A 57,199-nucleotide genomic window follows, 5' to 3' on the forward strand; every position below is an offset into this window, starting at 1 on the left:
AGCGCGGGCAGGAGCCGCCGCAGGCGCACCGGCCGGTCATGGGTGTCAGGGACGATTGGTTCGTCGATCGGGCCGGCTGCCTCATAAGCATCGGCGCAAGGTGCGAAGTGCGCCCAGACGATGGGGAGTGCGATCTTTCCGGGGGCTGGAATGCCTGACCCATTGCATTGTCTCCTGGCCTGTTGTTCCGCTACCCCGTCAGAGAGCCGAGCGTGGAGCGAAGGACCGCCCGGCCGATCAGAAGCAGGTTCGGCCGGTGTCGGAATCGCGCCAGATGTGTGCACCAAAAAACGCATACGCATCGGGGTTGTCCATCCGGCCCGCGGTCGTTTCACCCACCGGCGGTGCCACATTGCCGGCCGGATATTGGGCATCACCCCGGTTTGGTGGGTGTGTCCCCGCCACGCCGATACCGACGTCGTGCGCCCCTTCGTGGATCAGAATGATGGCCCGGCAGGTCGGCGACAGCTCCCAGAACGGTCGGCAAACGTGCACCAGATCGTCGCTCTCGATCCAGAAGGCCTGCTCGGTCCCGCAGATGTTCTGGCTGTTGCAGATGTAGTTTCGCGGCACCAGCGTGCCGAGGATCTGCCGATAGGTGTCCTCGATGGTTGCGCGGTTGGCATCGGTAGGGGCAATGAAATGGCGGCCGAGCGCGGTGGCGTAGGTGGTGCCCGCAGCCGGCGCCGCGCCGAGGGCGCGCCGAGCCGCACCGACGAATTCGCGGGCGCGTTGGCGGGCGGTTTCCAGCCGTTCGTTCGCATCGGTGATACCGGTGATGCCTTCCGTGCAGTCTCGAAACACAGGCGCCGCTGCGGGTTCTGCAGCGGGTGCCGCCTCATCGGCTGCAGGTGCGACATCGCCATCGCGCGCGGCGCGTGCGCCCAGTGGGTTTTGTTCAGCGCTGCAGGTTGGGCAACTGCCGCCGCAGGCGCAGGGTGAGCGCGAGAATCGTCTTTGGACAACGGCTGATTGCGGCGGCCCCGAGGCCGTCGGAGTCGGTATTGCCCCGTCTTTTCGACGCGCCCGTTGGGGAAGCGCTTCCTGCAGTGTTGTGATCATGGCGTGTCCTGTCCTCCTGGTTATGACCCGCCAGCCGATGATGTGTGCGGCAGGCAGTCAGGCGACCCTGGATTCATTTTTTCTTCGGCGTGGCCTTCTTCGCAGTCAAGCGGGTGGCGCGGGTTGGTTTTGGCGGTGGCGTTTGACCGAGCACCAGTTTCGCCATTTCGGTGAGTTTCTCCGCCTGCTCTGCGCTACCGACGATTCTGATCAGCGTCTTCGGATTGGTTTCAACGATCCCCTCGACATCCTGGATGCCGCCCGCAGCGAGCTGTTTGCGTGTGACGTCGTCGAGATCGAGTTTATCGAGCGGCGTGCGCACAGCAGGCTGCGGCGCCGGTTCGGGCGCCGGTTGTGGCGCTGGCGCCGCCGGCGTGGCCTCGGTGGTGGCCGTGCCGTAGATCACCGTGCCATTGACGGCCACTGATTTCGGTACCACGCGCACCGGCACCACCAACGTGGTTTGCAGCGTGGCTCCCGCGCTGAAGTGCAGAGCGGTCTTGTCGCGCAGCACTTCCTTGCCGGCGAGGTCGGTGACGCGGGCGAACAGTTCGCCTTCCTTGCCTAGCCGGGCGGTTTGGGCGCTGTCATAGGACGCGCTGAAGGCGCCTGTGGCATCGGTACGGCCGACGGTTTCCACCTGGCTGCCGTTGCTGCGCAGCAGCACGACTGAATAATCGGCCAGTCCCTGACCCCGGTCATTCATGAAACGGCCACTGAACGTCGAACCCCTTTCCGGCACCTCCGGTACGCGGACCGCCAGGGTTTCAGCGCTGGTGGCCAGCAGGCGACTGGTTTCGACGCCGGCCTGGCCCTGGGTGGAGAGGGCGGCGCTGGCCGCGAACTCGGCACCATGCTTGGTCGTCATGCGCATGGCCTCGGCCTGGTAGACCTTGGTGATTGCCACCTGGGTCGCGTTGATATGGGTGATTGCGCGTGCGGTGGTCTGCTGCGGCAGGGTAGCCAGTTCGGCCGAGGTGAAGGCGTTGTTCGAGAGCGTTCCACCGAGCTGGGCGGCATTGGCCGCCAACACGCTGGCGAGGAACTGCCCGACAGCGGACGGACTGGCGAACAGCCGGCTGCACAGCGCCGCGTCCAGCACCTGGTTGGGCTGGTCTACCGTTGGCAAGGGGCTCGCCCCTGCGCTTGGCCGGGCGATGATGCAGTGGTCGGCCTGGTTCAGCGCCGTCATGTTCATGCGCATGCCCGTGGTCAGCAGTGAGATCGTCCGCGATACGTCCTCGCGCAGCCGTGAGGTCGTGGCGCGCACGGTGTCGGCCATCAGCACCGCATTGGCGAAGAACGGATCGGCGCGATACACCGCCGAAGTGTTCGAGGCATAGCCCAGATCGTCCACGGCCAGCAGCAACTGCGAGGTGATCGAGCGGTTCCCCAGGCCCAGGCGCACATAGTTGTCGTCGAACAGCGTTTCACCGCCGGGTAGCGCTCGTTCGGCCACGGCGCTGAAGCGACCGGTGCTGAGCGCCTTTGGCTCGAACGCCAAATAAGCGCCGTAGACCCGTGCCAGCAAGCGATGTATGCCGCCAAGATTGAGGATCAGCACCCCGCCCACGGCGGTGTCTAGAAAGCCGAACAGGCCGCTGAACTCGCTGTTGAAGTGGTTGTTGGCCACCGACACCGGGCCGAAGGCGAAGGTGGTCAGGGCCCGGCCGGCGGGTTGATCAATGCGGTTGTCATGCACGCGCAGCGCGGCATTGCGGCCACTGGAAGCCGACAGGTGCGCGGTGAGCGCCCCGGCGAAGCGGACATACACGCCGCCACGGATACCGGCGTTGCGGTTGTCCTCGAAACCGCTGGTGGTCGCGCCGTTGGCGGCGAGCACGTTGTCGGTGATTTCCAGGTTGTCGCCATAGCCGACGAACACACCGCACACTGGGTCGACGGCGCGGAGGCCGTTTTCATGGATGTGGTTGCCACTGATCCGTGCCGCTTGGACGATGGCGAGCGAGACGCCGCCACGGCCGATGAACTGCGCGTCAGCCAGCAGGGCGTCGGTGAAGGGGTTGCGCAGGTTGTGGTGCAGGCGGTTATTGAGGATCACCAGGTCGCGTACCGGATCGGTCGCGCGCAGCAGTGGCGTCAGCGCGAGATTGAGCAGCGCGGCATCGAGGTAGGCCAGCAACGCCGCCTTCGGATCGTTGCCTGGAATCGCCAGGGCTTGACCCTTCAGGTCGCTGCCGTTGCGCGGCGCGAAGCCGATGCCGGACAAGCCCATCATCGAGATGTCATTGGCCTCGATGCTGATCTGGTGCAGGAAGCCCCGTACCTGTGAGGCAGCGCGGGCCGCGAGCGTCACGGCGTTGACCAGCACACCTTCGTCCCGTGCCTCGGTGATGCGCAGCACCCGGTATTGCGGCGACACGTCCAGCTTGTAGGCGCCCGGGGCAGTCTTGATGCTGGCCATGCCTTGTGCATCGCTGCGGTCGGTGGCGACTGTGGCGTCTTCCAGGTATACATCGACGCCGGACAAAGGTTTGCCCTGTTCGTCCTGCACCAGGGCGAGGAACAGGCCATTGGAGGTGACGTTGACGTTGACGTTGGCCTGCGGCTGGGCACTCAGGTTCGCCACCGCGAGGATCGCCGGTGTATCGGGCGGTGGCGGAGGCTCGACCGGATCGAGGTCGCCGCCCAGCGTGATGCCATTGCCAGCACCGCCGACCACGCTGTTCTCCAGGATGCGCACACGTTCGGATCCGGCGCGTACGTGGATCCCGCCGATGGCGCGGTAGGGTTGCTGCGGCAACAACTGCGCGATCAGCACCGCCCACACCGTGAACGCGTAGTTCAGCACCAGCAGCGGGTGCAGGTAGAGGATCTCAGGCCTGGCGCAGGGGTCGGCAGGATCGCGTGTCGGGTCATCGTCGGGGACATCCGGCTCGTCGGGGGTCTGGTCGATGAAGGGCAGCAGCACCAGGGTGTTGCGTTCGACCAACACGTCGTCGGCGGAAATCGACAGCGTGGCGCGGCCGTCGAGCGTGTCCAGCAGGTGCAAGCGATTCTCCGAGATCTTGAGCCCGGCAGCGTGGGTGGCTCGGATCGTATTGGTCCGCGCGATCATGCGGTTGTCGTGCAGGCTCAGGTCGCGGCAGCCATCTTCGCTGCTGCCATCGATGCGCACGGCGATGGCGTCGTAGCTCACCAGATCGAGATCACAGACTTCGATCCCCGCACAATCGACGAAGTGCAGGATCGGCTGGCCGCGCGTTTCCGTGCGGGGCAGCACCAGCGAACGCCAGCGGCAGCCGTGGATCTTCACATTGCGGCGGCCCTCCAGGCGCAGGTTGGCGCGGTGCAGCCCGGGCAGCAGGCACAACTCGCCTCCGGCCGCCGGCAGGTGCGCGGCGGCTTCTTCGAGGGAGTTGAAGTCACCGAAGCTCGACACGCCATCACCGATCAGGAAGGTGCAGCAGAGCTTCTGGTTCGTCAGCGGACGGAAGCGCTTGCGGCAGTCTTCGAGGGTGCCGTCGATTTCGGTATTGCGTCGGCCGGTCCAGTTGATCTCCGCCAGCGGCACACGGTGATAGACGATGCCAATGGGCGGTGCGTTGTCGATCAGCACCTCGGGGTTGGTGATCTCGCCGGCACGTACGGTGAAAGTCCAGTAGTCGCCCGGTCGGTAGTTACCGGCACCCGCGGCGTCGAACGCGAGCTGGATGCCGTCACGCAGGTGAGCGGGCGCGCCCACATCGGGGAAGTCCGCGACATCGGCGATGCCGTTCCACAGTCGGAAGAACACCGAATCGGTGGTGGAGGGCAGTGTGCCGAAGCTGGCGGGCGAGGCGAGTTCCAGGTCGTGGTCGGTATTGAGGGTGGCCACGCTGCCGTACACCACAGTCCAAGCGCCGATCAGGTCATCGTATTGCAGGGCCTCCAGGTAGAACTCGGTCAGGCCGGAATTGACGATGGCGACGCGCCCCGCATCGATGAGCACACGGTCGGGGTCGGTGGTCGAGTCGAAACGCCCGCGGCCGACCAGGCCGCCATTGAACTGGCTCCACTTGAAGCGCACCGGCGCACCGGCCGGCGCGTCGGCGATCTCGATTCGGTACAGGCAATGCTCGAAGCCGGTGTAGCCGCCGCCACCGACCACCGGGCAGTCGCCGACCAGTTCCACCACGGGCACCAGCGACACGCTGAGCCGGCCCTTGGTGGATGGGTCGTCGCGCAGTTTTCCAAGGATCGTGGCGCAGTCTTCCCCCTCCGCCAGGCGCAGCAGCCGGATGCGGAAGTTGACGAAGGCGCGTTCGGCGGTGTCTGGCCCGCCCAGCGCCGGCTCGATCAGCCGGTGCGGATACTGGAAGCCGTGCAGCGCCTCTTCCGAGACTTCCAGAATCACCGCATCGCGCGTGCCATCGGCAATCTGGTCCGGGGCCGGCGTGGGACTGGCCAGTGGCGGTCCGAAATAGGTTGCCAGGCGCGCGACTGGCGCCAATGGGTCCGGTGTCTCGCCCGGCAGACGGGTGAGGATGCCATCGGCCCAGGCGCGTCCAGGGCGCAGCATCACCTGCACCTGGCCATCATTGACCTGCGCCGACTCGACCTTGAAGCCTTGCGGCTCCGAGGCGGGCACTGCGCATACGCCGGCGCCGATGATGTCGCGGCCGGCCTGGCCGTTCCAGCCGAGTTCGAGCAGTTCGCCCTCGGTCAGATCGGAATCTGTGGTCACGCGGCCCTGCTGGTGCAGCACACCGCTCAGGTTGCGCAACGGGCCCAGAGACGGCGGGTTGACCCCGCGCTCGTGCTGATGGGGGTCGAAGTTCAGTACGGAGAAATCGCCTTGCATGGCTCCCCCTTCGTCAGGTGACGGGTACTACCAGCGGCCTCACGCCAACCGGCATGAATTCCCGTAGCCGCACGTGCAGATTGGTCCACTTGTGTGCCTCCAGCAGAAAACCGAAGGCGCCAATTGCGTCGTCGTCCGGTCCAAGCTCGCGCACTCGGCGGTCACTTTCGCGCTGGAGTTGCGCATAGCCCGGGTCGTTGAAGCGTTCCGAGGTGAAGACGATGCGTGCATCCGGCGCATGCACGCAGAAATGGTTCGGCGGCAGGCGGTCGGCATCGCTGCTGAACGCGCTCCACTTGATGCAGCCGCGCTGGTTGTCCAGCACCTCGAAGCGTTGCGTGAAAATGCCGCCCAGACCGCCGACAGCCGCCACGCGCACCGGGCCGAAACAGGTCAGGCCGGCGAAGTCCAGTGCGGCTGCCCAGTTGTTCGACGGATCAGTCGCGGCGGCGATGGCGAACAGGCCGGTCGGCGCGTCATCGAAGCCCAGTCCCGCGTCGACAATGCTGTCCTGGATGTCGAGCCGGTAGCGCGAGTCGACGGCAATGGAGCCGGTGATCGAGCGCTGGATGACGATGTCGGGCGTGGGGACGAAAGCGTCGATGTCGGCCTGGGCGCTGAAACCGTAGCCGTCGACCAGGCGCAGCGCAGGTTGCATCGGCGCCCGGTTGCCGTTACGCAGGCTGTGGCCGCCGGGGGCGAGGGTGCAGCCGATGATCTCCAGGCGCGCGACCGCCGCGCGATCGATCAGCGCCTGGCCGGTGGGGAAGGGTGCGGCTCCGTCCGGTGCGATATACAGGCCCTGCAGCTGGACCTGGGGTGCGAACGGCGTAGCGTCGCCGGCCACCACCGGGCGCAGTGACAATGGTTGTGCCAGCAGCACGATGGGCCGGTGTTCGCCGGCTGCACGAATGGTCAGTGAGTGTGCCAGTCGCAGCGAAACCGTACCGTCGACGGTGGTGTCGGGGAGCAGGGACAAGTCGATGCGGTGCACCAGGCTGTCATGAATCTCGATGACCACAGGCGCTGTCGCATCAGCCAGGCCGTCCAGCGCGGCTTGCAGCGTCATACCCCCCGACACCTCACCGACCCGGCGCAATTCCACCGTTGGGTCCAGCGCCGGGAAGTGCCGCGTGATCGGGTGGGCGCCGACCGGCCCTGCGGCGCCGTAGGTGAAACTGGTGAACAGGCGCGACACCAGGGAGCCGTTCTCCAGCACCATCAGTTCATCGGCCTGCGCTGCGGTCTCCATGCCGATCAGGAGACGGCCGATGTCGGGGTCGACGACGATCTCACCGATCCGCAGTGGCCGGCGCAGCCCGGTTTCCCAGGCACAGAGGTTGTCGCCGCGGAACTGCCACTGCCATTGCGGGAACGGTGCCGGCGGCACCAGGAGCGGTGCCAGCGTTTGCGGCATGAACAGCTGCAGGCCGACGTCACCCAGGTCGAAACCGGTCGGCGGCGTCACCCCGGCGTTGTAGAAATCGACCTGCACATAGGCCTCGGGATGGCCCGCACGCGTATGGCTGGTGAGGCGTGCATCGAGTATCGGGCCGGGCACGGCATCGGCTTCGGTCAGTGGCGAGACGATGCCTCCCGAGGTTCCTGCGTGCAGGAAGCCGGGGCGGCTGGTATTGAACAGGCGCACGGGGATGTCCAGTGGATGCAGGTCGAAGCGCAAGGCGAACCGCGCCAGGTCCGCAGGCTGGGCACCAAGGTCGATCAGGCCCTTGGCCAGCGGTCGCACTCGCGGCAGGCGATAGGCTGCAAGCCGCCACAGGAAGATCGCCAGGTTCGGCAGGTTGATGGTGCGTGCATCGCCCTGTGCGGGCTTTACGTCGGCGGTATAGGCGAAGGGGTCGAACGGTGTGCCGAGCAGGGCCAGTGCGGCGGGGTCGCGGATGGGCGCGGTGCCGCCACGGGGTACGTCGAAGCGCGTCAGCGTTGGGGCGCCGTAAGGCGGTTCGCCGCCCGCATCAGGCCGCTGGTGATTCAAGTGCTGCGACCAGGCGAGGTTCTCGCGCAGTTCGACGCTGCGGCAGGCCCAGCCGGTGAGGTTGACGGCCAGGCGTTCGATGGCGCCCAGGGTGCCCTTGCGCCGCCGCAGGGCGATGGTGTCGGCCACGTCGGCGCGCAGGGTGCGCGGGTCGCCTTTCAGGTGCGTGGTGCCGAGCAGATCCGCCAGGTAGGGGATGACCCAGTCGTCGCAGGTGTCGATGAACAGGTCTTCGTAGAGCTGCGCGATGTGTTCGTGCAGTGCACCAAAGGGCCCTTCGACCGCCGCGAGATAGGCGCGCAGCTGATTGGGCGGCGTGACTTCGGCATCGCGCGTGCGGTAGATCTCCGGCAGACGCTCGAACAGCGGGACGGTGCTCATGCGCATTCCCCTGCGGATGGTTCACTGACCGAGGTCAGCGTGAGGTGCTGTGCGGCGAGCTGCAGCAGCTCATGCCCACTGCAGGGCAGGACCTGCGCCACCGGCCGCGGTGCCGCCGGCAGCATCAGCGTGGCGGGGTTGCTGGCCCCGGCTGCGAACAGGCCGAGCGCGGTGACCTTGCACCACAACACTCCGGCGACGTTCTGCAGGCGCCCTTCGATACGGCTGGCGTACTCTGGCTCGCCAAGCCGCCGCGCATGCAGTCCGAACAGGCCGCTGCGCTCGTGCGGGGTTTGGCCGGTAAGGCCGAGGGTGGCGCGCAGGGCCGCCTCGACATCCTCCTGCCGGTAGCTCGGATCGCGGGCGTAGCTGAGGTCGACGAAGGCGTAGCGCAGCAGCGCCTGCTGCACCACCAGCGGAAAGCGGTCCGGGCCACGGCAGCGCTGGGCGTGGGCGAGCGTCGCCTGGACGTCGGCGAACTCCGCCTCTCGCCCGGCCTCCAGCAGCACCCGCAGGATCACCGCAGGTATGCCGGCATGCAGGTCCCATGCTGCGGCGGCGGTCACCACACCGGGCACGGCTAGGGTTTCGGTCTCGTAATCGCGGATGCTGACCAGCCGTCCCAGGCTCTGCACCTTGCCCGGTGCGGCCTCGCGCGCTTTCCCGCCGTCTTCCGGATCGGCGCCACCGGAAACGATGCCGGCCAGCGACAGCTTGTCGAAGCCGGGCGGACGCTCACTGGCGGTTGGCGTGGCGCCGGGCTTGATCGGCCCGTGCGCGCCAACACCGCTGCGGTAAATGGCCACGACATTCTTCAAGCCCGAGGGCAGACGCGCCCCCGTCTCGCCATCGCCAAACTGCACGAAGCTCTGGCCTTCGGTACTTTCCCGCACGATGTAGACGCGTTCTTCCGGTCCCCGCCCGTAGAACGCGTCGATGCGCGTCCAGAGGTGGCCATCGACCCAGACTTCGAGTTCAGGGGTTTGCGGCGGGATGCCGCCTGCAGAGAGAAAGTACGTCAGCGGGGATTTCGGCAGCGGGAAGGTCTGCCACATCTGCCGGTGGTCGCCATTGCCGAGCACGGCCTCATGCTCGGTCTTGCCCTGCGAGGCGTCGACCAAGTTGCCGAAGACCGTGACCTTGGGCTCGGCCTCGTCGAAATCCGCCGGTAGGAAGGGCACGGGCGGACGGTCGAAAGTCAACGGCCACATCCTGGCAATATCCGGCGTCGGCGGGGCGAAGCTGGCGGCATTGCTGGTGCACACCAGCTCGACGCTGCGCCCGTCCGGGTGCGTCAGGTACAGCCGCCGCCCGGCCAGCGCCAGCGCCTGCCGACCGGTGCCATAGAAGCGCAACGCATGGGTGCCATTGGCGAAGGCGCTACCGGTGGGTTTGGATACCGGCTTCAGCGTGAGCGCCGGGCTCGTCACTTCGTGAATCAGGTAGTCGCGCACGTCGCTGAAGGGCGATCCGGGCATCACATGCTTGATCAGCGGCTGGTTGAGCGTCAGCAGCGTGCTGGCGCCGTTGAGGTTGCCGAAGCCAATCGTGCGGGTTTCCACGGCGGCGATGCTGCGCACGACGCTCAGCGCAACCGGTGTGCTGACGCCGCTCTTGCCGACCCGCGACTGCACGATCACCTGCGTGCCGGAATTCAGGTCGGTGATTTCCGAATCCAACGGGATCAGCGTGGACGGCAGTGCAATCGACGAGCTGGTATTGAAGCAGTCATGGTTGGCGTAGAGGTGCCGCTCGAAGTAGGTGTTCGACTCCAGCGCACCGACGATCTCGCTGCCGCTCCTCTTGCTGGTCACCGTCTTGACCGGGGCATTGTGGCCGAAGTGGCGGAATGTGCGGTTGACCCGATAGGCCGCGACGGGCTGGTTCCAGTCGTGCTGTAGCGGCGCATCGATGTCGACGATGACGCGGCCGAGCAGGCGTGTGACCTGCTTGACCTTGACCACCTGCGGCGCTTGCTGGGTGGTGAGCGTCGAGCCGCTGCTGGTCCATCCAGGCTCCGGCGGTTGCAGCAACAGGCGGTCGCCGACCTTCAGCTCGAAGGCGGCGAGGCTGGCCGTATCGGTGGCGCTTGCGACGCTGTGCAACTCGAGGGAGGTGCTGCCAGCGGCCAGGGTCGCCGCATAGGCCCGTGGCCGGTACAGGTTGAAGCGTCCGAGGTGCGGCCAGGCGCTGAGCTCGGCATCGGTCTGGAAGTCGGCGGGTGTCGCCAGGCTCTCAAGCTCCACCTTGACCACAAAGCCCTTATGGATCGTTAACGGCTGTACGCCGCGTGCCTCGAAGGCGAGGGTGGCGCGTCCGCCGATGCCCGGCGCCAGCCGGTAGCCCGTGAGCCGCACCAGCTCGGCCACGCTCTCGCGCCAGGCGGCCGTCCGCAGGTAGGCCTCGTTCGCGTAGTGCTCCTGGTAAAAGCTAAGGATGTCGCCGAGGATGGCGGCACCTTGCAGCAGGGCAATAGCGGGGTCGTCCGGCTCACGGTGGGTCCAGGCAGCGAGTTCCGGTGCGGCGTCGATTCCCCGCGTCATGGCTTCCAGGAAGTCGGCGTAACGGCCAATGCGGTAAGCGATGCGCGGCAGGCCAGGGCGGTTGTCGGCACGGCGCGGGAAGAGGAAGGGGTCGGTGATCAGTGGATTGCACGCCATCATCGCCTCCCGCCCTGCACATCGAAGCGGATCAGCCCGCGTTCGAGGTGGTCCGGGTCATTGGCCAACAGCACGGTCTCGTCGAAACCGATCTCCAGCACGGATGCGCTAGGCACGCCGGGCAAGGGTGCCGAGAAACGCTTCATGGTGATGCTCACCACATGCTTGATGCCGGCAATACGGTGGATGCGGCCTTCGATCATGCTGCGGTGCAGTGATTGGCCGAACGTCCATTGGTCCGGGTGGAAGAAACCGGGGCGGCCATCCGAGGTCCAGCCGTCGGAGAATTCCTGCTCCAGCACGAAACGCAGGTCCTCGCGCCAGTAGGCTTGGTCCACGCAAACGACCACATGGATTTCCAGCGGGACATAGCGCGGCGGGCGCAGTTCGATGTCCTCGCCGATCAGCCGGACCGCTTCCAGGTGCTCGGCAATGCGCGGGCGCAACTCGTCCCATAGCGCATCCGAGCGCTCGTCACCCAGTGCGGTGAAGCCGGTCGGGTCGATGGCGATGCGCACTGTGCGCCAACTGCCGGTCCAGGCGTAACGCGCCACCGCGCGCGAAACGCCGCTGACTTCCTCGGCGCGGCGAACATAGTCCGCCAGCGTGACGGCCCGCAGCTGGCGTGCACGGAACGCTTCGGGTGCATTGCGGCGGATGCGTTCGGGCAACTCCGGGTCGCGGCCGTCGGTCACGTCGAAGGGGTTGGTCACCGCGACCACCGCGCCGTCCAGCAGACCGGTCAGGGGCTGGGCATTGATGAGTTGGTCCGCGCCGATGTTTCCCGCATGGCCGACACCAACCTGGTATTGGGCATGCACCACCGCACCCGAGGGCAGCAGACGGCCATTGGTGCCGTTGCCGAAGCGCAGCACGCTTTGCCGGTGCTCGTCGGTTTCCACCATGTAGTGGTCGCCGTTTTCCGCCGAGTCGTCGCTGTGCACCAGACTCTCCACCTCGTCCCATTGCTCAAGGGCCGCGCCAGGCGGTTCGACCTGCAGCCACAGCGTCGAGCGCGCCGGCTCCTCGCCGGTTGGCGCCCCACCATGACTGGGTGGCAAGTAGGCGAGGGGCCCGACATCGGGCAGTTCGGCAAAAACCCAGTCACGGCCGTTGCCATAGCGATCCAGGCGTGTGAAGTGGCGATGCTTGACGGTGTCGGTCTCGCTCGGCAGCAGCGTACCCTGCTCGTAGAAGTGCACCTCCTGCGGTCGGCCTTCGTGGACTGGCAGCAGGTTGCCGTAGAAAATGGATACGTCTTCAACTTCAGCGGGCGGCGGGCCGGGGCAGAAGGAGGTGAAGCTGTAGTCGAAACGCAATGCATCGTCTTCACGCCAGTGCACGCGGACGATCCAGGTGCTGGTCACCGGGTCGAAGATCGATTCGGCGGCACCGCGATCGACATCGTCACCGGCTAGCAGGCGCAGCAACTGCCGCTTGGCGCGGTTGCTGCCGGCCGGGGCGCCGGTCAGCGGGTTGAGCACCTCGGCGATGAGCATTTCCCGCCACAGACCGTTGCGCACCCGGTCGCGAAGGGCATCGGCCTGCGCTTGCGAGATGAGGCCCGCCAGCGGCGCCAGGTCCGCACTGGTGCTGCCGGCTGCCAGCGCCGGCTGTGCGTTGCGCCAGGTGTGCAGTCGCAGGCGATTGAGCAGGGGGTCCAGGCGTTGGCGTTGCGCCGCTTCGAGGCGGTTCTGCCGGCTGGCGAAGAACACCGCATCGTCAGCGGGAGGGTCGTCGCCGGTCCAGGTCACCAGCTCCTGGTCGTCGAGGGTGAACGGCGCCTGGCCTGCTACCACGTCAACCGCCAGCCAGGTGCTGGCCTGGTTGCCCTCATGCAGGTGGTAATCGACCAGCCGGGCGTGGCGCGCCAGGGAAACGCGCTTGCGCGTGGTGGCTAGGTAGGCCTCCGCCATGACGCGGTCCTGGAAGTCGCTGAGCTCATCGGCAGCCGCGGCGAACAGATCGATCAGCACCTGGTCGTGGTCGGCTTCGCTGGTACTGGTCCAGCCCGGCACGCGCTCGGCCATGGCCACCATCAAGGTGTGCCGGAAGGAGTCGTAGTCCTTGGCCAGGTAGTCGATGGCCGGGTTGGGTGCTGGCGGGCGGCCCGGTTGCGGTGGCGCGCAGTCGTTAGTGAAGCACCCGGGGCGGAACTTGAAGCCGATGGCGCTGAAGAACGGATCGATCAGACTGGCGTTCCAGACCAGTTCCAGGCGGTAGGTCGAGTAGTCGCCGACCGGCTCGATGCGCAGGCCCAGGCGCGTTGCGTCCAGCGCGGCCACGGCCGTGACCCGCACCTGCCCGGACGCATTGCCGGCGACGATGCGCGAGCCGCCGCGCAAGCGAAATACCTGACGGGCGCGGGCCGGGTCGCCGCCGATATCGGCGAGGATCGCCGCCAGGTGCAGGCCGTTGAAGAAATGCAGATCGACGTCCGCATGGTCGGGGTGCGCCCCAGGCGGCAACGACACCAATGCGAGCTTCAGGCCATTGAGGCCGTGGCTCTGCAGCACGTCCGCGCGATCGTCGACCAGATCGGGAAAGGCAATGGCAGCCATGGCGGGCAGGTCCTATCGAGAGTTGCGCTGGAACTTGATGACACGCGAATCCGGGCTGCCGGCGGGCCGGTACTTCACCGTCACCTCCAGCGTTGCGGCGGCGTCGTCCCAGACCACGTCGATCAGCTCAACCGTCAGGCGGTGGCCCAGCCAGCGCGACAATCCGTTGGTGATGCGCGCCTTGACCACGCCGCGCAAGGCTTCCGAGGCCGGCTCGAAGACCAGCTTGCGTACTCCCGCACCGAACTCGGGCAGGAACAGGCGCTCGGCGGGGCTGGTCAGCAGCAGTTGCAGCAATTCATCGCGTACGTGCGCGTCGTCGTTCGCCGGGGAGACGGTGCGTCCGTCGCTGCCGATACGGAAGGGGAACGCGAGATGCCGTCCATTGGAAAGCGCCATGTTCATATCCCTTTGGCTTTTTGCTGGACCTGGACGACAACGGCGGTGCCCTGGGGCACTTGCGCGGCGTTGAGACACAGGCCAACGCTGGTCTGGAGCAGCACCGGCACGTTGTGCAGTGCGGTCTGCGTCGCGGCGGTCACCCAGCGGATGGATACGCAGGGCGAGTAGGTGACTGGTGTGAACGGGCAGCCGACGATGGGGTGAATGTCGGTCTGCAGCAGCATCGGTGCGCCATCCACCAGGGCCTCGGTGTTCGTGGTGATCAACTGTGCAACGCCGCCGTGCGGGCACATCACGAGGCTGCTGGTGGTGAGGATCGGGATCATGGCGGCACCCCGAAGGTCATGGCGCCGTTGACCAGGCTGACACCGGCCAGACCGACTTTGATCAACCCGTTGTTCAGCGAGATGTTTTCATTGGTGATCTTGATTTCGCAGGCACCGCAGGCGATGACGACCTCGTTGGACGAGAGGGTGATGACTTTGGCAATGCTGCTGTCGCCATGGACGATTTTGACCTCGTTCGCCTCGTCATCGAGGATCACCTTGTGGCCTTGCTCGGAGACGATCACGCGCACGCCCGCACCTTGCGGCTCAGGCCGCTCGCCGCTGGCCCACCAGGCGCCAGACCAGATCGGGTTGTCCAGCTGGCCTGCCTCGAACTCGATCCACACGCCGGAACCGACCTTGGGCAGCATGACCATGCCGTGGCCGTCACCGGCGAAGGGCGCAGCCGGCAGCGCCCAGCCACAGGCGTGTTCGCCCAACACAGCGGGGATGGTGGCGCGAATGCGGCACTGGTTGTTCGGGTCGTCGACGTCTGTGACGATGCCTCGGTACTTGCCGTAGTAGCTGCTGCCGACCCGCTCGACGAGCCGCTCGACCGTACGCTCCATCAGATCGTCCATCAGAAGATCCCTCCGCTCACCGAAACTGACAGTTGCAGGCCACCGCCCAACGCTTCCGCGACCGCCGCGCCCGAGACCTCGCTCACCGAGTCGGTCTTGGCTTCCAGTTGCTGCGTGTACAGCGACGGCGTGATGTGGTGGACCACCTTGGTGATCAGGTAGTCGCCGCTGTAGGGCGTGGCGCCGGCATCGACACGCACTTTCTGGTAGGGCGTCAGCAGGCCGCCGTAGCAACCGGGGATGACCTGGCTGGTCAGCTTGTAGACATAGCCCCGGCATCGCGCCCGTGCGGTGGCGGCCGCGGTCGGGTCTTCACGGGTGTTTTCCGCGGGGTCCAACAACCGTCGTGGCGTCAGGTCGGCCGGTAATGCCGGCAGGTTGCGCATCAGGCCGAGGTCTGCGGCGCTGGTTTCGAAGCTGGTGACGCCCTGGTCATCGACGCGCAATACCTGCGCCTGAGTGCGCTCGCCGCCCTCTGGGTCCTGCATGATCGTGGCATTGGCGAGGTTGCGACCGTTGCCGATCAGCACCAGCGGCGGCAGGTCCGCAGCATCGGCCGGGTCGGCCAGGAAGCAGCCGATGCTGGCGCCCGGCTGGTCACCCGGCAGCACATAGGCATGGCGATCATTGGCCGTTGCCAGCTCGCGCAGGAACTGCAGCACAGTACCGCGGCGGGTGGTGGTCTCCGGCGTGGACTCGGTGGCGTCGATACGGGTATCGCCGATCTCGGTGAAACGGCCGAACAGCTCGGTGGCGATGTCGCTGGCCTTGCGGTGCTCGAAGGGGGGCTCGGCTTCCTCGTCGCGATTGAGGAAGGCGCTATCGTCGCGCACCACCAGAGTCGCCGTGCTGCGGCCGGGCTGCGAGTCGAGGTCGGCGTCGATGCTCACCAGCGGCCCGTCGATCAATGCGGCGAAGCGGCCATTGCCGATATCCAGTTCAACCCGCACGCGCGAGAAGGGTTCGCTGGTCTCGCCCGGCCAATGCAACCAGGCACCGTTGGCATCCAGGCATAGCACCATGCGCAACTGAGCCTCCCAGAACGCGTCCATTTCCTGGGTGACTTCGATCTCCTCGATGCGCCGCAGTTGCTCCTCGCTTGCGGCGTTGTCGCCGAACCAGACGCGGAATCGTTGCTCGGCCATGGTCATTCCTCCCGGACGGCCGCCCTACGGAGCGGCAGGCAGCAAATGCAGCGGGGCTTCATGTCAGCGCTTCGGCACGACGACAGTGTCGCCGGGCTCGTCAACGAGGGTGCGGCCGTCGAGGGCGGTGTTGGCGTCAGCGATATGCCAGAACTGCGTTGCATCGCCTGTGCGTGCCTGGGCGAACAGGTCGAGGCGGTCGCCTGATTGCACCATCTGCGGATCGCCGCTTGTGGGTGTCAGGTAGCGCAGCTTCAAGGCAACCACGGTTTCGCCAGTCGAGGTGGTGGTTTGGACCGTGGCGACCCTGGCGTAGCGCGAGTTCTGGAGAAACATGCTGCCTCCTGCTCTGTTCTGCGGCCTGCTACAGGGGAATCAGTTCGACGATCTGTTCGGCGGTGTTGGCCAGGTTGGCGATCGCCTGGGCTTCCTTGGCGATGGTCGAATACTCCAACGCGCCCTTGGCCAGTGCGTCGTCGGAGCAATCGTCGACGGCGATCACGCTGAGCTGGATGTCGACCTCGGCACGGGTCGGGTTGAGGATTGCGTCGTACTCGAGTTCGGAGATGCTCATCGAGTCGATGGTCACCGGCAGGACCCGCGTCAGGCCCCAGATGAACAGGATGCGCGGGTACTTTTCACGTGGTATCGGCTGGGCCGGGGCGTCATCACCGCCGCCGCCGAGGGCATCGCCGATCGCATCGATGGCGGCGCCGATCAGGCCGGCGATCTTCCCACTGGGCAGTACCATCTTTTCCAGCGCGGCCAGTTGCGGGCCGATGCCGAACAGTTCGGCCAGGACCTTGCCTTCATCGAGCATGTTTGCGGCGCTGAAGTGCGCCTTGAAGCTGATTTTCTCGAAGGTCTTCTCGCCCGCCTGGGCCGTCTCGCGCTGGGTGGCGCCGGTAGGACGCGGGGGAATCTCCAGCGTGCGCGTCAGTGATTCCGGGTTGAACTGGAAAATCACCACATTCGGGATCGGGCCGATCAGGTCGGTGCCGTACTCGATCAATGCACCGCGCAGCAGGGTCATGGCTGCTCTCCCCGAAGGGTGCCGGCAATGCGCTGGGCGATGCCGGCCGCAAGCGCCTGGGCGCTGGGCGACGCGGGGCTGGCGAGATGGTCTGCATCGAGGCGCTCGCCTGACAGCACCTGAGGCGTCTGCCCGGCCAGGGCCTGGGCGAGCGCCGGCCCGAGCAGCCGCGCTGCCGCTTCGGCGGTTTCTGCCGGGATGCCACGCAGGTCGAGTTCGAGCGCATTGATGTGCAGGCGACGACGGGGCAAGGAGGGCGCGTTCATCGTTTGGTCCTCCGGGTAGCGACCAGCTCGGCGTAAGGGCCGAACTGGTCAAGGCTGTTGGCGCGGTCCAGCTTGTCGTATTCACGCTGCAGGGCCTGGACCACGGCGGCCATCCCCAGGCGCCGTGGCGCGCCATCGGCCGCGCTCTGCAGGCAGGCGTGGAAGACGATGCCGCGTATGTGGCCACCGGCCAGGGCAAAACGCTGGGCGAGGAACTCGAAATCGACGTCGCTCGTATCGACGCCGGCAGGGATTACGCTGTGCCAGATGCGCAGCCGTTCTGCCGGGCCCGGCAGTGGGAACTCGACGACGAAGCGCAGGCGCCGCAGGAAGGCTTCGTCCAGGTCCTTGCGACGATTGGTGGCGAGGATCGCCAGGCCCTTGAAGCGCTCCATGCGTTCCAGCAGATAGCTGATCTCCAGGTTGGCGTAGCGATCGTGCGCATCCTTGACCTCGGTGCGCTTGCCGAAGAGGGCATCGGCCTCGTCGAAGAACAGGATCACATCCGCCGAGTCGGCGGCGTCGAACAGCCGGCGCAGGTTCTTTTCCGTCTCGCCGATGTACTTGTTGACGACCTGGGAGAGGTCGATGCGGTAGAGCGGCAAAGCCAGTTCGGCGGCGATGGCTTCGGCCGCCATGGTCTTGCCGGTACCGGGCGGGCCGGCGAAGAGTGCAGCCAGCCCGCCCTCGTTCCAGGCCCGCGCTGTGCCCCAGTCGTAATGCACGCGGGTCAGGTTGTGCATCGCGGCGATGATCTCGTCGATCTGCAGGGCTTGTGCGGGAGGCAGCATCAGCTCGCTTAGCGCGAAGCGCGGCATGACGGCTTGGGCCAGGGTGCCGAGATCGAGGTCTGCGCGTGCAGCAGCGAACAGTTCGGCTGGCCTTGGGGGCCGCCCCAGGGTTGCCAGTTCGGCCCCCACGCGGGCAATCGCCGCTCGTTCGTAGCGGAAGCGGCGGGCCAGCTCAGGAAGTACCGGGGCGAGCGCGGCGTCGGGCAGTTGTTGCTGCCAGCAATCGAGCCGTTGCGCATAGCTCAGTGACGGCACCTGGATGGTCGGCAGAGTGGTCCCCAGCCCGCGCAACGCGGCGCGGTCCTGGGCGCCGACGAAGATCGTCAGTGGAAGCCCCGGCAAGGGTGGAGGCGTCAGCAGGTCGTCGTGGGCTCTGTTGTCGGCCAGGAGGGCGGCCGGCAGGTACAGGGCGCAACCACGCAGCCACGCGGCGCACATCGCCTGGGCCAGGTGCTCGCGCGATAGCGCCGGGCTTGGTTGCACGGTGACTACGCCGGCGCGTTCGGCACAGGCAGCGGCCACTTCGGCGAGTGGTGCGCCAGGCGGGCCGATCACTGGAACCAGTTGCAGGCTTTCGCCTCGGCCAACGTCGGCAAGGCTTGCCATGACGGCGCAGACGCGTGCGACGGTCGCAGCATCGAGGTCCTGCGGCAGCTCGGCGGGCATGATCGCTTCCAGCGCCGGTGGCAGTTCGGCGCCGGCAAACAGCAGCTCACGCGCAACCAGCGAAGGGACAGACAGCGTGGCTTGCCAGTCGTACAGCGCAGTGCCAGGCAGCGGTGTGAGCAGGCCATGGCGCAGCAACGCGTGGGCCGGGTCGAAGCAGCATACAAGCTCATCCGGCTCGTCCCATAGCCGCTGCGCCAGTGCCAGGGTAGGGCCATTGCGTGCGGAATCGTTCAGGCAGCTTGAGATCACCTGGCCCGCGGCGCTGTCGACACTGGGCAGCAGGGCCAGCGCCAGCACGAAACACTCGACCGGTGCGAGCCGCAGGCGCTGCGCGACCCAGCCGAACGAACCGCGTTGGGCTTCGCCCGTACCCGGGCGCTCGGCCATGGTGATGCGTCCGCTGAGGTAGCGCGCGGTGACGTCCTGGGCGAAGAAGAGGCTTTTCTCGCGTTCGTAGCGCAGCAGGTCGAGCGCATCCAGTGCCCCGTCGACAGCGGGCGGCAGCGGTGACCCCTCATCAGCGATCACACCTTGCAGGCTGCGCTCGCGCCACAGCCAGCAGACTTCTCGCCGCAGCCGCAAGGTGACCTGGCTCAGCCAGTACTGCGCGAGCACATCCTGGCCTCGCACACCAGGCAGGAATGCGACAGGGTCAGGGAGTTTGAACGCGGCGAGCGGGTCGGTCGTCATGGCACCACCACGATTGGACTGGCTTTGGCCTGCTGGTTGTTCACTCGCAGGATGACGCGGTAACTGCCGGCCGGCACGGCAGCGGCGGCGCTGGGGATGGTCAGGGTCTGCTGGTCAGGGGCGGTGGTCACCACGTCGAACAGGTGCACCGTGACCCCATCGGACTCCCGGTAGAACAACACCATCACGTCGTCTGTGTCGTTGCCGAGCAGCAGGCCCTGCAGTTCCAGGTCGCTGCCGACGAGCGCGGCGCTGGTCAAGGTTGGCAATAACCGTGCTGCCAGCAGGTTGCTCGACCGCGCGCGGGTCGGCGACAGTCGGCGGCGAACGACCAGCGGAATCTCGCCGGCCGAGAGCGTAGCGCCGGATGCGATCGGGGTGCCGGGGCTGCCTTCGGCGGTGACCACCAGCCGGTCGACGTGGCGCTCGACGATCACCAGCTGCACGTTGCCGAGCAGCGCTTCCAGGGTGCTGGCGTTCAGGTCTTCGCCATACAGCGTCAGCAACGCTCCGGCCTCGAAGCGGGCGGGCTCGACCCGGTCGAGCCGGGCGCCCATCGATGGAATCACTTCGATTCGGACGCCTTCGCCACCGATGATGGTTTCCGGTGTGGTGCTGTAGTCGACGCCCACCAGCAGGGCACTGCGCGGCAGATTGCCCGGCACGATCATCACCGGGCGAACCTGGAAGGCCACCGAGAGCCGGTAGCGTTCATCAGTGCCTTGCATGGTCTTGGACTGTTGGTCAACGCTCGACTCGTCGAAGCTCAGTTTCAGCGGTTCCGGGTTGTTTTCCAGGGCAAGGCGCACGTCCAGCGCCACCAGTGGGTCCAGGCGCAGGAAGCTGAGTTCGTGCAGCGCCGCCATGCCGCGGCCCAGTAGGTCATGCGCGGCAGCGGTGTCACTGCTTTCGCCGTTGTCGAAGGCTGTCAGCAGGAACTTCAGGATCAGCCACAGGGGTGGAGGCTCGCCGTCGCGCAGTGAGAAGTTGCGCAGCTGTGGATCGAAGGTCGTTTCATAGAGGTACAGGTTGAGCTTTTCGGTGGTATCGCTATTGGCCGCATCTTCGGGCTTGCCGATCGACACCTCGAAGCCGCGGCGGATCAGGTGGTCCTGCAGCAGGCGCGTCACTGCGCCAATCGCCTTGCCGGAGTCTGCGAGTGCCATGGTCAGAACCGCCGCAGGGCGCGCCGCGACAGGGCGCTGCGAGGCGTGATGGTTGGCCCGGCAGCGCGCTGCGCAGCACTGGGCGGCACTCGGGCTACGGTCTGAGGCGTCGGGGCCTCTACGCGTAGATGGATCGCGCCAATGGAGACCTCGAACTGCTCATCACGCGTCGAAGGCGACGCTGTGACTGGTGCCGCCAGCGGTGTTGCCGGGGTACCGGGACGGCGCGCCGTGTCTTCCCCAGGAGCCAGCGGGTGCGCTAGCGGCTGAGCCTGTGCGGGCTGCGCGGATTGTGGCCCGGCTTCTGTCTTGGCAACGGGTGTCGATATCACCGCGTGGGGTCTGGCGGGTTCGGTTGGCGCTACAAACCGGCCGCGCGGTGCGCTGGCCCAGGGTTCGGGAGACGCCTGCTGGGGATCAGCCGCGACCCACTGCATGGCTGCGCGCACCAGTGCGTGAGCCTGTGGCGGCGGAACTGGCGCAGCCGGGGCGGCGGAGGGTATGGGCGGCTCCGACTGTTGCGTGCGGAGATGCGCCCCGGCTGCGTGCCCGTCGGGAGTTAATGGCCCGTTGGCCAATGCGCTCACCTGGCTGATCGCGGCCATCGGCCGAGCAGGTGGTGGATCGAACTCACGCTGTGATGCAGGCGCTTCGTTGGCTATTACTGCGGTTTGCGGCAGCGTTGCGGGTTGCGACGATGATGCAGGCAGCGGTTGGATGACCGGCACGCTGTGCTGGATGTCGATCTCGACCAGGCTTGGGCGGCTGACGGGTGGTGCCAGGCGGGTCGGCATGCTGCTGCCTACCGTCAGGCCGCTGGAGCGTATCAGGGAGTCGAAGTAGTCGCTCATGATGGGTTCTCGATCAGTGCGAGGTACTGCGCCCGGCGTGCCGGGGGAATCGCCAGCACGTCGGATTCGGTCCAGCCGTAATGCGAGGCCAGGCAGTGGACCTCGATCAGCAACGCGCGCTGGCGTGCACGGAGCCGGGTCAATGCCGTTGCGTCGAGGTCAATCGGTACTTCATTCGCGGCGCCGCAGGCGGGGCACTGGCAGGACACCGTGAACGCCACCAGTGGGTCTGCCTCCGCGACCAACTCGGCCAGTCGCACCTCGTCATCCGGCTGAACCTGGCCGTCCTGAAGCAGAGCATCGAGCATCATGCGCACGGCTTCGGCTCGTGAGGCCGGCATTGCCGCGTGCCACTGGCGCAGGTCTCCGCCGGTGGGGCGCCGCAGCGTCACCGAGCGCTGCCCGTCCAGTTCCACCTGGATCGGCCCCGTCTCGCCCGCGCTTGCGGCCAGTGGTTGCAGAGGCAGTTCGAACTCGAACGTCTCACCGCAACTACAGGGGGCCGTGAAGGGCAGGGCATCGACCCGCTCGGTGATGGCGACCAGTCGCAGCAAGGCTGCAGTGCGCAGGCTCACGGGCAGCGACCACCAGTAGGTAGGGTCAGGGTGCCCGCCACATTGCGCGAGCAGCCGGGTCACGAGGCCCGGTCGGTCTTCGTCGCCGAAGTCGAGGTCGAGGTCGGTGATCTGGCCGAATGGGCGCAGCATAGCGGGCGATGGCGACAGGTCCATGGTGCGCTATCCCCCCGCGAGCGAGGGTTCCGTGGGTTCGGACACTTCTGGATCTCGCTCCCAGCCCTCGTTTTCCAGCTTGAGCGTCTGGATGGCGATGGCGTTGGCGTTGGCGTCGAGGTCGGGCATCGCCTGGAACTCGGAGACCCAGCAGCGGTAGATCTTGTAGGCCAGCACGACCTGGCCGGCTTCGTTGTAGACCTCGAGGATCACGTCCTTGCGAAAGTCCTTGAGGCTCACTTCGGCGCCGAGGCCGGTGCCCACGTGCCAGACCTTGTTGGCCCAGGCCTCGAATTCGAGGTCATGGGTGACACCGCGTTCCAGGGTGATGGCTTCGTACTTGGTTCGGCCGGGCGACTTGCGCGTGGTGGAGGGGTCGCCGCCTTCGCGGTGCTCGACCACCTCGGTGGTGCGCTTGAGCGCCCCGACCTTGCTGACGCCAGCAACGTAGCGGCCGTCCCACTTAATACGGAATTTGAAGTTCTTGTAGGGATCGAACCGATGGGTATTAACGGCGAACTGGGCCATGATCCGACTCCCTTATTGCAGGTCACCAGCGATCTGCTGGATGGTGATGACAACGAATTCCGCCGGTTTCAGCGGCGCGAATCCAACCTGGATGTTGACGATGCCGAGGTTGCGGTCGGCCTGTGTCGTGGTTTCCTTGTCGCACTTGACGAAGAAGGCCTCCTGCGGGCTCATGCCTTGGAACGCGCCCTGCCGGAACAGGCCATTCATGAAGGCGCCGACATTGAGGCGGATCTGCGCCCAGAGCGGTTCGTCGTTGGGTTCGAACACGACCCACTGCGTGCCGCGGTAAAGGCTCTCTTCGATGAACAGGGCCAGGCGGCGGATCGGGATGTACTTGTACTCGTCGGCCTGCGCGTCGGCCCCTTTCATCGTGCGCGCGCCCCAGGCGACGCGGCCATAGGCCGGGAAACTGCGCAGCACGTTCACGCCCAGCGGGTTGATCTGGCCGTTTTCGAGGTCGTTGACCGGCAGGGCCAGGTCCAGCACGCCGTTGAGTGTGGCGTCGGTGCCGGCAGGCGCCTTCCAGACGCCGCGTGTCGCGTCGGTGCGCGCATAGATGCCGGCCAGGGTGCCCGAGGGGGCCATGGCGCGTGGCCGCAGCCCGTCCAGAGGATCGACGATGCGCACAGGTGGGAAGTACGTCGCGGCATTGCGCGATTGCGAGGCGCCGTTGGCCCAGCCGCCGATGGTGGCCAAAGCAAGGCCAGCCGGGGCATCGACGATGTAAAAGGCCCGGCGCAACTCACACAGCGCAGTTGCAGGCGGAATCACCCCAGCCACCTGGCCAGTGGTCATGTCGAAGGTTTCCGGGATCGACAGGATGTTGAACAGGTCCACATCCAGCAAGGCGTAGATGCCGGTCTTGGCCAGTTCGTTGCCGACCAGATTGGTCGCGCCGCCTCGTGTGCCATCGGCGCCGGGCGATGAGGGCACTACATTGCTTACAACGTCCGGGCGGTGCTCGGCTGCACCGGTGAATTCGCGCCCGCCGTTGGCGAGCCCCATGTGGATGGTCGCGCTCAGGCCACCAAAGGAGCCGCCCGCAATCACTACGCTCGATGATTCACCGGCGGTCAGCGATTCAAGGGTCAGGTGCCCGTTGCCGGCACCACCGTCAGCACCCGTTTCGGACGCTTGCAACTGCGCGCCAAGGCCCGCTGCCGTGATCGCATCCGTGGCGGCGGTGACCAGCTCGCCGATGTTGTTCCAGGGGGCGTCGGCGAGGGTCAGGAGGAAGGGGGTCGTGCCGTCCAGCGTGCCGCCGATGGTGTTGTTGGTCGGTGCGAGCGGGAACGCGATGGCAGTACTGACAGCAAGTCCGGCTTCGGCGAATACCAGGCCGGCGTGGCGCGTCACGCGCACCAGCGCAGAGGCGTTGTTGATCACGGCTTCAGCGTATTGTGGCGAGTTCGGATCGAGGGTCAGGTTGCGGTGCGTCTCGACCGGAACGAGCGTGGTGCCGTCGGGCTGCAATTGCGAGACGACCAGGTTGAAATCCGCATCGGGATTGCGCACGCCCGTATGCTGAACGCTGAGGCGCAGGCCGTTGCCCCAGGTGCCGGGGCTTGCCGCTGTCACGTCGAGCACGTCGTCTGGCGTTCCATCTTCCAGCACCCAGGAGGCGGTCGCGTGGTTGATCGCCACGCGCACGATCAAGGCTTGTGTGCCGCCGTTCATGAAGAACTGGCGTACGGCGTAGGACAGCGGACTGTCGCGATCCAGCCCCCCGTAACTGCGTTCGAAATCGGCGAAGCTGGTGATGGCCACGGCTTTGTCGGGCACACCCTTGCGCGTATAGCCGACGAACGCTGCGATCGAGGTCGCAACACCGGTGATGGTGCGTACCCCGCTGGCCTTTTCGACAATGTAGACACCGGGATAGCTGACTTGGGCCATGGCGCCGACTCCTGTGCTGTGCAGAGGACCCACCCAGGGACTGTCCGGCAGGGACTTTCCTGGTGGATTGTGTGTAGAGATCAGTTCACTTGATCGATGGCAGGCATATGAGTGCGTACAGTTGTTTCTTTGTTCAGCGGCAACACTGTTGGCCAGGCAAGTAGTCGACACTTTAATGTCGCTTACACCTGAAGTTATCGAGTGAATTTGTTTTCAGGGTTTCTGAAGTTCTTTTTTTGACGTAGTTCAATCCATTCTGGTTAGAAGTAAGCGGCCAGCTAGAAATTAACGCACTCAATAAAAGTGGTGAGGGCTGTTTATGGCTGATCTTTTTGAATAATGGCACTTGGCGAGCATTGCCAAGGCAAGCTCATGACGATCTTCTGCATCCGCGCTGCGGTCAGAAAAGCATCATTCTCTCAAGGAGTTAGCGAAAAGCTGAAGTAGGGCAAGGCTACCGCCAGCCGCGATTCGTGGTGGCGGCCAGGTTTTCCGAGCTGAAACATGTCCACACCAAACTGACACAATTCCGTCTGCTGTAGTTGATGGCAAAGTGCCCTCATGTATGGGCATCTGGGAAAGTGAATTTCAGGATAGTTCGGCTATGAAGACCAACAATTCTTCCGTCAGGTGAAGTAGGGGGTTTCCGACAAGCGGACATTTCGGGAAGTACATTGAGCCGAACTTGCTGCCTGTTTGACCGTTAGTCGGCCGGCTGGTGCTGCACGCCTGCAGTGTGATCAGAGAAGAACTAACGTCAGGTCAAAGTTGGCTCTCGCTAGGGACGGCATATGAACTCGAAAATGAAAATACCGGAATTCGCATGGTACCTCGTGCAGTGCAAGACACGGCAGGATGAGCGGGCGCGCGAGCATCTCCAGCGCCAGGGCTTTGGCTGCTTTTGCCCGACCATGGACGTAGAAACGATCAAGCGGGGCAAGCTCAGGCGGCTCTGTCAACCGATGTTCCCCGGTTACCTTTTTATCCACCTGCATGCCCAAGACAACTGGACGGCACTGCGCTCCACCCGAGGTGTGAGCAGGATCGTCAGTTTTGCCGGGCAACCTTGCCGTGTTTCCGATGAGATCATCCGACACCTCATGCAGCGTTGCGCCACGACGGCTGAAACCGCGGTGCTCAGTCCCGGAGACAAGGTCCACGTCAAGGTAGGCCCCTATGCCGAGATGGATGCGATCTTCCTCTCCATCGACGGCGAGGAGCGGGTGATGTTGCTGCTGAACATTCTCAATCGGGAACAGCAGGTGCGAGTGCCGTTATCCCACCTGGTGGCTTGAGCAGCTGCGTCCAGTTGCCCGGAAGGCGCGGTGCAGTGAACCGTGCACCGAGCCCATCAGCAATGTGGGAGAACGATCATGCTTACGCTTACGCAAAAGAAGACCGCCCAGGCGATCGTCAACATCTTCGAAACCGGCAGCGTGCTGGGTGACTACGGCAACGTCACTCTGATCAGAGGCGATACAGGCCACCTGACCTTCGGCCGATCACAGACCACGCTCGGCTCCGGCAACCTGCATGAGTTGCTCCAGCGCTACTGCCAGAATCCTGGTGCTCGATTCGCCACGCGATTGACCCCTTTTCTCGGTCGCTGCAAAGCGCGTGATATCGCGCTCGACCAGGACCGGCATCTTCACAACGTCCTCCGCGCCAGCGCCGATGATCCGGTGATGCGGGAAACCCAGGATGCCTTCTTCGACCAGGTGTATTGGCAGAAAGCCGAACGCGCAGCAGGCGAGCTGGGCATCACCACACCGCTGGGCATGGCGGTGGTCTACGACAGTACGGTACATGGCTCCTGGGAGCGCATTCGCGATCGCGTCCAGGCCAAATCCGGGAGCTTCGACACATTGGGTGAGCAGGCATGGATCAAGGCTTACATCGAGACCCGCGAATCCTGGCTGGCCAACCACGATAACGAGGCGTTGCATCCTACGGTTTACCGAATGGAGGCCTTCAGGCGCCTTATCGAACAGAACCACTGGGGGCTTGATCTGCCGCTGGTGGTGCGCGGTCTGGAGATTTCCACGGCAACCCTGAACGGGACGCCCCCGGGTTGCTACGATGGACCGCAACCGGGCAGCCGTGTGCTGACGTTGCAAACCCCGCTGGCGCGTGGGCTGGATGTGAGGCTGGTGCAATTGGGCTTGTCCTTTGCGGGTTCCGACATCAAGGCCGACGGTATTTACGGGCAAACCAGTGCAGCGCGGATCAAGGACTTCCAGCAGGCGCACGGCCTGCCGGCGACCGGTGTCGTGGACGCAGCGTTGATCGCACAGCTGGTGGCGTAGTACTGCCTGAACATGCAAGGAGCTTCCGTCATGGCCAACCCGCCCCTGCATCCTTACCACCCGATCATCTACGTGCGCGGTTTTGCCGCCACTACCAACGAGATCGAGGATGCTGTTTCCGATCCCTACATGGGCTTCAACCTCGGCTCGACGCGGGCGCGCCAAGCCTGGGGGGGTGATACCCATCGCTTCTTCTTCGAGTCGCCACTCGTGCGGTTGATGAGCGAGCACGGCTACAACGATCTGTTCGACAACGGCCAGGATCAGCTCGATACTCCCGGCGCGCTGCTGCCGTATCGCTGCGTGGTTGTCTTCCGCTATTACGACGAAGCTTCCGACGTGTTCGGCTCCGGCGATACGCCGCCCATGGAGCATTTCGCCAAGCGCCTCAGCGAGTTGATTCTCAAGCTCAAGGCAAGACTCCTGGAGAACCCGGCCAACCACCTGCTGCCCGCCGACTTTCGTGTGTACCTGGTCGCTCACTCCATGGGCGGGCTGATTTGCCGTGCCTTCCTGCAGAACCCTGCGCTCGGATCGAACGAAGCCCGCGCGGCTGTGGACAAAGTTTTCACCTATGCCACTCCGCACAACGGCATCGATATGCGCATCGTGCGCAACGTGCCAGGCTGGTTGACCTTCGGCGACATCGACAATTTCAACCGTGAGCGCATGGCTGCTTACCTGGCGTTGCCCAAGGGCGATGACGTGTCGATCGTCCAGGGCTTTGCGCCGCAGCGAATATTCAACCTGGTCGGCACCAACCCCAAGGACTACCGGGTCGCTGCGGGAGCCTCGGCCTGGGCGGCGGGGGAGGCCAGCGATGGCCTGGTTCGCATCAGCAATGCCACCACACATGGACCTGGTCCTGGCGGTACGAACGTCGCTTCACCGCGCGCCTTCGTGCACCGAAGCCACTCCGGCTACTACGGCATCGTCAACTCGGAGGAGGGCTACCAGAACCTCACCCGCTTCCTGTTCGGCCAGTTGCGCATGGATGGCGTGCTCGACATCGATGACATCAGCCTGCCCATCGAGGTGCAGAAGGCGATGGATGCTGGAAAAACCGTGAGGGCGTCCTACCAGTTCGAAGTGGCGGTGAGTATTCGTGCCTGCCAATGGCAGATCACCCGTCGCGAATTGCGAGAGAACTCGGCGATTTTTCGCACCTATGCTCAACTCTTCCCCGGTGCCGATGGCACGGTGCGGGCGCCCGATCGCAGCCAGAGCCCGCATCTGTTCTCGGTGTTTCTCGATCCGACGAAGAGCGTCAAGGCGTCCGGCTCGGTCAGCCTTGCCTTCGAGCTGAGGATCCTGGTACCGGACTATGAAGTGGATGGCCTGCTGTTCCTCGACAGGCATTACGAGGGTGGCTATATCCTGCAGCGGCAAATCATCGTCGAGGCTTCCCCAAATCCGGGGGCGATCGGTGGCTGGAGCCTGAAGTACGGCTTTCAGGAAACCAACCCCGGCAAGCCGGGTATTGTCGCAGACAGCAAGCCACTGGCCGATGGGCCTGGTGTGTGTTTCAGCATTCCCATAGAACAGAAGGTGCGCCCTGGTGTGAGAGGGGCCTTGCGCATAGAAGCGCGGCCCTGGAGTTGAGGAGGGTCAATTTGTGTTTCCCGTCGCCCTGGCTTCCGTATGTCTGCTACCAGCCGATTCTGTTGAAAAAGTCGGTGTTGACCAGAGTCACCTGTCCATAGCCAAAAAATCGGCTGATTTACGCGTTGCTGCGTGAAATCCAAGGCAGTTCTGCCCCGGAAATGACTCAGATTTCAGCGTAAGCAATGCACGCTTGTGGGCAGAAATCTCAAAGGAATTTTTTCAACAGAATCAGCCACGTTCTGCCACTGGCGGCGAGATGGCTTGTCGTGGCGAGGTGAGTAGATCCAGTTTTCAGCAGCTGGATCGAGTGTCCGCTACCTGCCGTGGCTGGCCGCCAGGCGCTGCGAATACTGCAGGTCATGACGGGTCGAAAGTTCCCCGGAGCCAGCACTCTAGAGAGGGCGAGGCCGGCCTAAAGTTGCCGTTCAGTGGTAATCAGCCGCCGCCCCAATGCGCTACTTGTACCCGGGTAACAGGCTTGTTAGGTTTTTTGTTGTAGTCGATTGAATGATGTGGGAGGCGTGCCATGAGTGTCACCACGTTAGGCCTGATCATCGTCGGTTGCGCTTTCATAGGTTGCATAGGGATGGCGCTATGGGCCAATCGACCAGCCGTCAAACAATGGTGTGAAAGGCATCACCTGCTTCGGACGCACTGAGTGTTCCTTAAAGCCCCTCTTCGGAGGGGCTGCCTTTCTCCAGCACAGGCAGTGCGACAGCGCTTCCGCGCCGCACTTGATTGCCTGAGCCGAATCGACGCATCACTTTGCATCTCGACGCGGCGGCCTGCCGGTACCTCCGCTTCTCCCAGTGCACCTTCAGGTATTCGATGAAAAGCTTGACCTTGTGCGTACTACGCCGGTGGGCGAGGTAGAGCACCTAGATTCACGGACCGAAAGCGCTGGGTTCACGTCAGTACTCGGGCATCAGTTCCACCAGTTCACTGCTCAGGGCTTGCACAGAGCACGACGTGGTTCTCCACCAGCGGTTGGGCGGACACGCTGGGCAGGTCGTTCGGGCCATCCCGCAGCGCCAGGTCATAGCTCTCATCAGGGCGACGCTGCGAGGCGATGCTTGCACGCATTCTGAGCTCTCCATTGCAAGGTCCCAGCCACAGTCTTCTGCACACGATCTGCGCGCTTGACATGAAAATGTCGCTCGAGATTTGAATATATGCTTACTCAAATGTCCTGATCGGTACGCCGCATGGAGGCACCAGTTAGGCCGGTCGAGGACTATCAACGCAGGTGTTGTCTCTTCGTTTTTGCTGGTTTGCTAAGTGAATCCCGCTCCGGGGTTTACCTGATATACGGAAAAACATATATTTGATTTGCCGTATATGAGCAAGGCAAGGGCGTGGGGTTCATAAGCCGATCACCAGTCGCAAGCCCTATGAATTCCGCCACGCCCTTCACGAGCTACATGAACGCATCAAGTTGTTCGTTCTGGTGAAAGTCAAACGTTGAGATCGATATGGCCGACCATCTGACTCCAACCACTGTTTTCAAATGCCTGGCTGACGAAACCCGCGTTCGCCTTATGCTGCTCATCACCCGCGAGGAGGAGCTGTGCGTCTGCGAACTCACCTGTGCATTGGATGAGAGCCAGCCGAAGATTTCCCGCCACCTGGCGCAATTGCGGACCTGCGGTCTGCTGGCCGATCGCCGCCAGGGCCAGTGGGTCTACTACCGTCTGCACCCCAATCTGCCTGGCTGGGTGCACAACGTGCTGACTACCGTTCTGGAAGCCAACAAGTATTGGCTCACCCCTGACTCGAAGCGCCTGGAAGGCATGGGCGACCGTCCTGAACGCGTTGCTGCCTGCTGTTGAGGTAGACCGCTCGGGTTTCCGCTCGATCGAAAATGGATAGTCCGATGAATGTCTTGTTTCTCTGCACCGCCAACAGCTGCCGCAGCATCCTTTATGAAACCATGTTCAACCACCTGGCTCCCCCTGAAATGAAGGCATATAGCGCCGGCAGCCAGCCGAAGGGGACCGTGCCCCCCTTGAGCATCCAGACCTTGCACAAGGCTGGCATCTCCACCGAGGGGCTGAGCAGCTCAAGGCTGAGCTGGCCCTGATCGGCACCCTCTGACAAAGGAGATATGAGGATGAGCAAAAGCCGTTTAGCCTTTCTGGACCGCTACCTGACGGTCTGGATTTTTCTCGCCATGGCACTTGGTGTGGGCCTCGGCAGTGTGTTCGAGGGCTTGCCGATCTGGCTGAACAGCCTGTCCGTGGGGTCGACCAATGTCCCTATCGCGATCGGCCTGATCGTGATGATGTACCCGCCACTGGCCAAGGTACGCTACGAAGAGTTGCCACAGGTGTTCAAGGACAAGCGCATCCTGGCCCTGTCTCTGGTGCAAAACTGGGTGATCGGCCCGGTGCTGATGTTCGTTCTGGCCGTCGTATTCCTGGCCGACAAGCCCGAGTACATGACCGGACTGATCCTCATCGGCCTGGCGCGCTGCATCGCCATGGTGCTGGTGTGGAATCAGATCGCCGGAGGCAACAACCAATACGTGGCCGGGCTGGTGGCCTTCAACAGCATCTTCCAGATCCTCTTCTTCAGCGTGTACGCCTGGATCTTCCTGGGCGTGCTGCCGCCGTTGTTCGGTCTGGACGGAAGTGTGATCCAGACCAGCTTCCTCGACATTGCCGAATCGGTGCTGATTTATTTGGGCATTCCATTCCTGGCCGGCTTCCTCACTCGCCGAATTTTCATCAGTCGCAAGGGCGAAGCCTGGTATAGCGAGCGATTTATCCCCTGGATCAGCCCCCTGACGCTGGTGGCGCTGCTGCTGACTATCGTCGCGATGTTCAGCCTCAAGGGTGACAAGGTGTTACAGCTGCCGCTGGACGTGCTGCGTATCGCCATCCCGCTGACGATCTACTTCGTGGTGATGTTCTTTCTCAGTTTCTGGATGGGCAAGCTGCTGGAGGCTGACTACCCACGCACAACCGCGCTGGCCTTTACCGCTGCAAGCAACAACTTCGAACTCGCCATTGCTGTGGCCATCGCCACCTTCGGCCTGGCGTCCCCGGTGGCTTTCGCCACTGTGATCGGCCCGCTGGTCGAAGTGCCGGTACTGATCTCACTGGTTGGTGTGGCCTGGTGGCTGAAACGTCGCTGGTTCGATCAAACGAAGGGCAAGCTCGCGCAGGAGTCGATCCATGACTGACGATTCAACTCCCAATCTCGACGCCGAGTTGGTTGATCTGCCAACGCCGGACAAGGTCGGCAGCCAGCTGTCGGCCACGCACAAGCCGCGCATCCTGCTGCTTTACGGATCGGCCCGCAAGCGCTCATTCAGTCGCTTGCTGACGGAGGAAGCCGCGCGGCTGCTTGAACGCTTCGGTGCTGAGACGCGCATCTTCGATCCTTCCGGGCTGCCGCTACCAGATGACGCGTCGGACTGCCATCCCAAGGTACAGGCCCTGCGTCCCAAAGCCATTCATCACCCGGTGCACGTCAACTGGATCAACCAGTTCGACGCTGCCCACTGACCCACGCATTCATTCGAGAGCACGAGTATGACAATCAAAGTCGGTATCAACGGTTTCGGTCGTATCGGTCGTCTGGCGCTGCGCGCCGCCTGGGACTGGCCAGAGTTCGAGTTCGTGCAGATCAATGACCCGGCGGGTGACGCAGCCACCCATGCCCACCTGATCAACTTCGACTCGGTGCATGGACGCTGGCACCACGAGGTCTCAAGTGAAGGCGATGACGTGCTGATCGATGGCAAACGCATCCGCGTCAATGCCAACAAGGCCATTGCTGACACCGACTGGTCGGATTGCGATCTGGTGATCGAGGCCAGCGGCAAGATGAAGACGGTCGCTATGCTCCAGGCTTACCTGGATCAGGGCGTGAAGCGCGTGGTGGTCAGCGCGCCGGTCAAGGAGGAGGGCGCACTGAACGTAGTCATGGGCGTCAACCAGCACCTGTTCAATGCCGTTGAGCACCGCATCGTTACTGCTGCGTCCTGCACCACCAATTGCCTGGCCCCGGTGGTCAAGGTGATCCACGAGAATCTGGGCATCCGCCACGGCTCGATTACCACCATCCATGACCTGACCAACACCCAGAGCATCCTTGACCAGCCGCACAAGGATCTGCGTCGAGCTCGTGCTTCAGGCATGAGCCTGATCCCCACGACGACCGGCTCGGCAACGGCCATTGCGGAGATCTTCCCCGAGTTGCGTGGCCGCCTGAACGGCCATGCTGTGCGCGTGCCGCTGGCGAACGCCTCGCTGACCGACTGCGTGTTCGAGGTGGAGCGCGCCACCACGGTGGAGGAAGTCAATGCGCTGCTCAAGACTGCCGCCGAGAACGAACTCAAAGGCATCCTCGGCTACGAGGAGCGGCCGCTGGTGTCCATCGACTACCGCACCGACCCGCGCTCGTCGATCATCGATGCCTTGTCGACCATGGTCGTCAACGGTACCCAGGTGAAGCTTTACGCCTGGTATGACAACGAGTGGGGTTACGCCAATCGCACCGTGGAACTGGCGAAGCTGGTTGGTCTGGCCGGCTGATAGGGGCAGGAAGCGATCATGAATGCGTTGTCAGCCCTCGCCCCGGAAGTACGCCAGTATCTGCTGGTGACCGGCAACTACTGGGCCTTCACGCTCACCGATGGCGCACTGCGCATGCTGGTGGTGCTGCACTTCCACACCCTGGGCTATACGCCGCTAGAGATCGCTGCGCTGTTCCTGTTCTACGAGATCTTCGGCGTCATCACCAACCTTGTCGGGGGCTACCTGGGCGCTCGCCTGGGTCTGAACCGCACCATGAACATCGGCCTCGGCATGCAGGTGCTGGCCTTGCTGATGCTCACAGTGCCCGCCGCCTGGCTGACCATCCCCTGGGTGATGACGGCCCAGGCGCTGTCGGGAATCGCCAAGGACTTGAACAAGATGAGCGCCAAGAGCTCGATCAAGCTCCTGGTGCCCGACAGCCAGCAGGGCACGCTCTACAAATGGGTGGCCATCCTCACCGGCTCGAAGAATGCGCTCAAGGGCGTAGGCTTCTTTCTTGGCGGCGCCTTGCTGGCCCTGCTGGGCTTCAAGGGGGCCGTGCTGGCCATGGCTTCCGTGCTGGCCCTGATCTGGCTGGGCAGCTTGCTGACGTTGCAGAGGGATCTGGGCAAAGCCAAAGCGAAGCCGAAATTTCGCGACATTCTCTCCAAGAGTCGAGCGATCAACATTCTCTCTGCAGCGCGGCTGTTCCTGTTTGGCGCACGCGACGTCTGGTTCGTGGTGGCCTTGCCGGTCTATCTGAGCACCGTCTTCGGCTGGGATTTCTGGCTGGTGGGTGGTTTTCTTGCGACCTGGATTATCGGCTACGGTATCGTCCAGTCCTTCGCGCCCGCGATCACGGGCAAGCGCCGCGGGCATGTTCCGGATGGTCGCGCGGCGTTCGTCTGGGCCAGCATGTTGGCGGTTTGGCCGGCAGGCATCGCACTTGGCCTTTCGGCAGGTTGGTCGGCCCAGGTTGTACTGCTGGGTGGTCTGATGCTGTTCGGAGCGCTGTTCGCGGTGAATTCCTCGCTGCACAGCTACCTGATCGTCTCCTATGCCAAGGAGGACGGCGTGTCACTGGATGTGGGCTTCTACTACATGTCCAACGCTTTGGGGCGCCTGATCGGCACACTCCTGTCCGGATGGATATTCCAGACTTATGGGCTGCAAGCTTGCCTCTGGGTGTCCACGGCTTTCGTGCTGTCGGCCGCCTTGATTTCTATTGGCCTGCCCAGGCACGCCGAGGCAACGAGTCCGTCCATCTGACAGGGTGCCTTCAATCTACCTGGCATGCTCAGGCCTTGCGCCTGCAAGCCGCCTAAGGACTCTGCTTGGTAACGGCACTCCGCACCGATCCAGCCCTTATGGGCTGGATCGGCGTGCTGTCTTGCAAACGCTCCGTCAGACCACCAACGAGAGCAGCAGGATGAACACCAGGCCAACGACAGAGAGGATCGTCTCCATGGCGGTCCAGGTCTTGAAGGTCTCGCTGACGCTCATGTTGAAGTACTGCTTCACGAGCCAGAAGCCGGCGTCATTGACGTGCGAGAGAATCAGCGAGCCTGCACCGGTCGCGAGCACCAGCAGTTCCCGGTTGACCCCGGGAATCAGTTCGATCACCGGCACCACGATGCCTGCGCCTGTAATGGTGGCCACTGTCGCCGAACCGGTGGCGATACGAATTACCGCTGCCACCAGCCAGGCGAGCAGAATCGGCGAGATCTGAGCGTTCACCGCCAGGTGGCCGATCACGTCGCCCACGCCGCTGGAAACCAGCATTTGCTTGAAACCACCGCCCGCGCCGATGATCAGGACGATCGCTGCGGTAGGGGCGAGGCTTTCATCCAGCAGTTTGAGGATTCGCTTCGAGTTGAATCCACGCGCATGACCGAAGGTATAGAGCGCCAGCAGCAAGGCCAGGAGCAGGGCACTGATGGGGTGACCGATCATGTCCAGCCAGGCGCGAATCATATGCCCGTCGGGCAGGACTACGTCAGCGAAGGTTTTCAGCAGCATCAGGAATACCGGCATCAGGACGGTGACCAAGGTCACGCCGAAGCTGGGCAGATCGCTGGCCTCGGGTTCGTGGGCGAGTTGCTCGACCAGTTCCGGTGATGGGCTTCCAGGGATGCGACGAGCAATGAAGCTACCGAACAGTGGACCGGCGATCACCGCGGTCGGGAGTGCAACGATCAGTCCATAGAGGATGGTCTTGCCGATATCCGCGCCAAATACGCCGATCGCCAGCAGGGGGCCGGGGTGGGGCGGAACCAGGCCATGGACCACCGAGAGGCCGGCGAGGAGTGGGATGCCGATCTTGATCAGCGATACCCCGGTGCGCCGCGCGACGATGAACACCAGGGGAATCAGCAGGACGAAGCCTATCTCGAAGAACAGCGGAATTCCGACGAGGAACGCTGCGAGCATCATCGACCACTGGACGCGCTCTTTTCCGAACGCCTGGATCAGCGTGCGGGCGATCTGGTCGGCACCGCCGGACTCGGCCATCAATTTGCCGAGCATGGTGCCCAGAGCCAGGATAACGCCGACGAAGCCGAGGACGCCGCCGAAACCTTCCTGGAAGGATTTGACGATCTTCTCCACTGGCATTCCAGACGTCAGGCCAAGGAAGATCGCGGCGATGATCAGGGCAATGAACGGGTGAAACTTGAAGCGGGTAATCAGGACGATCAGGCCAATGATGGTGACCACTGCATCCAGGAGCAGGAAGGTGTCATGGGAAATGGCAAGCATAGGGATGTCTCTATTGTCATTGTTGTGGACAGGAAGCACGTGAGATAGCGCTGTCTTTGTCGGGCAAAACTCGATCGGTCAGCTCGCTGGATGCTCAAGCCACCAAGTATGGGTGGCCTCGGCCAGTTGCTCGACGTCCTGGGTGGCGTCGAGAACCAGGGTCAAAGGCTCGTCCAAGGGCGGCTCCAGGGCTTCGAACTGGCTATCGATCAATGTTGCCGGCATGAAGTGGCCAGGACGGTGGGCTACACGTCCGGTGGCGACCTCAGGCGTCAGCTCAAGGAACACGAAGCCGACGCCGGGGACGGCGTTGCGCAGGCGCTCCCGATAGCGCAGCTTCAGGGCGGAGCACGTCAGCACCGGGCGCTGTCCAGCCTCGAAGGCGCGACGCAACTCGTCGCATAGCAGGTTCAGCCAGCCATCCCGGTCGTCGTCGGAGAGGGGGACTCCTTCGCTCATCTTGCGGATGTTTTCCGGGGGGTGGAATGCGTCGCCCTCGATGGGGGCGGCGCCGCTGCGCTGGCATAACGCCTGGCTGACGCTGGACTTGCCGCAGCCGCAAACGCCCATGATCACGAGCGCGTTGATAGGTTGAACCATGTGACACCTCAGCACGGAGACAGCGCTGTCTTTTCGACTTGAATCACACGAAAAGCAGGCTCTGGCGCCGCATTTTGTCATTTTTGTGGATGGCCGCTGGGGCAATCTCGAGCAGGCCGGGTCAGGAAATGTGTTCAGGCAATTGCCGGACCCTCGAGACAGCGCTACCTTAATGCCGAAGTTTTTGTTTGACAAGCAGGCCCATGACATCTGCCAACAGCGACAAGAATAGCCGTACCACGGGACGCCCGACCCTCAACGAAGTGGCGCGGCGTGCTGGCGTCAGTCCGATTACCGCCTCCAGGGCGTTGCGCGGCATCACGACTGTTGCGGAGGATCTGGCGCAGAAAGTCCGGGAGGCCGCCCGCGAGTTGGGCTATGTGGTCAACCCCGCGGCACGTGCCCTGGCGTCAGCCCAGAGCCAGGCCGTGGTGGTGCTGGTTCCCTCGCTGGCGAACCAACTGTTCGTCGATACCCTTGAGGCTATCCATGCGGTATTGCGACCCAAGGGGCTGGAAGTGCTGATCGGCAACTTCCACTACTCGCGCGACGAAGAGGAAGACCTGATCCGCAATTACCTCGCTTATCAGCCGCGCGGTCTGTTGCTGACGGGTTTCGAGCGGACCGAAAGCGCGCGTCGGATGATTGAGGCCAGCGGTGTGCCATGCGTCTACATGATGGACCTGGACTCAGGCTCCGGGCTGAACTGCGTGGGTTTCTCGCAGTTGCAGGCCGGTGCGACAGCCGCCGAACATTTGCTGTCGCGCGGGAGGCGCCGCCTGGCATTTGTCGGCGCGCAGCTCGATCAGCGCACCCTGCTGCGCGGTGAAGGGTTCCGTCGCGCCCTGCAGAAGGCCGGGCTCTATGATCCGGGTCTGGAAGTACTGACGCCGCGGCCGTCTTCCGTTGGTTTGGGCGGGGAGTTGTTCACTCAGTTGCTGACCAGTCACCCGCAGATCGACGGCATCTTCTTCTGTAACGACGACCTGGCCCAAGGCGCCTTGCTGGAGGCCATGCGTCGTGGTGTGAAGATTCCCGAACAGGTCGCGGTACTTGGTTTCAACGACCTGCCCAGCTCGGCCTTCATGGTGCCGCGCCTCAGCAGTATTCGCACTCCGCGTGAAGCCATCGGTCGCCGTGCGGCCGAGCAGATGCTCACCTTGATCGCCGGCAAGGTGGTCGAGGAGCCGGTTCAGGACATGGGCTTCGAGTTGGTGATTCGAGAGAGCAGCTGACTGACTGCAGTCATCCGTTCAGGGCTTCAGCTCGTTGGCGGCGCGCCTTTGGCCGCCTTTGACGCGGGCACCCCTACAGCACCCAGATTGTTTTTTCTCCTACGGCCTCAATTGCGACAGGAATGTTGCGTTTGACGCCAAACCCGTTTAGCGCCTGGAGTCGAACCATGCATCCCCGCGTCCTTGAGGTAACCGAGCGCTTGATCGAGCGCAGCCGCGCGACCCGCGATCGCTATCTGGCGATGATCCATCAGGCGGCCAGCGAGGGGCCGCAACGCGGCAAGCTGCAATGCGCCAACTTTGCCCACGGCGTGGCCGGTTGCGGCAGTGGCGACAAGCAGCGCCTGCGCCTGATGGACGCGGCCAACGTGGCCATTGTCACCGCCTACAACGACATGCTCTCGGCGCACCAGCCCTACGAGCACTACCCGGAACGGATCAGGCAGGCGCTGCGCGACATCGGCTCGGTGGGCCAGGTGGCGGGCGGCGTGCCGGCCATGTGCGACGGCGTCACCCAGGGCGAGCCGGGCATGGAGCTGGGCATCGCCAGCCGCGAGGTGATCGCCATGTCCACCGCCGTGGCGCTGTCGCACAACATGTTCGATGCCGCGCTGTTCCTCGGCATCTGCGACAAGATCGTCCCCGGCTTGATGATGGGCGCGTTGCGCTTTGGCCACCTGCCGTCGATCTTCGTGCCGGCCGGGCCCATGCCGTCCGGCCTGTCGAACAAGGAAAAGGCCGAAGTGCGCCAGCGCTACGCCGAGGGCAAGGCCAGTCGCGACGAGCTGCTGGCGGCGGAAATGGCGGCCTACCACAGCCCCGGCACCTGCACCTTCTACGGCACCGCTAACACCAACCAGATGCTCATGGAGATCATGGGCCTGCACCTGCCGGGCGCGTCCTTCGTCAACCCGAACACCCCGCTGCGCGAGGCGCTGACCGTCGAGACCGCGCGCCAGGTCACCCGTCTGACCCGGCAGGGCGGGCAGTTCCTGCCGATCGGTGAGCTGATCGACGAGCGCGTGCTGATCAACTCCATCGTCGCCCTGCACGCCACCGGCGGCTCCACCAACCACACCCTGCACATGCCGGCGATCGCCCAGGCGGCGGGCATCCAGCTCACCTGGCAGGACATGGCCGACCTCTCCGAGGTGGTGCCGACCCTGGCCCACGTCTATCCGAACGGCAAGGCCGACATCAACCATTTCCATGCCGCCGGCGGCGTGGCCTTCCTGGTGCGCGAACTGCTCGACGCCGGGCTGCTGCACGAAGACGTCAACACCGTGATGGGGCGTGGCCTGCGCCGTTACACCCAGGAGCCGTTCCTCGAAGATGGCCAGCTGGTCTGGCGCGAAGGCGCCACCCAGAGCCTCGACGAGAGCATCCTGCGCCCGGTGGCGCGGCCCTTCTCGCCGGAGGGCGGCCTGCGGGTGATGGTGGGCAACCTCGGTCGCGGGGTGATGAAGGTGTCCGCCGTGGCCCCCGAGCATCAGGTGGTGGTCGCCCCGGCGCGGGTCTTCCATGACCAGCAGGCGCTGGCCGATGCCTTCCAGGCTGGCGAGCTGGAGCGCGACCTGGTGGCGGTGATGCGCTTCCAGGGTCCGCGCAGCAACGGCATGCCGGAGCTGCACAAGATGACGCCGTACCTCGGCGTGCTGCAGGACCGGGGCTTCCAGGTGGCACTGGTCACCGATGGGCGCATGTCCGGCGCCTCCGGCAAGATCCCGGCGGCCATCCATGTCTGCCCGGAAGCGTTCGACGGTGGTCCGCTGGCGCGCCTGCGCGATGGCGACATCGTCCGCGTCGATGGGCATGCCGGTACCCTCGAGGTGCTGGTGGACGCCGAGGCGTTCGCCGCGCGTGAAGCGGCGCCCTGGGACCTGGAGGCCAACGTCGGCACCGGGCGCGAACTGTTCGCCTTCATGCGCGAGGCCTTCAGCTCGGCCGAGCAAGGTGCCAGCGCCTTCACCCGCAACCTGGAGGGCCTGAAGTGAAGGTGGCCTTGCAGGAGGAGCGGCGCCGGGCCCGCTTGCAGAAAGCCCAGGAAGGGGAGTGCCTCGATTCCCCTTTGTTGGCGCTACTGCGACCAGTCGACGGTCAGCCGTTTCGTTGGACCGAGCAGCAGGGCCGCGAGCTCCTGCTGGTGGAGCACCCGCGTTGCACGGCGGTGTTCAGCCGCCAGGGCGGGCAGTTGCTGCACTTCCAGCCGCGTGGCGAACGCCCGTTGCTCTGGTGCGCCGCGCGCTGGCCGAGGATCGGCGCCATCCGTGGTGGCGTGCCGGTGTGTTGGCCCTGGTTCGGCCGTCACCCAATGGAGAGCGGCTGGCCGCACCACGGCTGGGCGCGGTTGAGCGACTGGCGTTTGACCGGCAAGGAGGCGGACGCCACCGGCGTGCGCCTGAACTGGCGGCTGGAACTGCACGACTGGGTGGTGGAGCTGGAGGCGGAGTTGGGCGATGAGATGAACCTGCGACTCACCACCCGCCACCGCGACAGTGAAGCCTGCGTACTCAGTCATGCGCTGCATGCCTATTGGCGGGTATCGGATGTGGCGCGGGTCGGGCTGCTCGGCCTGGACGGCGCCGAAGGCCGCGACCTGCTGGCCCGCGAGCCCTGCAGACAGGAAGGCGAGCTGCGCATCATCGATGGCTGCCACCGCGTGTTCCGCCGGGGCGGCAAGGTAACTATCCAGGATGCCGGCTGGCAGCGGCGTATCTGCATCGATGGGGGTGGCAATGCCAACACGGTGGTCTGGCATCCCGGCACTCAGCCGCTCAGTGATGTGAGCTGGGCTGAAGGCTTGGGGTTTGTCGCCGTGGAAGCGGCAGCCTGTGGCCAGGACAGCCTGAACCTGGCGCCCGGCGAAGAGGCGCGACTGAGCTTGAAAGCCAAGGTGGGCTGAAACCGTGCCCGGGGCTGCCCGGGCGGATAGGCCGGTCTCAGCAAGGTCCCGTTCCTGAATACCTGCATTGAGGCCCGAGTGCTTGCTGCTGGCGGGTTCGTGCCGGGCCGGACGCTGGTGGCCGAGCTGACTTGTTGTGCTTGATAAATTTCCATCCGGGAGGGGTGATCTGGCTTGGAAAATGTTGTTATTATTACTACATTAGCTTGGGCTTTCAGGTTTAGAAACAACGTAAAAGGTCTTTTTGATAGGTTAAATATCAACAAGTGCCTCGCGTCTAGCCTTGAATCTGCCACTGGCCACGTTGCTTTACACACTTCCTGAGATACTACCGGTGCCCCTGAGCCCGAAGGACCGTCCATGATCAGCATTCCCCTCAGCCGGGCCAGCCATCGCGAAACCGTTCCCTGTATGGTCGACAAGGTTGCCCTGATCGATCAGCTCTGTGACGCCGCGCGTATCCTGCCGGTGATTACCATCGAGCGTGAACAGGACATCCTGCCGCTGGCCGATGCCCTGGCCGCCGGCGGCCTGCGCACCCTGGAAATCACCCTGCGCTCGGAGCACGGCCTCGCCGCCATCCGCCTGCTGCGCGAGCAGCGCCCCGAGCTGTGCATCGGTGCCGGCACCGTGCTCGACGAACTGATGCTTGCCGAAGCCGAGGCCGCTGGGGCGCAGTTCGTCGTGACCCCGGGCTGCACCGCCGAACTGTTGCGCGCGGGCGTCTACAGCCCATTGCCGCTGATCCCCGGCATCAGCAGCGCCTCGGAAATCATGCTCGGCTATGCCCTCGGTTACCGCCGCTTCAAGCTGTTCCCTGCCGAGATTTGCGGTGGCATCAAGGCCCTCAAGGCCTTCGGCGGCCCCTTCCCGGGCATCCGCTTCTGCCCCACGGGCGGCGTCAACCCGGGCAACCTGCGTGACTACATGGCGCTGCCCAATGTGATGTGCGTTGGCGGTACCTGGATGATGGACAAGACCTGGATTCGCGAAGGCGATTGGCAGCGCGTCGAAACGTCCTCGGCCGAGGCGCTGAAGCTGCTGGGGTGATACCGGCGGAGGCTCTGCTTGCTTGTTGTGGGGGCGAATTCATTCGCTGAGGGGCATGCAGTGCCCCCCCCATGGGACTTTCATGGCAGGCCTGCGGCCTGCATAGCGAATGAATTCGCCCTCACAAGTTCTCTACCTGGAGGTTCCACTAGCGTGCATACCCAACCTCACCACCTGGCTCCCCTCGACGCAACTCGCCTTGAAACCTGGCGAGCACTGGCGAACCACCGCAATGAGATGCAGCAATTCAGTCTGCGTCATGCATTTGCTGATGACCCGCAGCGTTTTGACCGTTTCTCCCTCAATGCCTGCGGCCTTTTCCTCGACTTCTCGAAAAACCTGATCCGAAGCGACAGCCTGGAATTGCTGGTGAAGCTGGCCGAAGAGGCGCAACTTGGCGATGCGATCAAGGCGATGTTCCGCGGTGACATGATCAACGCTTCCGAACGCCGCCCGGTGCTGCACACCGCCTTGCGCCGACCGATCGGCGACAAGGTGCTGGTCGATGGCGTCGACGTAATGCCCGAAGTGCACCGCGTGCTGCACCAGATGACCGAGTTGGTCGGCGCCGTGCACAACGGCCTGTGGCGCGGCTACACCGATAAACCCATCACCGATGTGGTAAACATCGGGATCGGCGGCTCCTTCCTTGGCCCACAACTGGTCTCTGAGGCCTTGCTGCCCTTCGCCCAGAAAGGCGTCCGTTGCCACTACCTGGCGAACATCGATGGCAGCGAATTTCATGAGCTGACGGGCAGGCTCAACGCCCAGACCACCTTGTTCGTCGTCTCGTCGAAGACGTTCAGCACACTGGAAACCTTGAAGAATGCCCACGCCGCGCGCGCCTGGTACCTGGCCCAGGGCGGCAGCGAGGAAGAGCTGTACCGCCACTTCATCGCGGTCAGCAGCAACAAGGAAGCCGCCGTCGGTTTTGGCATCCGCGAAGAGAACATCTTCCCCATGTGGGACTGGGTCGGTGGCCGCTACTCGCTGTGGTCCGCCATCGGCTTGCCGATCGCCATGTCCATCGGCATTTCCAACTTCAAGGAGCTGCTGTCCGGCGCCTACAGCATGGACCAGCACTTCCAGAGCACGCCGTTCGAGCGCAACATCCCGGTAGTCCTCGGCCTGCTGGGCGTCTGGTATGGCGACTTCTGGGGCGCGAAAAGCCACGCCATCCTGCCTTATGACTACTATCTGCGGAACTTCACCGATCACCTGCAGCAACTGGACATGGAGTCCAATGGCAAGAGCGTGCGCCAGGACGGCAGCCCGGTCAGCGCCGGCACCGGCCCGGTGATCTGGGGCGGCGTGGGCTGCAACGGCCAGCACGCCTACCACCAGTTGCTGCACCAGGGCACGCACCTGATTCCGGCAGACTTCATCGTCCCGGTGAGCAGCTACAACCCGGTGGCCGATCACCATCAGTGGCTGTTCGCCAACTGCCTGTCGCAGAGCCAGGCGCTGATGCTCGGCAAATCCCGCGCGGAAGCCGAGGCCGAACTGCGCGCCAAGGGCCTGTCCGAAGACGAAGTGCAGCGCCTGGCGCCGCACAAGGTGGTGCCGGGCAACCGCCCCAGCAACACGCTGGTCATGGAGCGCATCAGTCCGCGCCGCCTGGGCGCACTGATCGCCATGTACGAGCACAAGGTGTATGTGCAGAGCGTGCTCTGGGGCATCAACGCCTTCGACCAGTGGGGCGTGGAACTGGGCAAGGAGCTGGGCAAGGGCGTCTACTCGCGCCTGGTCGGCCAGGAAGACGCGGCCGCCGAAGATGGCTCGACCCAGGGCCTGATCGAGTTCTTCCGTGGGCGGCATCGAGGTTGATGGTGAGGTAGGCGAGGGTGAGCTGCAGGTCGAGTTCTTCCTCCAGGGACTGCGGCTGCTGGATGAGGGTCGGGTATGTCAGGTGCCAATTCTGGGAGAGGTGGACACCGTCACAACGCTCTATCCGAGAGCGTTCATTGTTGAAATTGACGATTTTTGATTCGAATCATCGCCGGGGTTTTGGTCCCATCGCAGGCGGGCGTGTCGCCAGGGAGCCATGAATTCAAACCGTCGATGGAGATACCTGTGGTGTCCTGCCTGCTCCGCCCTTCCTTGCGCTCGACCCTTGGCGCACCTGCCCGTCTCGCCCTGTTTTCCTTTGCCGCCCTGACCATCAGCCCCGCCGCGGCGGATAGCTGGCAGAGCCGTGACGGCCTGATAGCCAGCGAGTTCATGAGCGCCCCCCCGGCCCTGGATATTCCAGTAGCCCGAACCGATGATTTCGATCGTATTCGGGAGCGTCGCATGCTGCGTATCCTTGTCCCCTACAGCAAAACCTACTTCCACATCGAGCGAGGCCGGCAGAAGGGCATCAGCTACGAGTTCGGCACTGCACTCGAACGCTGGTTGAATAGAACCTACCCGCAGAAGGGGCGGGTGCAAGGTTGGCATGTCATGTTCATTCCAGTGACGCGGGACATGTTGATCCCCGGGTTACTCAGCGGGCAGGGAGACATCGCCGCTGGTGGAATCATGGCGGAGGATGAACCGCATCTGGGGGCGGTTGCCTTTACCGATGCCTTTTCCTTCGACGTCCATCAAGTCATCGTGACCGGTCCGGCGGGGGGCGACCTGGCCAGCCTGGATCAACTGGCGGGCCAGAAAGTCGCGGTGCGGGCATTCAGCAGCCATTTCCGGAGCCTGATCAATTTGAGTCAGTCGCTTCAGGAACGAGGTTTGCCCGCCATCAGAATCATCCCTGTGCCGGACAGCCGGGAGCCGGAGGACCTGCTGGCGATGGTCAATGCCGGCTTGGTGGCAGCCACGGTGGTGGACCGCTATGTGGCACAGGCGTGGCAATCTGTTCTCCACGACCTCCACGTCAATCAGGGGCTGTACCTGGGCGACAGCGGTGAGTACGCGTGGGCGCTGCGCGAGAGCAACCCATTGCTCAAGTCCGTGTTGTCGGAGTTCATCAAAGAGCACCGTGCCGATACTGACTTCGGCAAGCGGCTCCTTGAACGGCAGATCAGAAAAGGCCAACTGCTGACCGATAACGCGACGCTGGCGGAGCGGAAGGCGTTCAAGGCGCTGGACCACGCTTTTAACAATCATGCGCAAAAGTATGGCCTCGATCCCCTGATGTTGATGGCGCAGGCGTTCCAGGAGTCGCGGCTGAATCAGCGTGCACGCAGCGAACGAGGCGCCGTCGGCATCATGCAGGTGCTTCCGAGTACGGCAGCGGATCCCAATGTGCGGGTAGCGGGCGTCACGACCAGTGCTGACAGGAATGTCGAGGCCGCCAGCAAATACTTGAGATTCCTGGCAGATACCTACCTGGATGACCCAGGGCTGACACCGGACAACAAGGTGTTCATGCTGCTGGCTGCCTACAACGCGGGGCCGGGCAATTTGCGAAAGATCAGGCGCCAGGCGCAGGAAAGTGGCCTGGACCCGGACATTTGGTTCCGCAATGTCGAGCGCTCGGCCGGACAGCTCCTGGGAAGTGAGACCGTGAATTACGTCAACAGCGTCTACAAGCACTATGTAGCGTACAAGCTGGTCGAGCAGCGACAGAAGGAAAAGCTCAGCGGCACGAGCGGGAGCCTTGGCAAAGGCTGAAGGGGCGGGAATAGGCGAAGCAGGGCTGGTGGAGGAGGGACGGCTCGAAGCAAGCGCACGAGCCGCCCTGGAGTGCATTAGAAGAGGAAGTAAGCAGATGCGCTGGTCTGGTCCAGCTCGATGTCGCCAACCTTCAGGACCTCCTGCTCCAGGCGTACGCCGACGTTCCTGAAGAGATCAACTTCGATCCCGGCACCGTAGGTGAGGTCCAGGTCATTGTCATCACCGGCGGTTTCCTCTTCGGCGTCCCATGCATGGACGCCGCCGCTGGCAAAGAGGCGAACCCTGTCGCCAACTGGAACGCCGAGGTGTACGGCTGCCTGGACGGAGTGCCCTTCGAATTCTTTTCCATCGCCTGAGAAGCTGCCCAGGTCAACAATAGCGCCTTCGAATGCCAGGTATTGATTCAGGCGGTAGCCCGCAAAAGCCTTGTAGCTGCTGTCACTGTCGCCGAGAGCGTGTTCATCTGTTTCCACGCGGGTCACGCCACCACCGACGTAGAGTCCCCTGTCATCCGCCTCGGCACATATCGAGACAACGGTTAGCAGCGTTGCAGCAAGGTGTTTTCCGAATTTCATCGTTCTACCTGATTGGTCCTATTTGTGGGGCTGGGTTAATTGAAGGTGGCCTGCAGGGCGTGATCACCTTTGAACTCTTGATCCAACCGCTCGCGAATTTGTCGCGCCTTGGCGTCAATCGCGGGGTAGAGGTCTTTGACAGCAGGTGACGCGGACGGCGCCAAGTCCGCACCGCGCACTCTGTTAACGGCCTGGCCGAATGTATCGCCATTCATGCCGTCGGAAACTTCGGTCTTGAAGAACAGATACAGCGTTTCATCACGGAAGCCTGTTTTCTGCATACCCAGGCCGACGATGAAACCGATTGGGAGGTACTCCAGTACGCTCATATCACGTGGCGCTCGCTTCATGTCCGCTATCGAGACCTTGAGCGCGAGAGACCGCGGAACCGGCTTGTCTACCAGTGTGTAGCCTGCGAATAAAAGTTCGCGTTGCAGTTGAGAGTGGAATCGATCGACGATCTTCCTCGTTTCGGCCGTCGACTCTATGTCTGGAGAGCCTCCATCGAGATTTGTAACCAGTTCGGTCGAGTTGAGGAATATCTTCTTGTCATAATTGGAAGCAAAATTGATGTTCTTCTTCCAGTAAATCATGTCTTTACTGTCCTTGGGCTGGGAAACTACATGATTTCCATCAAATTGTTCCGAATAGCTGGAATCGAACTTTGGCGCAAATGAGCAGCCCCCCAGCGATAACGTGAGGGTGATTAGGGAAAGTGCTTTTGTGTTCACGCAGGATTCCTCAGCTTTAAATTTGGTCAAATACCAATTAGGTACAGCGTGGTCATGTGTCCACTGGAACCTGACCTGGGTTGCCAGGAAGTTGCAGCAGGAGTGCTGTGCTTGCTGTTATCGCTAGGTAGTGGAGCGTTGCTGGTACACTCAAAGAGCTACTTTTCAGGCTGGATCGCCCGTGGACGTTATGAGCCAGGCCCGCCTGACGCGGGATAACCGTGGCGGTCGATAGTGGGGATGATGCGGCGAAACATGGCCTTACACTCATGGCTGGAAGTGTGATTAATTTGCACCGGATGAGCTTGATGTATATAATCAAAAACTATCATTTTTCGTTGTTAATGGTTTTTTGACGTGTATTGTGCGGGAAAATCATTCAACCGCCTGGCGATCATTCATTTCCCTGCAAGACTCACTACAGATCATGAAAAGCAAGTTTAATTTTTTATTGAAGAACGGCGATTCGGCGACTCTGGACACTGCAAACAATCAACTGAGTATCAGTACGCAGGGCGGAGAAGTTAATTCCGTTACTCTGGCCTATGCAGAATCCCGATTGCTGCAATTGCTGCTGTTGGAGCCTGGGGAAATAAAAAGTCGAAATACGATCATGGAGTATGCGTGGGAAAACCGCGTCGTCGCCGCCGGCAGTTTGAATCAGGCGATTTTTACATTGCGCAACCTGATCAATGACGGTCGCGATCACGAGTTACTGCAAACTGTTCCCAGGCGTGGTTATCGATTCAACGCCAGCTATGTGCCTGACGAGACCGGCAATGCCCCCAGTCCAGCTGGTGATGAGACTTCGCCAGAAGACCTCGGCGAGCCAGGCAAGGCTGAGGTCATGCCCATTGAGCCGGAGCTGCCGCGAGTATTTCGCCAAGAGGGGAAGCCATTCGAATGGCGAGTCTTGCTGGTTCCAGCTTATGTGCTGATGTTCTGCCTGCTCGCCGTGGTTTTTTCCTACAGAAGCGGGTTGTTCGACGGAGTGGGTTCCGAACTGGTGGTCAAAAGTGTTGGTATCGGGCAGGTGACGTACCGCTTTATCGGTATCGACGAACAGGAGCTTGCAAGGAACATGGCGGAGTTCAAGGCCGTCCTGGAAGCCCGGGTTGAGCACTTGAGTGGCGAAGTCTGGGTCAACAAGTCGAACAGGCTCTATGACTTGAGTTGTGTAAGGGCGGATGGCCAGACAGGCAACCTGATGTTTTCAGAAGATAACAAGATGGGCGATCTGAAGCTCGAAATGGTCAGGAAGTGCTTGGGGAGCGGTCTATGAGCATCGCGCACTTCAAGCACCTGTTCATCCTCTCGACCCTGGCCTTGCTGGCGTTGGGCGGAATCGTCTTCGATCGGCCTGTCTATACGGAGGGCGTTTCCTATCACGGTGCGAATGTCATTTTCCTGAACGGTGGCCAGGTAATCCGCGTGGAAGAACGGTTGATCATTGGCGACACCCTGAGTATCGCCATGATGGAAAAGGCGCAATCGAACGTAAGTTATGCGTCGCTCGTAGCAAGGACTGTGAGTTCAGGACGGCGAAGCCTTGAGGTCGAGATACAGGAGACCAAGAGCACCCGTACCCATCCCACTGCCGAGCTGAGCGAGGTTCCGGATGTGATCTTCGGCCGCCAATATAGCCTCGTTAAGGGGGCGCCCCTGAACCTTGAGTTCCTTCCGACGCGGGGGGAGAACACGATCTGTTATTACGCTCGGGAGCTGGATTTCGTCCGTTGCCTGAATCGATGAGTTGAACCATGACGAATCTCCCCCGAACGGAGAGATTTGTCCGGCTTCAGCGGTGCGGCGCGAACGATCTCCAATGGTCAGTCCCTGCTCGTCAGGGACTGGATAGCCACTCGAGGAACCCGTCCGGCAAGCTGCTTTTGCACCCCTGGTATTGCTGGTTGTACCTCTCGGCCCGATCCTCAACCCGCCCGGCTACAGCGTTCAGCCAAGGTTTCTGCTCATAGCTGCGCTTGCGGTAGCCGCTCCAGCCTTCGTGATAATTCAGATACTGGGCACTCGCATTCGAGACGGAGATCCCGTTCACTTTCTGAGTCTTGCTGATATACCAACCCATGAAATCAATGGCATCGGCGAAATCATCCCGCTCGGCCAGCCAGCGACCTGTCTCTTTGCGATAGTCATCCCAGGTGTCGTCCTTTGCCTGGCTATATCCGTAAGCGGAACTTAACCGTCCCCACGAAATGACGCCTATCAAGTAGCGTTTGGGTGGAAGCGCGTCGCTTCGAAAACTCGACTCCTGTTGCATGAATGCCATTGGCACGTACAGCGGAACTTTCCAGCGCTCCTGCATATCCAGTGCACTTTCGTGCCATCCTGATTTTTCAAGGAATATCGAGCAAATGTTGCCTTGGTCCGTTGGCGGATTTACTGCGCAGCCGGAAAGTTTAAGTGCAAAGAATATGGCGATGAAGGTAAAGACTAATTGTGTGAAGTTTCGCATTTGTTCTGCATCTTGATGACTTCGAGGTCTGGTTTGCCCTGCTTGGGTGCAATGCATGGATATTACTTATTCAGTCGCAAGGCTGAATACTGCCTTCAATGTTGAATAGATAAATTGATAAAAAATAATCATTGTTAACTTTTATTTGTTTCTTTCTCGATAATAATCTCCGGGTCGTGCTGCGAAGAATGATCAGAGATCAGGCTGTCCGTGGCTTTTTGTTTCCTACCTGTACGGCGAGAGAAGACAGTTGAAAGCTGAGAGTGTTTTCCGGTTATTTTGCTGGGTTTCCTGCATCCTCCTGGCAATCATGTCCGTAGGGGCCATCAATAGCTCCTTCTTCGGGGGATTGGCCATGTTCCTTGCGGCTATCCTGTTGTGCCCGGACTTCTGGCGCCTCGTTCGGCGTTTCGTTGGAAAATCAATCAATGGAGTCGTTTTCGCGACTTTGGCTTTTCCGCTCTTTTTTACTGGATTCTATGTCTCGGTAAGCTCGCAAATTCCAGGCGCCTTGCCCAAGGATCTGGAAAAGGTGTCCGAATACTTCAAGTCGCTTATCGAGAACGGATCAATGGAAGCCGATAAAGCAAAGGCTCCTGGCCCCATGGTCGATCAGGGTGGAGTAAATTTTTTCCGACATGTAATGGAGCAGGACTATCTAATAGGTCTCTCGGGTGGGAAGTCGGCCTTGGCTGAACTCTCCATGATCAATCCGGTAGATCGACTCCCAAGTTACAGACTTGCGAGGTTGTACAGGGAGAGTGAGGGGGCGGCGGATGAGTTCTACAAGGGAAAGAAGATAATCGTCAGCGGTGAGATCCAGGCTGTCCGGATAAATTTCACTGAGGAAGTGGTCATTGAACTTCCCGGAAGTGGTCCTTTCTCGAATGTACAGGCCGTGCTGGACCACGATTCAGGAAAATACACTGGGTCACTGATGGAAGGCGAAAACGTTGGACTGTACTGCACGGTACATGGGCGGATTATCAATAACAGGGCCAGCCATATTTACCTGAAGGATTGCACATCGGTCGACTTCAGCGAGGAAGCCAAAGAATATTCCGGGCGACTCGCCGGGAAGCTGGATGCCTGGCTGCATGCCGGGGGCACGCACACGTTTCCTTCGGAATTTGCAGCTTCCTACTTTCTGGCGACCTACCTGACGGGCACCCGACTGCCGTCGGACAACCCTTGCCGCAACGGGCAGGCTGCGCTCGAGCGATGCATCAGCTCCCTGGAAGCGTTCGACACGCGAAACCTGTTTGAAATGAGCAAGGGAGACCTCGATCGTTGGCGCAAGTGGCTGGCGTTGCCGCCCCAGGCGTCACATGTCTCCAGCCGTTGATCCGACCCGGTCTGAGGCGGTCCAGACTCCATGATGATCGATCACGCCGTCCACGCTCCTCGCCGTTCGAACGAGCTGCCCTGGTACCTGCCCGCGAGGTTTTTGCTCAGGTGCCGGAAAGCCCTGAGCCTGCTGCTGCTTTCGATGCTTGGCTGCTTCGCTTCGACAGCTGCGCTTGCACAACCCCACCTCCGCGCCCATTGGGTTCAAGAAATCGAGGAGGAGGCTACCTTCGTCGGTGTGCTGAGCCGTTCTGAAGACGAGGACGTCCAGTATGTCGACCTGCACTTCAAGATATTTGCCAGGGGGATGTTTCTAGGCTCCGAGGTGCATCGGGTCGAACTCGATGAAACCGTGACGCTCTTTTCGCTACCGGTAGGGGAGGACATCGACTGCTATGAGATCGATTCGCTCGTGGGCTTCGACAGTGATGGCCTAGAGATTTCCGCTGATGATGCTTCACCGGGACCCAAGGTGGGCTGCAGGACCAATGAGCCCACCTATTTCTGAACAGAACGAACAATCCTGGCCGTTTGAGCCCCTCGGTGTGTGCAACGGCGGCTGACCTGGACCCAATACGGATGGAGGCATCGAGTAAAGGAAATGATCCTGAGATTGAGCACTATTGCCCCGTTGCTGGCGGCGTTACTCGCCGGCTGCTCCGCTGATCCGCAGTCGCGTCCTGAGTACCGAGGTTTCCTCAATGATTACGCGGCTCTAACGCCCCATGAGGAGTACGAGAATGGACGTTACTGGCAGGCGCCTGCTACCTCTCTTGCTGAGAAATACCGCAAGAGGGTGTATCTCGAGCCACCACGACTCATGATTTCGGACGGCTCGGGACTCCGGTTCACCTCGGAGGAGGTCAATACGCTGCTGCTGTATTTCCAGCGGTATCTGCGTCGGGAGCTGCTGTCGAATAGCTACGAGCTCGTCGGCCAACCAGAGGCCCAGGCGTTGCGCATCCAGCTTTCCGTGACGGGCCTGAAACGAATGCCGCAATCAGCGACGGAGGCAGCGGTCTCCGATCTCGATGTGCTCTCCGTGAATGACAACGCCCCGACCGGTGACCGGGTTTCGGTCTTCTTCGAGGCGGACATCCGGGATGCGGTGACCGACGAGGCGCTGGCCCAGTCCATCAGCTTCATCGATGTTGGCAAGGTGCCTCGGACGCAAGTGATGCGGGTTGAAGACTTGCAGCCAGCACTGGCGGAAAAAGCTACCCAGGCAAGGGAGCGGTTGGACCGGGCTTTTCAGCGCTGAGATGAAAAGGGAAGGGCACCGCCATCAGCCACGCACTGATCGGGGTTTGGCACTCAGCGTCGCCTCATCGATGAGCCGCTCACCTGGTGCAGAAAGAGATCGATAACCTTCACCAGGTCCAGGTAACGCCAGTTCTCGCAGATTGGACGGCGAGAACGGCGTCCAGGAACTCAATGGCGGTAGCCCGACTGTCCATTGCTATGCCGCCCCACGGTCTGCTTGATCTCCTCCATCACTGCTGCGGTCAGAACGGCTGCCGAAACGCCGAACATCAAAATGCCATTGGCCGCCTCCAGGGGACCCAGCAAGTGCCACCGATCAGTCATGACGATGTCGCCATAGCCCAGGGTGGCGAAGTTGACCCCGGAAAAGTACAGCGCCGGCTCGAATCGGCCGAACTCGCCGAGATACACGAACAGCCCAGCCCAGATCGCCATCAGCGCCTACATCAGGTCTTGGTACGTTCGCGTGGCTCGACATCTTCCGGCGTACTTTTCACCCATTGCCAGAACAGTTGGTGACCGACAGCGAGCACCACCGGACCAATGAACAGGCCGATGAAGCCGTTGGTGACCATGCCTCCCAGCGCGCCGATGAGAATCACCGGCATAGGTACATCGACACCGCGGCCAAGCAGCAGCGGTTTCAGCACGTTATCGGAAAGGCCGGCGATGAGGTTGTAGATCGTGAAGACGATAGTCGCCACGGTCGCACCTTCCGTGGCGAAGACAAAGCCGATCACCGGCAGGGAAACCAGCAGCATCGGCAGCTGCATGATGCCGAGCAGCAGGGAGGCCAAGGCCAGCAGACCTGCTCCCGGGATACCCATGACCACGAATCCGACCCCGACCAGCAGCATCTGGATGAAAGCGATGCCGACTACGCCTTGCGCTACCGCACGGATGGTAGCGGTGCATAGCTCGGCTATCTGCGGTCCCTTGACCGGGCCGGAAATGCGTGTAGTGATCTGTACCGCGCTGCGGCTGCCGTTTTCACCATAAGCCATGATAACGCCGGCAATGAGCAGGGCGGCGATGAACGAAAGGAAGCCCACACTGACACCGGTGAGTTTGCCCAGCAGGTTCAGGCTTACGCCCTTCAGATGGGGCAAGACCTTTTCCATCAGGCTGGTCACATCGGTGGCGGCCTGCAGCCAGAAATCGTGCAGTTTCGGTCCCACGAGCGGCCAACGGGCCACGTGTTCGCCCGGCAGCGGGATGTGGAAACTACCTCCCTTGACGATGGTCAGGGCTTGCTGGACAGACTCGCTGATCGATGTGGCCAGGAGGTAAACCGGCACCATCAAGATCATCAGCGTGACCAGCACGATCAGGCTTGCCGCGTGGCCGGAACGGCCACCCAGACAGGATTTCAGCACGCCGTGCAGAGGATAGAGAGTGATGGCCAGGATCAGCGCCCAGAGCATCAAGTCGAGGAAGGGATTGAAGATCTGAAAGCAGAAAATGACCAGGGCAGCGATCAATCCTGCGCGGATCAGTACGTCGAGTAGATCACGCGACAGCATCCGTTCAGAAAGGGAGGTGGGTACCATTTTGCTTCTCCATGTGGCACGAGCGGGCAGGCAGGCAGGGAAATGTGGCTCTGGTGCAGTGAGCGGAGTGCCGCCGCTTCAGATCGTGGCCGATGGCAACCCGTTCGGACGGTCTGCCAGGAATCAGGCAGACCGTCCTTGCTCGACTGCGGTACTCAGTGGAACGGGAAGATGTAGTTCATCCAAGACGCCATGCGCAGGAGGACCTTGCGCATTACCGCTACATGGTGGAAATGCTCGCTATAGAGCGCCGCCTGGCCGTACGCGCCGCCCGGCATCAGCCTGCTGTAGGGTTCGAAGGACGGGTCGGTGATTTCGATGATCACAGGTACCCGGCCGGCCGGTGGCGTACCTGTGTAGCTGATCAGGCTGCCGGAAGGCTGCACCTGGCCTTCGCCGATCACTGCGATTACCTGTTTAACCCTGCCGCTGAAGACCTTGCCGGGAATACCGTCGAAGGCCACCTCGGCCTCATCACCGGGTGTCAGGCGCAGTTGGCTGTTCTGCCGCATCCAGGAGGTGAAGTAGTGTCCCTCGGCAGGGATGAACACCATCGACGGCCGCATCGGCAGCTTGGTTGCCATCATTCCGGGACGTAGCGAGACGTGGGTGACGAATCCCTTGCTCGGCGCACGCACCACGGTATGGTCCAGCTCGTACTGGGCGATGTTCAATTGCGCCTGCAGGTCTTCCACACGCGAGGTGACAATGTCCAGGTCGCGGCGGTTACCGACGTTACGCTTGAACAGCTCACTGGCACGGAACTGGTCGGTCTTGGCCGAAGCCAGCTGGGCCTGCAGAGATTTCACCCGATTCTTGAAGGGCGTCGGGTCGATCCGAAACAGTACGTCATCCTTCTCCAGAGGCTGGTTGGTCTTCACCGGTACTTCGATCACCTGGCCGGAAACCACCGGGATCACCGGGACGGAAACGAAATAGCTACGAGCCACCTCCGAGTAGGGGTGGTTGTAGTTCATGGTGAAGATCAATGCACCGATAAGAATCACGCCGCCCAGGGCCGCAGTCGGTATCGACCACTTGTTCAGCGGAATGCGGAATATCTTGAATATGGCGACGCAGATGGCTGTGTAGGTGAGGATGAGCAGAAGGTCCATGGTCAGGCCTCCTCCTGCCTGGTGAGCCTTGACTCTGGTTGCAAGGCTGCCTGCCGGCTTTCGAGGCGGTCCAGTCGGTGGCGCAAATCCGCCACCATATGCTCCAGGTGGGTCACGTGGGCCTGCGGCGACTTGCCGTCGCCGAAGCCCCAGCCCCTGTCCTCCCGGTAGGTCATGGCCCAGATCCACAGGAAGGGCCAGAGCGCGTGCAGGGTAAACAGGCTGACCCAGCCGGTGGCATGGATCGCGTCCTGATGCGGATGGTTGCGGCGGACGGCGATTTCATAGGGGATGTCGTGCAGCACGATGATCCCGTAGAACAGCACCAACCCAACGAAAACCAGCAAACCCAGGGCGAAGTATTCGAGCATGAAGTCGTTCTCTAATAGGTGATCCATAGAAATGGCCAAAGAGAATGGTGGCGGCAGGGCAATTGAGGGAAATCAAAAATTGTCATTGCCGCAGCAAGGCGCTGATTCAGAAGGCCTTTCTGTCCTTGCGTTGCTGATTGGGCTGAATGCATCCGCCGGGCGGCGGGTGGTGGTCGATCCCGTGGCCACCCGGTTAGCCTGGCGGAGTCCGCTGATTGGTAACTGGCCTCGCGCGATTTCTGAGGCTGCGGGTCAGCCGTTCCCTTGCCATTTCGACCGGTAGTGACCGGGGCTCTCTCCGGTCCACTGCTTGAAGGCGCGGTGAAAAGCACTCGCCTCACGGAAGCCGGCTTTCTCGGCTATGGCCACGATGCTCAAGTCCGTGTTGCGCAGGCACTCGAAGGCGGTGGTCTTGCGTACTTCGTCCTTGAGCTCCTGGAAGGAAAAACCCTCGCGCTGGAGTTGGCGGCGGAAGCTGGCGATGCTCACGCCTCGTTCTTCCGCCATCTCGGCCAATGTAGGCCATTGCTCATAACGGCAATGCCGGAGCTGCTTGTAGACCTGGTTACTGAGTCCCTCTCGATTGCTGAAACGTACGATCAACCATTGCGGTGAGGTGCGCAGGAATTCCTTGAGCGAAGCCTGGTCCTGCACCACGGGTAGATCGAGGTAACTGGCATCGAACTCGATTTCCGTCTGCATGGCCTCATAGGTCAGGTTCGGTCCCCAGAACAGGTGATCGTCGCCATGGGCGGGGCGGGGGTGGCGGAATTGCGAGCGGTCGATCGGAATGCGTCGCCCTGCGAGCCAGCACAGCAGGCCAAGCACCACCGTCAGGAAGGTCTCCTCGGCGATGCAGCGCACGTACGGGTCGTCCCGTTTGTTCTGCACCGTGATCACTGCACGATCGCCGCGCACGGAGAGGCTGCCCTGGATATCCCTGAGGAACAGCCGAAGGCCGCTCAGGCACTGGCGCAGTGCCTGTCCAAGGCTGGTTGCCTGGATCAGCCCTCGGCAGATCAGGGCAAAACTGCCGGTCGGCATGCCGTGCGAGTCATGGCCAAGAAATTCGTCATCCAGTTCGCGTGCGACGGCCAGCCACAATTTGGCGAACGCCGTAGCCGCCACCCGGGTAGAACTGTCAGTCAGCTGTTCTTCGGGGATTCCCGCCTCGGCCAATACAGCTTCAATACGCTCTGGTTGCCCGCGCAGCCCATAAAGCGCTGCCTGAACAAAATACAGGGACACCGAATCCTTCTCTTGCATCGCTCTCGCTCATGGCGGGTTCCCCGCCAGGGGTTGCAAAAAACATCAGCCAAACTCGTCATTTTCGGCATAGGCCGCGAACCATCGCGACTCTAGACTGATCCGTGCGCGACCAGTGTGCCGCCCCGGCGTTCACGCCGGACACCAATCAGTCGCACCAGTTGGATCCCAATGTCACCGGAGTCTCCTATGCCCAACCCCGAAGTCTATATCGTCAGCGCTGTCAGAACTGCAATCGGTTCCTTCGGCGGCTCGCTCAAGGATACTCCGCCGTCCCAGTTGGCCACGACTGCGGTCAGTGCTGCCCTGCAGCGTAGCGGTTGTGCCGCCGAGCGCGTTGGGCATGTGGTGATGGGCAACGTCATTCCGACCGAGCCGCAGGATGCCTATATTGCTCGGGTCGCCGCAATGAATGCCGGTATCCCCAAGGAGACGCCGGCGTTCAACGTCAATCGCCTTTGCGGTTCCGGACTGCAGGCGATCATCTCCGCGGCGCAGAGCCTGCTGCTGGGTGAAACCGAAATCGCCATCGGCGGCGGTGTCGAATCCATGAGTCGCGGTCCTTACCTGATTCCCGGTGCTCGCTGGGGTGGTCGCCTCGGGGATATGCAGGCCATCGATTACATGCTTGGCATCCTGCATGACCCGTTCCACCGCATTCATATGGGCATTACCGCCGAAAACATCTCCGAGCGCCTCGGCATCAGTCGCGAGGCGCAGGACGCCCTGGCGCTGGAGAGCCAGAAGCGTGCGGCGCGAGCGATTGCTGACGGGCATTTCCTCGGCCAGATCGTCCCGGTCGAGGTCAAGACGCGAAAAGGTACGCAGCTGTTCGAGGTCGATGAGCATGTACGCGCTGAAACGTCGCTCGAGCAATTGGCCGGTATGAAGACAGCGTTCAAGAAGGACGGCACGGTGACCGCCGGTAACGCTTCTGGTCTCAACGACGGCGCATCGGCGATGGTCATGGCCACTGGGGCGGCGATCAAGTCCGACAACCTGCGTCCGTTGGCCCGTCTGGTGAGCTATGCCCATGCCGGCGTCGAGCCTGAGCTGATGGGCTTGGGGCCGATTCCGGCCACCCGTTTGGCATTGCAGCGCGCAGGCCTGAAGGTTTCCGACCTGGATGTGATCGAGTCGAACGAAGCCTTTGCCGCCCAGGCTTGTGCTGTCGCCCGTGAACTCGACTTCGACCCGGCCAAGGTCAATCCGAATGGCTCGGGTATCTCCCTCGGCCATCCGGTCGGGGCGACTGGCTCAATCATCGTCACCAAGGCGATCCACGAGTTGCACCGAATCCAGGGCCGTTACGCCTTGGCGACCATGTGCATCGGCGGTGGCCAGGGCATTGCCGCTATCTTCGAGCGCGTCTGAAT

General features: G+C 62.7%; 48 protein-coding genes and 4 pseudogenes. 23 read left to right on the forward strand and 29 right to left on the reverse strand.

Features of this window, described 5'->3' with window-relative positions; all coding sequences use genetic code 11:
- Positions 1–237: 237 nt before the first annotated feature.
- The 18 genes from OXH74_RS20985 to OXH74_RS21070 all read right to left on the reverse strand — a co-directional run bounded on the left by OXH74_RS20985 (position 238) and on the right by OXH74_RS21070 (position 24,542).
- Positions 238–1,062, reverse strand: a complete 825-nt coding sequence (locus OXH74_RS20985) for a hypothetical protein (RefSeq protein WP_375738679.1) — start codon at positions 1,060–1,062, stop codon at positions 238–240.
- Positions 1,063–1,135: 73 nt separating this feature from the next.
- On the reverse strand, positions 1,136–5,866 hold the full coding sequence (locus OXH74_RS20990) for a hypothetical protein (RefSeq protein ID WP_375738680.1): 4,731 nt from the start codon (positions 5,864–5,866) through the stop codon (positions 1,136–1,138).
- A gap of 13 nt (positions 5,867–5,879) precedes the next feature.
- Entirely contained in the window at positions 5,880–8,243 is a 2,364-nt protein-coding gene (locus tag OXH74_RS20995; RefSeq protein ID WP_375738681.1) for a phage tail protein, read from the reverse strand.
- On the reverse strand, positions 8,240–10,903 hold the full coding sequence (locus OXH74_RS21000; protein WP_375738682.1) for a hypothetical protein: 2,664 nt from the start codon (positions 10,901–10,903) through the stop codon (positions 8,240–8,242). Before OXH74_RS21000 ends, OXH74_RS20995 begins: the two co-directional genes overlap by 4 nt.
- Positions 10,903–13,464, reverse strand: coding sequence for a baseplate J/gp47 family protein (locus OXH74_RS21005; RefSeq protein WP_375738683.1), 2,562 nt, complete (start codon positions 13,462–13,464; stop codon positions 10,903–10,905). Before OXH74_RS21005 ends, OXH74_RS21000 begins: the two co-directional genes overlap by 1 nt.
- Positions 13,465–13,476: 12 nt before the next feature.
- A complete protein-coding gene (locus OXH74_RS21010) occupies positions 13,477–13,863 on the reverse strand; it encodes a GPW/gp25 family protein (RefSeq protein WP_375738684.1) in 387 nt (128 codons plus the stop codon).
- A 2-nt stretch (positions 13,864–13,865) separates the two neighbouring features.
- Positions 13,866–14,192, reverse strand: coding sequence for a hypothetical protein (locus tag OXH74_RS21015; RefSeq protein WP_375738685.1), 327 nt, complete (start codon positions 14,190–14,192; stop codon positions 13,866–13,868).
- Complete coding sequence (locus tag OXH74_RS21020) at positions 14,189–14,773, reverse strand: phage baseplate assembly protein V (protein WP_375738686.1); 585 nt, start codon at positions 14,771–14,773, stop codon at positions 14,189–14,191. The genes OXH74_RS21015 and OXH74_RS21020 overlap by 4 nt, the downstream gene beginning before the upstream one ends.
- Positions 14,773–15,918, reverse strand: a complete 1,146-nt coding sequence (locus tag OXH74_RS21025; protein ID WP_375738687.1) for a hypothetical protein — start codon at positions 15,916–15,918, stop codon at positions 14,773–14,775. The genes OXH74_RS21020 and OXH74_RS21025 overlap by 1 nt, the downstream gene beginning before the upstream one ends.
- Before the next feature lie 63 nt (positions 15,919–15,981).
- Entirely contained in the window at positions 15,982–16,254 is a 273-nt protein-coding gene (locus tag OXH74_RS21030; protein WP_375738688.1) for a hypothetical protein, read from the reverse strand.
- Positions 16,255–16,282: 28 nt separating this feature from the next.
- Positions 16,283–16,951: a hypothetical protein gene (locus OXH74_RS21035; protein WP_375738689.1), complete on the reverse strand. Its 669-nt coding sequence runs from the start codon at positions 16,949–16,951 to the stop codon at positions 16,283–16,285.
- Positions 16,948–17,217 (reverse strand): hypothetical protein, encoded by a 270-nt coding sequence (locus tag OXH74_RS21040; RefSeq protein WP_375738690.1) that lies wholly within the window; start codon positions 17,215–17,217, stop codon positions 16,948–16,950. Before OXH74_RS21040 ends, OXH74_RS21035 begins: the two co-directional genes overlap by 4 nt.
- Positions 17,214–19,367 carry an ATP-binding protein gene (locus OXH74_RS21045; protein ID WP_375738691.1) on the reverse strand — a complete coding sequence of 718 codons (2,154 nt, stop codon included), beginning with the start codon at positions 19,365–19,367 and terminating at the stop codon, positions 17,214–17,216. The genes OXH74_RS21040 and OXH74_RS21045 overlap by 4 nt, the downstream gene beginning before the upstream one ends.
- The gene (locus OXH74_RS21050) at positions 19,364–20,533 is read right to left on the reverse strand and encodes a DUF4255 domain-containing protein (RefSeq protein ID WP_375738692.1); all 1,170 of its coding nucleotides are present in this window, start codon (positions 20,531–20,533) and stop codon (positions 19,364–19,366) included. Before OXH74_RS21050 ends, OXH74_RS21045 begins: the two co-directional genes overlap by 4 nt.
- 2 nt (positions 20,534–20,535) lie before the next feature.
- Positions 20,536–21,384 (reverse strand): hypothetical protein, encoded by an 849-nt coding sequence (locus tag OXH74_RS21055; RefSeq protein WP_375738693.1) that lies wholly within the window; start codon positions 21,382–21,384, stop codon positions 20,536–20,538.
- Positions 21,381–22,115, reverse strand: a complete 735-nt coding sequence (locus OXH74_RS21060) for a hypothetical protein (protein ID WP_375738694.1) — start codon at positions 22,113–22,115, stop codon at positions 21,381–21,383. The genes OXH74_RS21055 and OXH74_RS21060 overlap by 4 nt, the downstream gene beginning before the upstream one ends.
- A gap of 6 nt (positions 22,116–22,121) precedes the next feature.
- A complete protein-coding gene (locus tag OXH74_RS21065) occupies positions 22,122–22,643 on the reverse strand; it encodes a phage tail protein (protein WP_215378957.1) in 522 nt (173 codons plus the stop codon).
- A 12-nt stretch (positions 22,644–22,655) separates the two neighbouring features.
- Positions 22,656–24,542, reverse strand: a complete 1,887-nt coding sequence (locus OXH74_RS21070; protein WP_375738695.1) for a phage tail sheath family protein — start codon at positions 24,540–24,542, stop codon at positions 22,656–22,658.
- A gap of 803 nt (positions 24,543–25,345) precedes the next feature.
- Between OXH74_RS21070 and rfaH the strand changes: the two genes are divergently transcribed.
- The 3 genes from rfaH (at position 25,346) to OXH74_RS21085 (ending at position 28,450) form a co-directional block, all read left to right on the forward strand.
- Positions 25,346–25,837 (forward strand): transcription/translation regulatory transformer protein RfaH, encoded by a 492-nt coding sequence (rfaH, locus tag OXH74_RS21075; protein ID WP_375738696.1) that lies wholly within the window; start codon positions 25,346–25,348, stop codon positions 25,835–25,837.
- Between the two features lie 78 nt (positions 25,838–25,915).
- A complete protein-coding gene (locus OXH74_RS21080; protein ID WP_375738697.1) occupies positions 25,916–26,848 on the forward strand; it encodes a peptidoglycan-binding protein in 933 nt (310 codons plus the stop codon).
- Positions 26,849–26,878: 30 nt separating this feature from the next.
- Positions 26,879–28,450: an esterase/lipase family protein gene (locus OXH74_RS21085; protein ID WP_375738698.1), complete on the forward strand. Its 1,572-nt coding sequence runs from the start codon at positions 26,879–26,881 to the stop codon at positions 28,448–28,450.
- Between the two features lie 942 nt (positions 28,451–29,392).
- Here OXH74_RS21085 and OXH74_RS21090 read toward each other — a convergent pair.
- Positions 29,393–29,536 (reverse strand): hypothetical protein, encoded by a 144-nt coding sequence (locus tag OXH74_RS21090; RefSeq protein ID WP_375738699.1) that lies wholly within the window; start codon positions 29,534–29,536, stop codon positions 29,393–29,395.
- A gap of 286 nt (positions 29,537–29,822) precedes the next feature.
- On the opposite strand from OXH74_RS21090, the pseudogene OXH74_RS21095 reads away from it, so the two are divergent.
- The 7 genes and pseudogenes from OXH74_RS21095 to arsJ all read left to right on the forward strand — a co-directional run.
- Positions 29,823–29,918: pseudogene (locus OXH74_RS21095) on the forward strand (arsenate reductase ArsC); the annotation flags it as partial.
- Between the two features lie 7 nt (positions 29,919–29,925).
- Positions 29,926–30,282: a metalloregulator ArsR/SmtB family transcription factor gene (locus OXH74_RS21100; RefSeq protein WP_375738700.1), complete on the forward strand. Its 357-nt coding sequence runs from the start codon at positions 29,926–29,928 to the stop codon at positions 30,280–30,282.
- Between the two features lie 44 nt (positions 30,283–30,326).
- Positions 30,327–30,512: pseudogene (locus OXH74_RS21105) on the forward strand (low molecular weight phosphatase family protein); the annotation flags it as partial.
- 51 nt (positions 30,513–30,563) lie between these two features.
- Positions 30,564–31,637 (forward strand): ACR3 family arsenite efflux transporter, encoded by a 1,074-nt coding sequence (arsB, locus tag OXH74_RS21110; RefSeq protein WP_375738701.1) that lies wholly within the window; start codon positions 30,564–30,566, stop codon positions 31,635–31,637.
- A pseudogene (locus OXH74_RS21115) lies at positions 31,630–31,899 on the forward strand (NADPH-dependent FMN reductase); the annotation flags it as partial. The gene arsB and the pseudogene OXH74_RS21115, both read left to right, overlap by 8 nt.
- Before the next feature lie 90 nt (positions 31,900–31,989).
- Positions 31,990–32,994, forward strand: a complete 1,005-nt coding sequence (locus tag OXH74_RS21120) for an ArsJ-associated glyceraldehyde-3-phosphate dehydrogenase (protein WP_375738702.1) — start codon at positions 31,990–31,992, stop codon at positions 32,992–32,994.
- An 18-nt stretch (positions 32,995–33,012) separates the two neighbouring features.
- A complete protein-coding gene (arsJ, locus tag OXH74_RS21125) occupies positions 33,013–34,245 on the forward strand; it encodes an organoarsenical effux MFS transporter ArsJ (RefSeq protein ID WP_375738703.1) in 1,233 nt (410 codons plus the stop codon).
- Positions 34,246–34,380: 135 nt separating this feature from the next.
- Here the strand turns inward: arsJ and OXH74_RS21130 are convergent, their stop codons facing one another.
- A complete protein-coding gene (locus OXH74_RS21130; RefSeq protein ID WP_215378984.1) occupies positions 34,381–35,733 on the reverse strand; it encodes a GntP family permease in 1,353 nt (450 codons plus the stop codon).
- Between the two features lie 78 nt (positions 35,734–35,811).
- Positions 35,812–36,333, reverse strand: a complete 522-nt coding sequence (locus OXH74_RS21135) for a gluconokinase, GntK/IdnK-type (RefSeq protein ID WP_375738704.1) — start codon at positions 36,331–36,333, stop codon at positions 35,812–35,814.
- A 203-nt stretch (positions 36,334–36,536) separates the two neighbouring features.
- Here OXH74_RS21135 and OXH74_RS21140 point away from each other — a divergent pair, with 203 nt between their 5' ends.
- The 7 genes from OXH74_RS21140 (at position 36,537) to OXH74_RS21170 (ending at position 45,129) form a co-directional block, all read left to right on the forward strand.
- Positions 36,537–37,568, forward strand: a complete 1,032-nt coding sequence (locus OXH74_RS21140; protein ID WP_375738705.1) for a LacI family DNA-binding transcriptional regulator — start codon at positions 36,537–36,539, stop codon at positions 37,566–37,568.
- Positions 37,569–37,735: 167 nt separating this feature from the next.
- Positions 37,736–39,562 (forward strand): phosphogluconate dehydratase, encoded by a 1,827-nt coding sequence (gene edd, locus OXH74_RS21145; protein WP_375738706.1) that lies wholly within the window; start codon positions 37,736–37,738, stop codon positions 39,560–39,562.
- 35 nt (positions 39,563–39,597) lie between these two features.
- On the forward strand, positions 39,598–40,470 hold the full coding sequence (locus OXH74_RS21150) for a D-hexose-6-phosphate mutarotase (RefSeq protein WP_375741658.1): 873 nt from the start codon (positions 39,598–39,600) through the stop codon (positions 40,468–40,470).
- Positions 40,471–40,830: 360 nt separating this feature from the next.
- The gene (locus OXH74_RS21155) at positions 40,831–41,520 is read left to right on the forward strand and encodes a bifunctional 4-hydroxy-2-oxoglutarate aldolase/2-dehydro-3-deoxy-phosphogluconate aldolase (RefSeq protein WP_375738707.1); all 690 of its coding nucleotides are present in this window, start codon (positions 40,831–40,833) and stop codon (positions 41,518–41,520) included.
- A gap of 153 nt (positions 41,521–41,673) precedes the next feature.
- A complete protein-coding gene (gene pgi, locus OXH74_RS21160) occupies positions 41,674–43,347 on the forward strand; it encodes a glucose-6-phosphate isomerase (RefSeq protein WP_375738708.1) in 1,674 nt (557 codons plus the stop codon).
- Entirely contained in the window at positions 43,328–43,507 is a 180-nt protein-coding gene (locus tag OXH74_RS21165; RefSeq protein ID WP_375738709.1) for a hypothetical protein, read from the forward strand. Before pgi ends, OXH74_RS21165 begins: the two co-directional genes overlap by 20 nt.
- Positions 43,504–45,129: a transglycosylase SLT domain-containing protein gene (locus tag OXH74_RS21170; protein ID WP_375738710.1), complete on the forward strand. Its 1,626-nt coding sequence runs from the start codon at positions 43,504–43,506 to the stop codon at positions 45,127–45,129. The genes OXH74_RS21165 and OXH74_RS21170 overlap by 4 nt, the downstream gene beginning before the upstream one ends.
- 77 nt (positions 45,130–45,206) lie before the next feature.
- Here OXH74_RS21170 and OXH74_RS21175 read toward each other — a convergent pair whose 3' ends face one another.
- A complete protein-coding gene (locus OXH74_RS21175) occupies positions 45,207–45,707 on the reverse strand; it encodes an outer membrane beta-barrel protein (protein ID WP_375738711.1) in 501 nt (166 codons plus the stop codon).
- A 35-nt stretch (positions 45,708–45,742) separates the two neighbouring features.
- Positions 45,743–46,438 (reverse strand): DUF3313 family protein, encoded by a 696-nt coding sequence (locus OXH74_RS21180; protein ID WP_375738712.1) that lies wholly within the window; start codon positions 46,436–46,438, stop codon positions 45,743–45,745.
- A gap of 427 nt (positions 46,439–46,865) precedes the next feature.
- Here OXH74_RS21180 and OXH74_RS21185 point away from each other — a divergent pair, with 427 nt between their 5' ends.
- Together OXH74_RS21185 and OXH74_RS21190 are read left to right on the forward strand one after the other, a co-directional pair.
- Entirely contained in the window at positions 46,866–47,720 is an 855-nt protein-coding gene (locus tag OXH74_RS21185; RefSeq protein ID WP_375738713.1) for a transcriptional regulator, read from the forward strand.
- Positions 47,717–48,190, forward strand: a complete 474-nt coding sequence (locus tag OXH74_RS21190; protein ID WP_375738714.1) for a hypothetical protein — start codon at positions 47,717–47,719, stop codon at positions 48,188–48,190. The genes OXH74_RS21185 and OXH74_RS21190 overlap by 4 nt, the downstream gene beginning before the upstream one ends.
- Before the next feature lie 91 nt (positions 48,191–48,281).
- Here the strand turns inward: OXH74_RS21190 and OXH74_RS21195 are convergent, their stop codons facing one another.
- Positions 48,282–48,911: a hypothetical protein gene (locus OXH74_RS21195; protein ID WP_375738715.1), complete on the reverse strand. Its 630-nt coding sequence runs from the start codon at positions 48,909–48,911 to the stop codon at positions 48,282–48,284.
- Between the two features lie 250 nt (positions 48,912–49,161).
- Here OXH74_RS21195 and OXH74_RS21200 point away from each other — a divergent pair, with 250 nt between their 5' ends.
- From OXH74_RS21200 to OXH74_RS21210, 3 genes are all read left to right on the forward strand, one after another.
- Positions 49,162–50,256 carry a hypothetical protein gene (locus tag OXH74_RS21200; RefSeq protein ID WP_375738716.1) on the forward strand — a complete coding sequence of 365 codons (1,095 nt, stop codon included), beginning with the start codon at positions 49,162–49,164 and terminating at the stop codon, positions 50,254–50,256.
- A gap of 30 nt (positions 50,257–50,286) precedes the next feature.
- Complete coding sequence (locus tag OXH74_RS21205) at positions 50,287–50,766, forward strand: hypothetical protein (protein ID WP_375738717.1); 480 nt, start codon at positions 50,287–50,289, stop codon at positions 50,764–50,766.
- A gap of 93 nt (positions 50,767–50,859) precedes the next feature.
- The gene (locus OXH74_RS21210) at positions 50,860–51,519 is read left to right on the forward strand and encodes a DUF3313 family protein (protein WP_375738718.1); all 660 of its coding nucleotides are present in this window, start codon (positions 50,860–50,862) and stop codon (positions 51,517–51,519) included.
- A gap of 170 nt (positions 51,520–51,689) precedes the next feature.
- Here OXH74_RS21210 and OXH74_RS21215 read toward each other — a convergent pair.
- The 5 genes and pseudogenes from OXH74_RS21215 to OXH74_RS21235 all read right to left on the reverse strand — a co-directional run.
- A pseudogene (locus OXH74_RS21215) lies at positions 51,690–51,956 on the reverse strand (potassium channel family protein); the annotation flags it as partial.
- Between the two features lie 11 nt (positions 51,957–51,967).
- Positions 51,968–53,071 (reverse strand): AI-2E family transporter, encoded by a 1,104-nt coding sequence (locus OXH74_RS21220; RefSeq protein WP_375738719.1) that lies wholly within the window; start codon positions 53,069–53,071, stop codon positions 51,968–51,970.
- A gap of 155 nt (positions 53,072–53,226) precedes the next feature.
- Positions 53,227–54,186: an HlyD family secretion protein gene (locus tag OXH74_RS21225; protein WP_375738720.1), complete on the reverse strand. Its 960-nt coding sequence runs from the start codon at positions 54,184–54,186 to the stop codon at positions 53,227–53,229.
- Between the two features lie 2 nt (positions 54,187–54,188).
- On the reverse strand, positions 54,189–54,557 hold the full coding sequence (locus tag OXH74_RS21230; protein ID WP_375741659.1) for a DUF3302 domain-containing protein: 369 nt from the start codon (positions 54,555–54,557) through the stop codon (positions 54,189–54,191).
- A 252-nt stretch (positions 54,558–54,809) separates the two neighbouring features.
- Positions 54,810–55,823, reverse strand: a complete 1,014-nt coding sequence (locus tag OXH74_RS21235) for an AraC family transcriptional regulator (RefSeq protein WP_375738721.1) — start codon at positions 55,821–55,823, stop codon at positions 54,810–54,812.
- Positions 55,824–56,012: 189 nt separating this feature from the next.
- Here OXH74_RS21235 and OXH74_RS21240 point away from each other — a divergent pair, with 189 nt between their 5' ends.
- Positions 56,013–57,197: an acetyl-CoA C-acyltransferase family protein gene (locus OXH74_RS21240; protein ID WP_375738722.1), complete on the forward strand. Its 1,185-nt coding sequence runs from the start codon at positions 56,013–56,015 to the stop codon at positions 57,195–57,197.
- Positions 57,198–57,199: the final 2 nt, after the last annotated feature.

Origin of the sequence: Metapseudomonas boanensis (genome assembly GCF_042232855.1) — a bacterium.
Taxonomy (GTDB): domain Bacteria; phylum Pseudomonadota; class Gammaproteobacteria; order Pseudomonadales; family Pseudomonadaceae; genus Metapseudomonas; species Metapseudomonas boanensis.

Excerpts from the sequence above, each read along its gene's own strand:
- OXH74_RS20985 (WP_375738679.1), bottom strand. The coding sequence starts at position 1,062 with ATGATCACAACACTGCAGGAAGCGCTTCCCCAACGGGCGCGTCGAAAA.
- OXH74_RS20990 (WP_375738680.1), bottom strand. The coding sequence starts at position 5,866 with ATGCAAGGCGATTTCTCCGTACTGAACTTCGACCCCCATCAGCACGAG.
- OXH74_RS20995 (WP_375738681.1), bottom strand. The coding sequence starts at position 8,243 with ATGAGCACCGTCCCGCTGTTCGAGCGTCTGCCGGAGATCTACCGCACG.
- OXH74_RS21000 (WP_375738682.1), bottom strand. The coding sequence starts at position 10,903 with ATGGCGTGCAATCCACTGATCACCGACCCCTTCCTCTTCCCGCGCCGT.
- OXH74_RS21005 (WP_375738683.1), bottom strand. The coding sequence starts at position 13,464 with ATGGCTGCCATTGCCTTTCCCGATCTGGTCGACGATCGCGCGGACGTG.
- OXH74_RS21010 (WP_375738684.1), bottom strand. The coding sequence starts at position 13,863 with ATGGCGCTTTCCAATGGACGGCATCTCGCGTTCCCCTTCCGTATCGGC.
- OXH74_RS21015 (WP_375738685.1), bottom strand. The coding sequence starts at position 14,192 with ATGATCCCGATCCTCACCACCAGCAGCCTCGTGATGTGCCCGCACGGC.
- OXH74_RS21020 (WP_375738686.1), bottom strand. The coding sequence starts at position 14,773 with ATGGACGATCTGATGGAGCGTACGGTCGAGCGGCTCGTCGAGCGGGTC.
- OXH74_RS21025 (WP_375738687.1), bottom strand. The coding sequence starts at position 15,918 with ATGGCCGAGCAACGATTCCGCGTCTGGTTCGGCGACAACGCCGCAAGC.
- OXH74_RS21030 (WP_375738688.1), bottom strand. The coding sequence starts at position 16,254 with ATGTTTCTCCAGAACTCGCGCTACGCCAGGGTCGCCACGGTCCAAACC.
- OXH74_RS21035 (WP_375738689.1), bottom strand. The coding sequence starts at position 16,951 with ATGACCCTGCTGCGCGGTGCATTGATCGAGTACGGCACCGACCTGATC.
- OXH74_RS21040 (WP_375738690.1), bottom strand. The coding sequence starts at position 17,217 with ATGAACGCGCCCTCCTTGCCCCGTCGTCGCCTGCACATCAATGCGCTC.
- OXH74_RS21045 (WP_375738691.1), bottom strand. The coding sequence starts at position 19,367 with ATGACGACCGACCCGCTCGCCGCGTTCAAACTCCCTGACCCTGTCGCA.
- OXH74_RS21050 (WP_375738692.1), bottom strand. The coding sequence starts at position 20,533 with ATGGCACTCGCAGACTCCGGCAAGGCGATTGGCGCAGTGACGCGCCTG.
- OXH74_RS21055 (WP_375738693.1), bottom strand. The coding sequence starts at position 21,384 with ATGAGCGACTACTTCGACTCCCTGATACGCTCCAGCGGCCTGACGGTA.
- OXH74_RS21060 (WP_375738694.1), bottom strand. The coding sequence starts at position 22,115 with ATGGACCTGTCGCCATCGCCCGCTATGCTGCGCCCATTCGGCCAGATC.
- OXH74_RS21065 (WP_215378957.1), bottom strand. The coding sequence starts at position 22,643 with ATGGCCCAGTTCGCCGTTAATACCCATCGGTTCGATCCCTACAAGAAC.
- OXH74_RS21070 (WP_375738695.1), bottom strand. The coding sequence starts at position 24,542 with ATGGCCCAAGTCAGCTATCCCGGTGTCTACATTGTCGAAAAGGCCAGC.
- rfaH (WP_375738696.1), top strand. The coding sequence starts at position 25,346 with ATGAAAATACCGGAATTCGCATGGTACCTCGTGCAGTGCAAGACACGG.
- OXH74_RS21080 (WP_375738697.1), top strand. The coding sequence starts at position 25,916 with ATGCTTACGCTTACGCAAAAGAAGACCGCCCAGGCGATCGTCAACATC.
- OXH74_RS21085 (WP_375738698.1), top strand. The coding sequence starts at position 26,879 with ATGGCCAACCCGCCCCTGCATCCTTACCACCCGATCATCTACGTGCGC.
- OXH74_RS21090 (WP_375738699.1), bottom strand. The coding sequence starts at position 29,536 with ATGCGTGCAAGCATCGCCTCGCAGCGTCGCCCTGATGAGAGCTATGAC.
- OXH74_RS21100 (WP_375738700.1), top strand. The coding sequence starts at position 29,926 with ATGGCCGACCATCTGACTCCAACCACTGTTTTCAAATGCCTGGCTGAC.
- arsB (WP_375738701.1), top strand. The coding sequence starts at position 30,564 with ATGAGCAAAAGCCGTTTAGCCTTTCTGGACCGCTACCTGACGGTCTGG.
- OXH74_RS21120 (WP_375738702.1), top strand. The coding sequence starts at position 31,990 with ATGACAATCAAAGTCGGTATCAACGGTTTCGGTCGTATCGGTCGTCTG.
- arsJ (WP_375738703.1), top strand. The coding sequence starts at position 33,013 with ATGAATGCGTTGTCAGCCCTCGCCCCGGAAGTACGCCAGTATCTGCTG.
- OXH74_RS21130 (WP_215378984.1), bottom strand. The coding sequence starts at position 35,733 with ATGCTTGCCATTTCCCATGACACCTTCCTGCTCCTGGATGCAGTGGTC.
- OXH74_RS21135 (WP_375738704.1), bottom strand. The coding sequence starts at position 36,333 with ATGGTTCAACCTATCAACGCGCTCGTGATCATGGGCGTTTGCGGCTGC.
- OXH74_RS21140 (WP_375738705.1), top strand. The coding sequence starts at position 36,537 with ATGACATCTGCCAACAGCGACAAGAATAGCCGTACCACGGGACGCCCG.
- edd (WP_375738706.1), top strand. The coding sequence starts at position 37,736 with ATGCATCCCCGCGTCCTTGAGGTAACCGAGCGCTTGATCGAGCGCAGC.
- OXH74_RS21155 (WP_375738707.1), top strand. The coding sequence starts at position 40,831 with ATGATCAGCATTCCCCTCAGCCGGGCCAGCCATCGCGAAACCGTTCCC.
- OXH74_RS21175 (WP_375738711.1), bottom strand. The coding sequence starts at position 45,707 with ATGAAATTCGGAAAACACCTTGCTGCAACGCTGCTAACCGTTGTCTCG.
- OXH74_RS21185 (WP_375738713.1), top strand. The coding sequence starts at position 46,866 with ATGAAAAGCAAGTTTAATTTTTTATTGAAGAACGGCGATTCGGCGACT.
- OXH74_RS21190 (WP_375738714.1), top strand. The coding sequence starts at position 47,717 with ATGAGCATCGCGCACTTCAAGCACCTGTTCATCCTCTCGACCCTGGCC.
- OXH74_RS21195 (WP_375738715.1), bottom strand. The coding sequence starts at position 48,911 with ATGCGAAACTTCACACAATTAGTCTTTACCTTCATCGCCATATTCTTT.
- OXH74_RS21205 (WP_375738717.1), top strand. The coding sequence starts at position 50,287 with ATGATGATCGATCACGCCGTCCACGCTCCTCGCCGTTCGAACGAGCTG.
- OXH74_RS21210 (WP_375738718.1), top strand. The coding sequence starts at position 50,860 with ATGATCCTGAGATTGAGCACTATTGCCCCGTTGCTGGCGGCGTTACTC.
- OXH74_RS21220 (WP_375738719.1), bottom strand. The coding sequence starts at position 53,071 with ATGGTACCCACCTCCCTTTCTGAACGGATGCTGTCGCGTGATCTACTC.
- OXH74_RS21225 (WP_375738720.1), bottom strand. The coding sequence starts at position 54,186 with ATGGACCTTCTGCTCATCCTCACCTACACAGCCATCTGCGTCGCCATA.
- OXH74_RS21230 (WP_375741659.1), bottom strand. The coding sequence starts at position 54,557 with ATGCTCGAATACTTCGCCCTGGGTTTGCTGGTTTTCGTTGGGTTGGTG.
- OXH74_RS21235 (WP_375738721.1), bottom strand. The coding sequence starts at position 55,823 with ATGCAAGAGAAGGATTCGGTGTCCCTGTATTTTGTTCAGGCAGCGCTT.
- OXH74_RS21240 (WP_375738722.1), top strand. The coding sequence starts at position 56,013 with ATGCCCAACCCCGAAGTCTATATCGTCAGCGCTGTCAGAACTGCAATC.